Source organism: Bradyrhizobium sp. 2TAF36 (genome assembly GCF_052114925.1).
GTDB classification, from domain to species: domain Bacteria; phylum Pseudomonadota; class Alphaproteobacteria; order Rhizobiales; family Xanthobacteraceae; genus Bradyrhizobium; species Bradyrhizobium barranii.
This window is the reverse complement of sequence record NZ_JBFRFR010000019.1, coordinates 1-57,055: the sequence shown is the minus strand read 5'-3', so window position 1 is coordinate 57,055 and position 57,055 is coordinate 1. Positions and strand designations below refer to the sequence as shown.

At 64.7% G+C, this 57,055-nt stretch carries 51 protein-coding genes and 3 pseudogenes (1 of these 54 cut by a window edge); 29 read left to right on the top strand and 25 right to left on the bottom strand.

All coding sequences use genetic code 11. The features are described 5' to 3' along the window. Window positions 1-78 carry the beginning of a cytochrome c gene (locus AB4Z51_RS13030; protein ID WP_135213615.1) on the bottom strand. The gene continues 1,179 nt to the left of window position 1, outside the view, so 78 of the gene's 1,257 nt are visible here — the first part of the coding sequence; the start codon lies at window positions 76-78; its stop codon lies off the left edge, out of view. 8 nt (window positions 79-86) lie between these two features. Beyond that, window positions 87-698, bottom strand: a complete 612-nt coding sequence (locus AB4Z51_RS13025) for a c-type cytochrome (protein ID WP_225048829.1) — start codon at window positions 696-698, stop codon at window positions 87-89. Between the two features lie 562 nt (window positions 699-1,260). Between AB4Z51_RS13025 and AB4Z51_RS13020 the strand changes: the two genes are divergently transcribed. Both AB4Z51_RS13020 and AB4Z51_RS13015 read left to right on the top strand, forming a co-directional pair. Next, entirely contained in the window at window positions 1,261-1,440 is a 180-nt protein-coding gene (locus tag AB4Z51_RS13020) for a hypothetical protein (RefSeq protein WP_071914051.1), read from the top strand. Further along, window positions 1,441-1,569: pseudogene (locus tag AB4Z51_RS13015) on the top strand (mechanosensitive ion channel domain-containing protein); the annotation flags it as partial. A 49-nt stretch (window positions 1,570-1,618) separates the two neighbouring features. On the opposite strand, the gene AB4Z51_RS13010 reads toward AB4Z51_RS13015, so the two are convergent. Together AB4Z51_RS13010 and AB4Z51_RS13005 are read right to left on the bottom strand one after the other, a co-directional pair. Next, the gene (locus tag AB4Z51_RS13010; RefSeq protein WP_028161429.1) at window positions 1,619-2,230 is read right to left on the bottom strand and encodes a CinA family protein; all 612 of its coding nucleotides are present in this window, start codon (window positions 2,228-2,230) and stop codon (window positions 1,619-1,621) included. 3 nt (window positions 2,231-2,233) lie between these two features. Next, on the bottom strand, window positions 2,234-3,415 hold the full coding sequence (locus AB4Z51_RS13005) for a bifunctional 2-C-methyl-D-erythritol 4-phosphate cytidylyltransferase/2-C-methyl-D-erythritol 2,4-cyclodiphosphate synthase (RefSeq protein WP_135213616.1): 1,182 nt from the start codon (window positions 3,413-3,415) through the stop codon (window positions 2,234-2,236). Between the two features lie 282 nt (window positions 3,416-3,697). Between AB4Z51_RS13005 and dusB the strand changes: the two genes are divergently transcribed. Genes dusB through ntrC form a run of 3 tightly spaced genes read left to right on the top strand, consistent with a single transcriptional unit; the run spans window position 3,698 to window position 7,323 of the window. Beyond that, window positions 3,698-4,699, top strand: a complete 1,002-nt coding sequence (dusB, locus tag AB4Z51_RS13000) for a tRNA dihydrouridine synthase DusB (protein WP_193560863.1) — start codon at window positions 3,698-3,700, stop codon at window positions 4,697-4,699. Further along, the gene (locus tag AB4Z51_RS12995) at window positions 4,696-5,871 is read left to right on the top strand and encodes a two-component system sensor histidine kinase NtrB (RefSeq protein ID WP_135213617.1); all 1,176 of its coding nucleotides are present in this window, start codon (window positions 4,696-4,698) and stop codon (window positions 5,869-5,871) included. The genes dusB and AB4Z51_RS12995 overlap by 4 nt, the downstream gene beginning before the upstream one ends. A gap of 9 nt (window positions 5,872-5,880) precedes the next feature. Then, the gene (gene ntrC, locus AB4Z51_RS12990) at window positions 5,881-7,323 is read left to right on the top strand and encodes a nitrogen regulation protein NR(I) (protein ID WP_008133472.1); all 1,443 of its coding nucleotides are present in this window, start codon (window positions 5,881-5,883) and stop codon (window positions 7,321-7,323) included. A 167-nt stretch (window positions 7,324-7,490) separates the two neighbouring features. Here ntrC and AB4Z51_RS12985 read toward each other — a convergent pair whose 3' ends face one another. Beyond that, window positions 7,491-7,775, bottom strand: a complete 285-nt coding sequence (locus AB4Z51_RS12985; RefSeq protein ID WP_135213618.1) for a histidine kinase — start codon at window positions 7,773-7,775, stop codon at window positions 7,491-7,493. A gap of 45 nt (window positions 7,776-7,820) precedes the next feature. Here AB4Z51_RS12985 and AB4Z51_RS12980 point away from each other — a divergent pair, with 45 nt between their 5' ends. The 4 genes from AB4Z51_RS12980 to hflX all read left to right on the top strand — a co-directional run bounded on the left by AB4Z51_RS12980 (window position 7,821) and on the right by hflX (window position 13,484). Further along, complete coding sequence (locus AB4Z51_RS12980; protein WP_441497511.1) at window positions 7,821-10,208, top strand: ATP-binding protein; 2,388 nt, start codon at window positions 7,821-7,823, stop codon at window positions 10,206-10,208. A 17-nt stretch (window positions 10,209-10,225) separates the two neighbouring features. Continuing rightward, on the top strand, window positions 10,226-11,596 hold the full coding sequence (gene ntrX, locus AB4Z51_RS12975) for a nitrogen assimilation response regulator NtrX (RefSeq protein ID WP_071914044.1): 1,371 nt from the start codon (window positions 10,226-10,228) through the stop codon (window positions 11,594-11,596). Window positions 11,597-11,844: 248 nt separating this feature from the next. Next, window positions 11,845-12,093, top strand: a complete 249-nt coding sequence (hfq, locus tag AB4Z51_RS12970; RefSeq protein WP_007591126.1) for an RNA chaperone Hfq — start codon at window positions 11,845-11,847, stop codon at window positions 12,091-12,093. Window positions 12,094-12,104: 11 nt separating this feature from the next. Next, window positions 12,105-13,484, top strand: coding sequence for a GTPase HflX (gene hflX / locus AB4Z51_RS12965; RefSeq protein WP_167767894.1), 1,380 nt, complete (start codon window positions 12,105-12,107; stop codon window positions 13,482-13,484). A 78-nt stretch (window positions 13,485-13,562) separates the two neighbouring features. On the opposite strand, the gene AB4Z51_RS12960 is transcribed toward hflX, so the two are convergent. Both AB4Z51_RS12960 and mazG read right to left on the bottom strand, forming a co-directional pair. After that, on the bottom strand, window positions 13,563-14,585 hold the full coding sequence (locus AB4Z51_RS12960) for a DUF2278 family protein (protein ID WP_441497510.1): 1,023 nt from the start codon (window positions 14,583-14,585) through the stop codon (window positions 13,563-13,565). 194 nt (window positions 14,586-14,779) lie between these two features. Further along, window positions 14,780-15,634 carry a nucleoside triphosphate pyrophosphohydrolase gene (gene mazG / locus AB4Z51_RS12955; RefSeq protein WP_135213622.1) on the bottom strand — a complete coding sequence of 285 codons (855 nt, stop codon included), beginning with the start codon at window positions 15,632-15,634 and terminating at the stop codon, window positions 14,780-14,782. 137 nt (window positions 15,635-15,771) lie between these two features. Here mazG and queC point away from each other — a divergent pair, with 137 nt between their 5' ends. Next, window positions 15,772-16,485, top strand: a complete 714-nt coding sequence (queC, locus tag AB4Z51_RS12950) for a 7-cyano-7-deazaguanine synthase QueC (RefSeq protein ID WP_441497509.1) — start codon at window positions 15,772-15,774, stop codon at window positions 16,483-16,485. A gap of 149 nt (window positions 16,486-16,634) precedes the next feature. On the opposite strand, the gene AB4Z51_RS12945 is transcribed toward queC, so the two are convergent. Genes AB4Z51_RS12945 through nthA form a run of 3 tightly spaced genes read right to left on the bottom strand, consistent with a single transcriptional unit; the run spans window position 16,635 to window position 18,291 of the window. Then, window positions 16,635-17,012 carry a nitrile hydratase accessory protein gene (locus tag AB4Z51_RS12945; RefSeq protein WP_167767895.1) on the bottom strand — a complete coding sequence of 126 codons (378 nt, stop codon included), beginning with the start codon at window positions 17,010-17,012 and terminating at the stop codon, window positions 16,635-16,637. Then, entirely contained in the window at window positions 17,012-17,671 is a 660-nt protein-coding gene (gene nthB, locus AB4Z51_RS12940; protein ID WP_135213625.1) for a nitrile hydratase subunit beta, read from the bottom strand. Before nthB ends, AB4Z51_RS12945 begins: the two co-directional genes overlap by 1 nt. After that, the gene (gene nthA, locus AB4Z51_RS12935) at window positions 17,668-18,291 is read right to left on the bottom strand and encodes a nitrile hydratase subunit alpha (protein WP_135213626.1); all 624 of its coding nucleotides are present in this window, start codon (window positions 18,289-18,291) and stop codon (window positions 17,668-17,670) included. The genes nthB and nthA overlap by 4 nt, the downstream gene beginning before the upstream one ends. 120 nt (window positions 18,292-18,411) lie before the next feature. Here nthA and AB4Z51_RS12930 point away from each other — a divergent pair, with 120 nt between their 5' ends. From AB4Z51_RS12930 to AB4Z51_RS12910, 5 genes are all read left to right on the top strand, one after another. After that, window positions 18,412-19,218, top strand: a complete 807-nt coding sequence (locus AB4Z51_RS12930; RefSeq protein ID WP_441497508.1) for an enoyl-CoA hydratase/isomerase family protein — start codon at window positions 18,412-18,414, stop codon at window positions 19,216-19,218. 128 nt (window positions 19,219-19,346) lie between these two features. Next, the gene (locus AB4Z51_RS12925) at window positions 19,347-20,819 is read left to right on the top strand and encodes a DASS family sodium-coupled anion symporter (RefSeq protein ID WP_441497507.1); all 1,473 of its coding nucleotides are present in this window, start codon (window positions 19,347-19,349) and stop codon (window positions 20,817-20,819) included. Window positions 20,820-21,051: 232 nt separating this feature from the next. Beyond that, window positions 21,052-22,191, top strand: coding sequence for a methionine ABC transporter ATP-binding protein (locus AB4Z51_RS12920; protein ID WP_193560861.1), 1,140 nt, complete (start codon window positions 21,052-21,054; stop codon window positions 22,189-22,191). Beyond that, window positions 22,181-22,846 carry a methionine ABC transporter permease gene (locus tag AB4Z51_RS12915; protein ID WP_135213629.1) on the top strand — a complete coding sequence of 222 codons (666 nt, stop codon included), beginning with the start codon at window positions 22,181-22,183 and terminating at the stop codon, window positions 22,844-22,846. Before AB4Z51_RS12920 ends, AB4Z51_RS12915 begins: the two co-directional genes overlap by 11 nt. Before the next feature lie 28 nt (window positions 22,847-22,874). Continuing rightward, window positions 22,875-23,648: a MetQ/NlpA family ABC transporter substrate-binding protein gene (locus AB4Z51_RS12910; RefSeq protein ID WP_135213630.1), complete on the top strand. Its 774-nt coding sequence runs from the start codon at window positions 22,875-22,877 to the stop codon at window positions 23,646-23,648. A gap of 177 nt (window positions 23,649-23,825) precedes the next feature. Here the strand turns inward: AB4Z51_RS12910 and AB4Z51_RS12905 are convergent, their stop codons facing one another. Beyond that, window positions 23,826-24,815, bottom strand: a complete 990-nt coding sequence (locus AB4Z51_RS12905) for a helix-turn-helix domain-containing protein (protein ID WP_135213631.1) — start codon at window positions 24,813-24,815, stop codon at window positions 23,826-23,828. 179 nt (window positions 24,816-24,994) lie between these two features. On the opposite strand from AB4Z51_RS12905, the gene AB4Z51_RS12900 reads away from it, so the two are divergent. The 5 genes from AB4Z51_RS12900 (at window position 24,995) to fsrB (ending at window position 32,087) form a co-directional block, all read left to right on the top strand. Beyond that, window positions 24,995-26,191 (top strand): serine hydrolase domain-containing protein, encoded by a 1,197-nt coding sequence (locus tag AB4Z51_RS12900; protein ID WP_135213632.1) that lies wholly within the window; start codon window positions 24,995-24,997, stop codon window positions 26,189-26,191. Window positions 26,192-26,207: 16 nt separating this feature from the next. Continuing rightward, window positions 26,208-28,208: a primary-amine oxidase gene (locus tag AB4Z51_RS12895; protein WP_441497506.1), complete on the top strand. Its 2,001-nt coding sequence runs from the start codon at window positions 26,208-26,210 to the stop codon at window positions 28,206-28,208. A gap of 247 nt (window positions 28,209-28,455) precedes the next feature. Next, entirely contained in the window at window positions 28,456-28,812 is a 357-nt protein-coding gene (locus tag AB4Z51_RS12890; protein WP_244623027.1) for a hypothetical protein, read from the top strand. A 77-nt stretch (window positions 28,813-28,889) separates the two neighbouring features. Continuing rightward, window positions 28,890-30,296: a Dyp-type peroxidase gene (locus tag AB4Z51_RS12885; protein ID WP_135213634.1), complete on the top strand. Its 1,407-nt coding sequence runs from the start codon at window positions 28,890-28,892 to the stop codon at window positions 30,294-30,296. A 498-nt stretch (window positions 30,297-30,794) separates the two neighbouring features. Further along, window positions 30,795-32,087: a siderophore utilization protein FsrB gene (gene fsrB, locus AB4Z51_RS12880; protein WP_354079931.1), complete on the top strand. Its 1,293-nt coding sequence runs from the start codon at window positions 30,795-30,797 to the stop codon at window positions 32,085-32,087. A gap of 350 nt (window positions 32,088-32,437) precedes the next feature. Here the strand turns inward: fsrB and AB4Z51_RS12875 are convergent. After that, window positions 32,438-32,531 (bottom strand): annotated as a pseudogene (locus tag AB4Z51_RS12875) (ClpX C4-type zinc finger protein); the annotation flags it as partial. Between the two features lie 66 nt (window positions 32,532-32,597). After that, window positions 32,598-32,756, bottom strand: a pseudogene (locus tag AB4Z51_RS12870) (glyoxalase superfamily protein); the annotation flags it as partial. A 290-nt stretch (window positions 32,757-33,046) separates the two neighbouring features. Between AB4Z51_RS12870 and AB4Z51_RS12865 the strand changes: the two are divergent. Further along, on the top strand, window positions 33,047-33,862 hold the full coding sequence (locus AB4Z51_RS12865; protein WP_441497505.1) for a hypothetical protein: 816 nt from the start codon (window positions 33,047-33,049) through the stop codon (window positions 33,860-33,862). 149 nt (window positions 33,863-34,011) lie between these two features. Here AB4Z51_RS12865 and AB4Z51_RS12860 read toward each other — a convergent pair whose 3' ends face one another. Together AB4Z51_RS12860 and AB4Z51_RS12855 are read right to left on the bottom strand one after the other, a co-directional pair. After that, window positions 34,012-35,208 (bottom strand): M24 family metallopeptidase, encoded by a 1,197-nt coding sequence (locus tag AB4Z51_RS12860; protein WP_441497504.1) that lies wholly within the window; start codon window positions 35,206-35,208, stop codon window positions 34,012-34,014. Between the two features lie 145 nt (window positions 35,209-35,353). Further along, entirely contained in the window at window positions 35,354-36,331 is a 978-nt protein-coding gene (locus AB4Z51_RS12855; protein ID WP_441497503.1) for a LysR family transcriptional regulator, read from the bottom strand. A gap of 228 nt (window positions 36,332-36,559) precedes the next feature. Between AB4Z51_RS12855 and AB4Z51_RS12850 the strand changes: the two genes are divergently transcribed. From AB4Z51_RS12850 to AB4Z51_RS12825, 6 genes are all read left to right on the top strand, one after another. Next, window positions 36,560-37,768 (top strand): ABC transporter substrate-binding protein, encoded by a 1,209-nt coding sequence (locus AB4Z51_RS12850; RefSeq protein ID WP_135213639.1) that lies wholly within the window; start codon window positions 36,560-36,562, stop codon window positions 37,766-37,768. Then, window positions 37,765-38,514 (top strand): nitroreductase, encoded by a 750-nt coding sequence (locus AB4Z51_RS12845; RefSeq protein WP_244623031.1) that lies wholly within the window; start codon window positions 37,765-37,767, stop codon window positions 38,512-38,514. The genes AB4Z51_RS12850 and AB4Z51_RS12845 overlap by 4 nt, the downstream gene beginning before the upstream one ends. After that, window positions 38,493-39,032: a 4-hydroxylaminobenzoate lyase gene (locus AB4Z51_RS12840; RefSeq protein ID WP_135213641.1), complete on the top strand. Its 540-nt coding sequence runs from the start codon at window positions 38,493-38,495 to the stop codon at window positions 39,030-39,032. The genes AB4Z51_RS12845 and AB4Z51_RS12840 overlap by 22 nt, the downstream gene beginning before the upstream one ends. 503 nt (window positions 39,033-39,535) lie before the next feature. Next, a complete protein-coding gene (locus AB4Z51_RS12835) occupies window positions 39,536-40,555 on the top strand; it encodes a TRAP transporter substrate-binding protein (protein WP_354123803.1) in 1,020 nt (339 codons plus the stop codon). Window positions 40,556-40,585: 30 nt separating this feature from the next. Then, the gene (locus tag AB4Z51_RS12830) at window positions 40,586-42,475 is read left to right on the top strand and encodes a TRAP transporter large permease (protein ID WP_441497502.1); all 1,890 of its coding nucleotides are present in this window, start codon (window positions 40,586-40,588) and stop codon (window positions 42,473-42,475) included. A 23-nt stretch (window positions 42,476-42,498) separates the two neighbouring features. Continuing rightward, window positions 42,499-44,148, top strand: a complete 1,650-nt coding sequence (locus tag AB4Z51_RS12825; protein WP_283016466.1) for an acyl-CoA synthetase — start codon at window positions 42,499-42,501, stop codon at window positions 44,146-44,148. Window positions 44,149-44,163: 15 nt separating this feature from the next. On the opposite strand, the gene AB4Z51_RS12820 is transcribed toward AB4Z51_RS12825, so the two are convergent. The 6 genes from AB4Z51_RS12820 to AB4Z51_RS12795 form a co-directional block, all read right to left on the bottom strand. Continuing rightward, the gene (locus AB4Z51_RS12820; protein ID WP_283016467.1) at window positions 44,164-44,961 is read right to left on the bottom strand and encodes an MBL fold metallo-hydrolase; all 798 of its coding nucleotides are present in this window, start codon (window positions 44,959-44,961) and stop codon (window positions 44,164-44,166) included. A gap of 13 nt (window positions 44,962-44,974) precedes the next feature. Then, window positions 44,975-45,751, bottom strand: a complete 777-nt coding sequence (locus AB4Z51_RS12815) for a TatD family hydrolase (RefSeq protein WP_283016468.1) — start codon at window positions 45,749-45,751, stop codon at window positions 44,975-44,977. 12 nt (window positions 45,752-45,763) lie between these two features. Further along, the gene (gene metG, locus AB4Z51_RS12810; RefSeq protein ID WP_166096564.1) at window positions 45,764-47,773 is read right to left on the bottom strand and encodes a methionine--tRNA ligase; all 2,010 of its coding nucleotides are present in this window, start codon (window positions 47,771-47,773) and stop codon (window positions 45,764-45,766) included. A gap of 109 nt (window positions 47,774-47,882) precedes the next feature. After that, the gene (locus tag AB4Z51_RS12805; protein WP_208071414.1) at window positions 47,883-48,929 is read right to left on the bottom strand and encodes a DNA polymerase III subunit delta'; all 1,047 of its coding nucleotides are present in this window, start codon (window positions 48,927-48,929) and stop codon (window positions 47,883-47,885) included. Next, entirely contained in the window at window positions 48,926-49,612 is a 687-nt protein-coding gene (gene tmk / locus AB4Z51_RS12800) for a dTMP kinase (RefSeq protein ID WP_441497501.1), read from the bottom strand. The genes AB4Z51_RS12805 and tmk overlap by 4 nt, the downstream gene beginning before the upstream one ends. Window positions 49,613-49,614: 2 nt before the next feature. Further along, complete coding sequence (locus AB4Z51_RS12795) at window positions 49,615-50,877, bottom strand: D-alanyl-D-alanine carboxypeptidase family protein (RefSeq protein WP_166096566.1); 1,263 nt, start codon at window positions 50,875-50,877, stop codon at window positions 49,615-49,617. Window positions 50,878-51,029: 152 nt separating this feature from the next. Between AB4Z51_RS12795 and AB4Z51_RS12790 the strand changes: the two genes are divergently transcribed. After that, window positions 51,030-51,986, top strand: coding sequence for an alpha/beta fold hydrolase (locus AB4Z51_RS12790; RefSeq protein ID WP_441497500.1), 957 nt, complete (start codon window positions 51,030-51,032; stop codon window positions 51,984-51,986). On the opposite strand, the gene AB4Z51_RS12785 is transcribed toward AB4Z51_RS12790, so the two are convergent. The 4 genes from AB4Z51_RS12785 to AB4Z51_RS12770 form a co-directional block, all read right to left on the bottom strand. Then, complete coding sequence (locus AB4Z51_RS12785; RefSeq protein WP_441497499.1) at window positions 51,983-52,510, bottom strand: GNAT family N-acetyltransferase; 528 nt, start codon at window positions 52,508-52,510, stop codon at window positions 51,983-51,985. The two genes, AB4Z51_RS12790 and AB4Z51_RS12785, sit on opposite strands and share 4 nt — an antisense overlap. Window positions 52,511-52,520: 10 nt before the next feature. Next, complete coding sequence (locus AB4Z51_RS12780; protein ID WP_085401505.1) at window positions 52,521-53,069, bottom strand: phage tail protein; 549 nt, start codon at window positions 53,067-53,069, stop codon at window positions 52,521-52,523. Between the two features lie 40 nt (window positions 53,070-53,109). Further along, window positions 53,110-53,637 (bottom strand): phage tail protein, encoded by a 528-nt coding sequence (locus tag AB4Z51_RS12775; protein ID WP_166096568.1) that lies wholly within the window; start codon window positions 53,635-53,637, stop codon window positions 53,110-53,112. Window positions 53,638-53,747: 110 nt separating this feature from the next. Then, on the bottom strand, window positions 53,748-54,293 hold the full coding sequence (locus AB4Z51_RS12770; RefSeq protein ID WP_166096569.1) for a phage tail protein: 546 nt from the start codon (window positions 54,291-54,293) through the stop codon (window positions 53,748-53,750). Between the two features lie 584 nt (window positions 54,294-54,877). On the opposite strand from AB4Z51_RS12770, the gene AB4Z51_RS12765 reads away from it, so the two are divergent. Further along, window positions 54,878-57,055, top strand: a 2,178-nt coding sequence (locus tag AB4Z51_RS12765; protein WP_441497498.1) for a beta strand repeat-containing protein, incomplete at its 3' end; no start/stop codon positions are given.

Below are 57,055 nucleotides of genomic sequence, written 5' to 3'. Positions count from 1 at the left end.
CTGCGCGGCCGTGATGAGCGCGGCGAGGGCCAGGAGCTTGATCGAAAGCAGCGTGATCGACAGTCTTGAGCCCATCATGCGCCTCGTCAGTTGGGCTGGCTGCCGCAGCCGAACGGCAGCGCGTAGGTGCCTTTCGGGACGGGGGCCGGGTTGGTGGGCGCGGGTCGCGTCGCGAGCCAGGCCGCAACGGCGGTAACATCTGCTTCCGTCAGATGGCCGGCGACGAGCTGCATGCAGTCCGGCGATTTTGCCGTTCGCGTGCCGTAGCGCCAGGCGCCGAGCTGCGCACTGACGTAAGCGGCGCGCAAGCCCAGCAGACCGGGGATGCCGGGCTGCATGCCGGTGAGGCCCGGGCCGTGACAGCTCACGCACGCCGGTATGTTACGACCGGCATCGCCGCTGGTCGCGAGCAGCTCGCCCTGCGCCAGCACTTCCTTGCTGACTTCGCTCGGCGCGGGCTGCGGCAGCGGCGGATGCTCGCTGGCGAAATATTCGGCCATCGCCTCCAGATACGGATCAGGCAGAAACTCCAGCAGATAGTTCATCGGCGGGTATTTGCGCCGGCCGCTGCGGAAGGCGAGGAGCTGGTTGTAGAGATAGCCGGCCGGCTTGCCGGCAAGCCGCGGGAAATAGACGTCGCTGGTGCCTTCGCCCTTGTTGCCGTGACAGGGCGTGCACGCCTCCACCCGCGCCGCCATGGTATCCGGCGGCTGGTTGGCCGTTTGTGCTGCAGTACCATCAATAGCGGCCAAGGTAGCAATAGCGATTGCCAGTGCAGTGTCGCGAGCGAACACGCCGTCGCCCTCCAGAAAGCAGGACCGGGTTGATTCCTGGCCACAGCGTAGAGCCGCATTATTGCGCCAATACAGTCGCGCGCAAGATCGGACATGGCGATGACGCTTGGTCGCGGTTGCACATTTGCGATCCTGATCGAATTCGACAAGAATTGCGTGCTTTTTGAAAACTGGCGTAACGCCGCGATCTCGCGGCGTATTCCGCCCGAGCTTTGCTTCACAAGCGGGAAGCGCGGCAATGTGGAATCCGTTCGCGCGCGCGCGGATGTTCTGCCGCTTGGGCCGGGCAGACGACCCATCATCAGAGTGCATCTTCCCGTCGGGCGACAAGTGCAGTTTGTGCCAAAACGCACCGCGCTGACGCAACACCCCTTGCCGGAAACGGCGCACCGCGAGCTCTGCCCTTCGCGAAAGGTTCGACTACAATCCGAGTCGGGGGCGGGCGCCTTATCGCGGGATCGGGGAGATGGGACGCTGGAAGCAGGCATGGAGCGAAGAAGACCTTGGCAGGCTGAAGGTCCTGGCAGGCACCAAGCCGATTGCGCTGATAGCGAAAGAGCTCGGCCGGACCCGCGGCACGGTGCTGGCGAAGGCGATTGAGCAGAAGCTCCCTGTCATTTGTCGGACGAAGCGCCAGGAACAATAGGGCGCGATATCGCTCGCGATCGGTCTGGCGTTACAGGGCACGCTGTCCAATCTCGCTGCCGGCGTGATGCTGCTGCTGTTCCGGCCCTTCCACATCGGCGCCGACGTCGAGGTCGGTGTGGGGCGTGGCGATCATCAATCACAGCGCGAGCGCGCTGCTGGCGGCGGCATGAAGTGGCTCAGCCGCGCGGTGACCGCGGCGTCCTGCGCTTCACCGCATGCCGGCGCGGCGAGCGGGTCACGCGGGGACGCAGGCGGGTTGCCGCGGCGGCGCGCCGGGGCTTGGGCTGGGCCTTCGGGCCGCGGGCGAGATCCATCAGCATGCGCAATGCCTCGACCACCGAGCGCTGGCGCACGGCGGTCCGGCCGATCGCGCCAAAGCGATGCTCGCGATGGACGATGCGGCCGTCGCGCGCGGCAACCGCGAAATGCACGAGACCGACCGGCTTGCCGGGCGTGGCGCCGCCGGGGCCGGCGATACCGGTAATGGCAACGGCGAGATCGACGCCGGCACGCTCCAGCGCGCCGACCGCCATCGCGGTTGCGGTCTCCTTGCTGACGGCGCCGAAATTCGCGAGCGTGCTCGCCTCGACCCCTAGCATCGCGCGCTTGGCGTCATTGGAATAAGTGACGAAGCCGCGGTCGATCACGTCGGAGGAGCCGGGAATGTCGGTCAGCGCGCCGGCAACCAGACCGCCGGTGCAGGACTCGGCGGTGGCAATCGTCAGCTTGCGCATCCGGCACAGATCGAGCAGCGAGCGGGAGAGGGCGCGTGCGTCGCTGCCGCCCATGACCTAGACGCTCCAGGGCAGACGGATGGTGGCGCTCGCGGTGGCCGCGATGCCTTCCTCGCGGCCGGTGAAGCCGAGCCGCTCGCTGGTGGTCGCCTTCACCGCGACGCGCGAGATATCGACCCCGGAGATCTCGGCGATGCGGGCGCGCATGGTGTCGCGCAAGGGGCCGATCTTCGGCCGCTCGCAGATCATCGTCACCTCGAGGTTGGCGACGCGGCCGCCGCGCTGCGCAACGCGCTCGATGGCGTATTTCAGGAACTGGTCGGAGGAAGCCCCCTTCCATTTCGCATCGCTCGGCGGAAAGTGCGAGCCGATATCGCCGTCGGCGAGTGCGCCGAGGATGGCGTCGACCAGCGCATGCAGGCCGACATCGCCGTCGGAATGGGCGAGGAAGCCTTTGGTGTGCGGCACCCGTACGCCACAGATCATCACGTGGTCGCCTTCGCCGAAGGCGTGCACGTCATAGCCGGTGCCGGTCCTGATGTCGCCGAGCAGGCTGGCCAGGCGCGCTTCCTCGCGCACGAAATCCTCGGGAGTGGTGAGCTTCATATTGGCAACATCGCCTTCAAAGGTTGCGACCGTCAATCCCGCCCATTCGGCAATCGCGGCATCGTCGGTGAAATCGCTGCGCCCATCCTTTGCCGCGCGACGATGCGCCTCGAGGATGACGTCGAAACGAAAGGATTGCGGCGTCTGCGCGATTCGCAAGGCTGCGCGGTCCGGCGTGTCCTCGACATTGCCGCTCTCGCCGGTGACCTTGATCGTGTCGGTGACAGGGACGACGGGGAGCGCAGCGCCGGTGCGGCTGGCCGCCTCGATCGCGCGCGAGATCACGCCTGCCGAGACGAAGGGGCGCGCGGCGTCGTGGATGAGCACGATATCGGGCTTATGCTTGGCGAGTGCTTCGAGCCCTGCGAGCACGGAGGCCTGCCGCGTCGCGCCGCCATTGGTCGGCGGCTCGTGGCTGAGACCTGCGACCGCTGCCGTGAACATGGCGCTGTCGTCGGGGTTCACTACCGGCTGCACGGCGAACACGTCGGGGTGGCGGCTGAAGGCTTCCATGGCGCGGTAGATCACGGGGACGCCGCCGATCTCGCGATATTGCTTGGGACCACCGGCGCCAGCCCGCAGGCCGCGTCCGGCCGCGACGAGGACGACTGCGGTGCGCTGTGATTTCGCCATAGGACTCAAATACTCAGTTGGTGATGAAGAGAGTCGGGGGAGTGGGGTGATTGCCGCATGCCTCTAGCACGGCAGGCCCGCAAAAAAAGGGGTTTCCCCGGATTGTGGGAAACAGCATTTTGCTGCGCTGCACTTGAAAGATTTGCAGAACTGTCTAAACTGTAGGCATGACGCTTGACTGCACAAGAATTGTGCGCAAGATAGGTCATGGCAGGCGCGATGAGGCCCTGCCTACGCAACGAGACCCCTGTGACCGGCTCGGCAGTATCAGGCTCTAAGCCGTTGAAAATTGGCGATATCGAGGTCGCCACCCCGGTCTTCCTGGCGCCGATGTCGGGGGTCACCGACTCGCCCGTCCGCCGGCTCGCCGCCGAGCTCGGGGCCGGTCTGGTCGTGTCCGAAATGACCGCCAGCGATGAGCTCGCGAATGGCCACAAGATGTCACGGTTGCGCTGCGAAGCGACCGGGATCGGGCCTCATGTAGTCCAGCTCGCCGGCTGCGAGGCGCACTGGATGGCCGAAGGGGCCCGGATCGCCGAAGCCGGAGGCGCCGACATCATCGACATCAACATGGGCTGTCCGGCCCGGCATGTCACCGGCGGCCAGTCCGGCTCCGCCCTGATGCGCGATCTCGACCATGCCGTCAGCCTGATTGATGCGACGATCGCGGCGGTGAAGGTGCCGGTGACGCTGAAGATGCGGCTCGGCTGGGACGATCACACCCGCAACGCGCCGGAATTGGCGCGGCGTGCGGAAGCCGCCGGCATTGAGCTCGTCACCGTGCACGGCCGCACCCGCTGCCAGTTCTACAAGGGCGAGGCCGATTGGGATGCGATCCGCGCGGTGCGCGAAGCGATCTCCATTCCGCTTGTCGTCAATGGCGACATCACCACTTACGAGAAGGCGCTCGCGGCGTTGGAGGCCTCCGGCGCCGATGCCGTGATGATCGGCCGCGGCGCGCAGGGGCAGCCCTGGTTGCCCGGCGAGATCGGCCGCCGCCTGAAGGGCGGGGCGGTCGAAGCCGCGCCGTCGCTCGAGACCCAGCTGCATTATGTCCGCACGCTCTATGAGGGCGTCTGCGCGCTCTACGGCCTGCGGATCGGCCTCCGGCACGCGCGAAAACATCTCGGCTGGGCGCTCGACGTCGCGGCCGATGTGAGCCGTGCGCCGGCCGAGAAGCTGAAAGCCTGGCGCCAGAAGATCCTCACCTCCGAGGATCCGCGCCTCGTCCACCAGTCGCTGCAAGATGCCTTCGACGATTTCGCATGGAGCGCTGCTGCATGAGCTCAGTTGCTGACCATCGCCGGCCGCTTCCGTCCGAGAGCGACGCGATCCTGGATGCGCTGCCCAATCCCGTGCTCATGATCGGGCCGGACGGCAAGATCGTCGCCGCCAACATCGCGACCGAAGCCTTCTTCGACATCTCGACGCAGTTCCTGAAACGGCAGTCGCTGAAAGAGCTGGTGCCGTTCGGCAGCCCCTTGCTGGCGCTGATCGACCAGGTTCGTTCGTCGAACTCGCCGGTCAACGAATACAAGGTCGATCTGGGCACGCCGCGCATGGGCGGCGACCGCCAGGTCGACCTGCATGTCGCCCCGCTGACGGAGCGGCCCGGCCATATCGTGGTGATGCTCCAGGAGCGCTCCATCGCCGACAAGATGGACCGCCAGCTCACCCATCGCAGCGCCGCGCGCTCGGTGATCGCGCTGGCCGCCATGCTCGCGCATGAGATCAAGAATCCGCTCTCCGGCATCCGCGGCGCGGCGCAGCTGCTGGAGCAGCAGGCCTCGTCCGAGGACCGCATGCTGACGCGGCTGATCTGCGACGAGGCCGACCGCATCGTGACGCTGGTCGACCGCATGGAGGTGTTCGGCGACGAGCGCCCCGTGGTGCGCGGTCCCGTCAACATCCATTCCGTGCTCGATCACGTGAAGCGACTGGCGCAGTCGGGCTTTGCCCGCAACATCCGCTTCATCGAGGATTATGATCCCTCGCTGCCGCCGGTCCTGGCGAACCAGGATCAGCTCGTCCAGGTGTTCCTCAACCTCGTGAAGAACGCCGCGGAAGCGCTGATCGACGTCCCCGACGCCGAGATCCAGCTCACCACGGCGTTCCGTCCCGGCGTGCGCCTGTCAGTCCCCGGTCAAAAATCCCGTGTATCCCTGCCGCTCGAATTCTGCGTGAAGGACAACGGACCAGGCGTGCCGGACGATCTTCTGCCCAACCTGTTCGATCCCTTCGTGACCACCAAGCAGACCGGCTCGGGTCTTGGCCTGGCGCTGGTCGCAAAGATCATCGGAGATCACGGGGGCATCATCGAATGCGAGTCTCAGCCGCGCAAGACCACCTTCCGCGTGCTGATGCCGATGTATTCCACATCGGTCAAACATGCCGATCCAAGCAGCCGCGACGGCTCTGCCGGGAAGTCGTCGTCTGCGTCACAGGGGGCGAAATGAGGATTAACGATGCCCGCAGGTAGCATTCTCGTTGCTGATGACGACACCGCCATCCGCACGGTTCTCAATCAGGCGCTATCCCGCGCCGGCTATGAAGTCCGGCTCACCGGCAATGCCGCAACGCTGTGGCGCTGGGTCAGCCAGGGGGAGGGCGATCTCGTCATCACCGACGTGGTGATGCCGGACGAGAACGCCTTCGACCTGCTGCCGCGGATCAAGAAGATGCGGCCCAATCTGCCCGTCATCGTCATGAGCGCGCAGAACACGTTCATGACCGCGATCCGCGCCTCCGAACGCGGGGCGTACGAATATCTGCCAAAGCCCTTCGACCTGAAGGAGCTGATCGCCATCGTCGGCCGTGCGCTGGCCGAGCCGAAGGAACGGGTCTCGACGCCGGACGAGGACGCCGAGATGGAGGCGATCCCGCTGGTCGGCCGCTCGCCCGCGATGCAGGAAATCTACCGCGTGCTGGCGCGTCTGATGCAGACCGACCTCACCGTGATGATCACGGGCGAGTCCGGCACCGGTAAGGAGCTGGTGGCGCGCGCGCTGCACGATTACGGCAAGCGCCGCAACGGCCCGTTCGTCGCGGTCAACATGGCGGCGATCCCGCGTGACCTCATCGAGTCCGAACTGTTCGGCCACGAGCGCGGCGCCTTCACCGGCGCCAACACCCGCGCCTCGGGCCGGTTCGAGCAGGCCGAGGGCGGCACGCTGTTCCTGGACGAAATCGGCGACATGCCGATGGAGGCGCAGACCCGCCTGCTGCGCGTACTCCAGCAGGGCGAATACACCACCGTCGGCGGCCGCACTCCGATCAAGACCGACGTGCGGATCGTCGCGGCGTCCAACAAGGACTTGCGCGTCCTGATCCAGCAGGGCCTGTTCCGCGAGGATCTGTTCTTCCGCCTCAACGTCGTGCCGCTGCGGCTGCCCCCCTTGCGCGAGCGCATCGAAGACCTGCCGGACCTCGTGCGGCACTTCTTCACGCTGGCCGAGAAGGACGGCCTGCCGCCAAAGAAGCTCGATACGCTGGCGCTTGAGCGGATGAAGCAGCACCGCTGGCCCGGCAACGTGCGCGAGCTTGAGAACCTCGCCCGGCGCCTCGCGGCGCTCTATCCGCAGGACGTGATCACGGGCTCCGTCATCGACGGCGAGCTCGCGCCGCCCACGGTCAGCCCGGGTGCCGCTGTCCAGCAGGGCGTCGACAATCTCGGCGGCGCCGTCGAGGCGTATCTGTCCTCGCACTTCCAGGGCTTCCCGAACGGCGTACCGCCGCCGGGCCTCTATCACCGTATCCTCAAGGAGATCGAGGTGCCGCTGCTCACGGCCGCGCTCGCGGCCACTCGCGGCAACCAGATTCGCGCCGCCGATTTGCTCGGCCTCAACCGCAACACGCTGCGGAAGAAGATCCGGGACCTCGATATCCAGGTGTATCGGAGCGGGGGCTAGTTTTTTCGAACGGACGGTGGCTCAGCTCCCCCTACCAAAGCGGAGCTGAGCCTGTCCGGATCGCGCTGGCCGTTGTGGCTAACGCGGTGAGCAAAAGTCCGAATCAGACCGAAACGTTCCGCTGGAACGTATGAATTGTTATTCAACCGCCGAGCGCTGCGTCGCGCTCATCTGATCAGCCGCGCCGAGACCTGCTGGGCACTGGCGACGTTCGCCAGCGGCTGCTGCACCCCGAGACCATTGACCAGGAGGTCGGCGGCTACGATCAGCAGCAGCACGGCCGACACCATCATCGCGAGAAAGAACCTGTCCATGGCGGTCAAGCCGCAGGGGCGGGAATCCGTTCCCGCAGGCGAGGTTTGCCAGAACAGCGGCCTGTGGATGCGCCGGTCCGTCGCGGCGAGGGCGCCGCGGAATTGTCGCAATTCGGCAACAATGTGGTACGAATACATCAGTATCCGCCCGCCGCGGACCCCGTTTTCAGCACCATTGCCGGAATGACCAGCGCAGACACCTCGGCCGCACACTTCGACACGGCCCCAGCGGAAGAGCCCCGGCGTTGGTCGGTGCGTCGCTGGCTGGCACCCCTTGCCGTGGCGATGGCGTTGCTGTCGGCCCTCCTGACCTTCCTGGTCCTGACCGGTCTCACGAGGATCGAGCCGACGCCGGAGGTGGTCCGCTCTTTCTATCTGATCAATGCGGCCACGATCCTGCTGCTGGTCGGCATCATCGTCCGCGAGCTCTGGCAGCTGATCCTGGCGCGGCGGCGGGGCCGGGCGGCGGCGCGCCTCCATGTCCAGATCGTCAGCCTGTTCTCGATCRTGGCGGTGCTGCCGGCAGTGCTGGTCGCCGTCGTCGCCAACGTCACCATCGAGCGCGGCCTCGACCGGCTGTTCTCCGGCCCGACCAAGGAGGTGATCCAGAATTCGCTGACGATCGCGCGCGCCTACATGCAGGACCACGCGCAGCTGATCCGCGGCGACATTCTCGGCATGGCCAATGACATCGCCCACGCCCGGCCGCTCTACGACCAGGACCGCCGCTCGTTCCGCGAGCTGCTGACCGCCAGCGCCGGCTCCCGCAACCTGCCGGGCGCGATGATCATCGACAAGAACACCAATATCCTGGAATCGGCCGACACCGGCATGCGGCTAGCCTATTCGCCGCCGGCGCCGGACTTCCTCAGCAACGTCAACGAATCCGAGCCCGAGATCGCGGTGCTGCCGGATGCGAGCTTCGTCGCCGCGGTGATCCGCCTGCGCGCCTTCAGCGACACCTTCCTCTATGTCGCGCGGCCGCTCGATCCGAACGTCGTCAACCAGCTCAAGCAGACCGAGGTCAGCGTCGCCGAATACGCTCAGATCGAGTCGCGCCGGCTCGGCATCCAGGTCGCCTTCGCGCTGATGTTCGCGGTGATCGCGCTGACCATCCTGATGGCCTCGGTACTGATCGGCCTCAACTTCGCCAACTCGCTGGTGGCCCCGATCCGGCGGCTGATGAACGCGGCCCACACGGTCTCGACCGGCGACCTCCATGTGAAGGTGCCCGTGCATCAGTCGGAAGGTGACCTCGCCCAGCTGGGTGAGACCTTCAACAAGATGACGCAGGAATTGCGCAGCCAGCGTGACGAGCTCGTCAACGCCAGCGATCTCATCGACAGCCGCCGCCGCTTCATCGAGGCCGTGCTGTCCTCGGCGAGCGCCGGCATCATCGGCGTCGACAATTCGGGCAGCGTCGGCATCCTCAACCGCTCTGCCGAGAAGCTGATCGGGCACTCCGAAGCCGAGACGCTCGGCCATCCGCTCTCCGACGTGCTGCCCGAGCTCGAGGAGATGATGAAGACGGCGCGGGAAGGGACCCAGCGCCTGGTACAGGGCCAGATCACGATCACGCGCGACGGCACCGAGCGCAACCTGTCGGTCCGCGTCAGCGCCGAGAAGACCAGCCAGCCGCACGACAGCTACATCATCACGCTCGACGACATCACCGAGCTGGTCTCGGCGCAGCGCACCTCGGCCTGGGGCGACGTCGCGCGCCGCATCGCGCATGAGATCAAGAATCCGCTGACGCCGATCCAGCTCTCGGCCGAGCGCATCCGCCGCAAGTTCGGCAAGGACATCACCGAGACCAAGGACAAGCAGATCTTCGAGCAGTGCACCGATACCATCGTGCGCCAGGTCGACGATATCCGCCGCATGGTCGACGAGTTCTCGCGTTTCGCACGGATGCCGAAGCCGGTGATGGAGGGCGAGGACGTCGCCGACACCGTGCGGCAGGCGGTGTTCCTGATGAAGGTCGCCCATCCCGAGATCGATATCGAGGCCGAATTCAAGGAAGATCCGCTGCGCGCGCAGTTCGACCGGCGGCTGATCTCGCAGGCGGTCACCAACATCGTCAAGAACGCCACCGAGGCGGTCGAGCAGGTGCCGCCGGAGGAGCTCGGCAAGGATTACGGCAAGGGCCGCATCGACGTCGTGGTCTCGCGCGAGGGCGAGGACGTGCTGATCGATGTCATCGACAACGGCATCGGACTGCCCAAGGTCGCGCGCTCGCGCCTCCTCGAGCCTTATGTGACGACGCGGGCCAAGGGCACCGGCCTTGGCCTGGCGATCGTCGGCCGCGTGCTCGAAGACCATGGCGGGCGTATCGAGCTGAAGGACGCTTCCGATTTCCGCGAGGGCCAACGCGGCGCGTGGATGCGGATGCGTTTTGCAATCTCCGGTGCCCCCGCGAAGAGCGAGGGGACCGTGCAGGCAGCGTCGGCCGCAAACGCGGTCACGGACATCGCCAAGCCGCCCGAAACAAAACAGCCGGCCGCCGAAACCAAAGAGGCGGCTGAAAAGACCAATGATTCAACGAAGATCGAAGCCTCAACAGGCATCTGACAAGACAGGCACGAACCATGGCAAGTGAAATTCTGATTGTCGATGATGAGGCCGATATTCGCGATCTCGTCGCGGGCATTCTCGAAGACGAGGGCTTCGTGACAAGGACCGCTCGCGACAGCGATACGGCGCTCGCCGAGATCGCCAATCGCAGGCCGCATCTGGTGTTTCTGGACATCTGGCTCCAGGGCTCCAAGCTCGACGGCTTGCAGCTGCTGGAGCAGGTCAAGAAGGACAATGCCGATCTGCCGGTCGTGATGATCTCCGGCCACGGCAACATCGAGACCGCGGTCGCCGCGATCAAGCGCGGCGCCTACGACTTCATCGAGAAGCCGTTCAAGGCCGACCGGCTGATCCTGGTCGCGAACAGAGCGCTCGAGAACTCGCGGCTCAAGCGCGAGGTCAAGGAGCTGAAGCAGCTCGCGCCGAGCGCAAGCTCGCTCGTCGGCCGCTCGCCGAGCATGAACCAGCTGCGCCAGACAATCGACCGCGCGGCCAAGGCCAACAGCCGCATCCTGATCGTCGGCCCGGCCGGCGCCGGCAAGGAGCTGACCGCGCGCACGCTGCATACGGCCTCGGGCCGCGCCGATGGTCCGTTCGTCGTGATCAATGCCGCCGCGATCACGCCCGAGCGCATGGAGCACGAGATGTTCGGTGTCGAGCAATCTAACGGCGAGCAGGCGCGCAAGCCCGGTGCGCTCGAGGAAGCCCATGGCGGCACGCTGTTCATCGACGAGATCGCGGACATGCCGCGCGAGACCCAGAACAAGATTTTGCGCGTGCTGGTCGAGCAGTCGTTCCAGCGCGTCGGCGGCACCGGCAAGGTGCAGGTCGACGTCCGCATCATCTCCTCCACCGCGCGAAATCTCGAAGAGGAGATCGCGGCCGGCCATTTCCGCGAAGACCTCTATCATCGGCTCTCGGTGGTGCCGATCCGCGTGCCCGCGCTCTCGGAGCGGCGCGAGGACATTCCGGAATTGATCGACTATTTCATGGAGCAGATCTCGGCCGGCAGCGGCCTGCCCAAGCGGCAGATCGGGCAGGACGCGATGGCGGTGCTGCAATCGCATGTGTGGCCGGGCAACGTGCGCCAGCTCCGCAACAACGTTGAGAGAGTCATGATTCTGGCCGCGGGCGGACCGGAGGTGATCATCACCGCCGACATGCTGCCGCAGGACGTCGGCTCGATGGTGCCGGCGATGCCGACCAGCAACAATGGCGAGCACATCATGGGGCTGCCGCTGCGCGAAGCGCGCGAAGTGTTCGAGCGCGACTATTTGATTGCACAGATCAGCCGTTTTTCAGGAAATATTTCTCGCACGGCTGAGTTTGTTGGCATGGAACGTTCGGCGTTGCACCGGAAGCTGAAGGCGCTCGGTGTCGGCTGACACCGCGACGTCGCGGCCGCAGCTCAGGGATTAGCGAGGAAAATCATCGATTTCCGTAGTTTTTCGGGGCAATTGGGCGTTGCCTGCCGCGTGAAGCGGCTTGCCTAATAACCCGTCCTGTCCTCTAATCGAACCGCTGTTCCTCCGAGGGGGATCTCATGAGGAATAGCAACCGGAAGAGGCCCCGAATGTCACAAAGAGGGCCGCAACCGGCGCAATAAAAAGAAACTCAAAGCGAGAAAAAAACAATGGCGGCAGACCGCGCACAAAACCTACAGGACACCTTCCTCAATCACGTTCGCAAAACCAAGACGCCACTGACGATCTTTCTGGTCAACGGAGTGAAGCTCCAGGGCATCGTGACCTGGTTCGACAATTTCTGTTTGCTGCTTCGGCGCGACGGTCACTCGCAGCTTGTCTACAAGCATGCGATCTCGACCATCATGCCGGGCGCTCCGATCCAGTTGTTCGAAGGCGGCGAGGATCAGCCGGCTTGAGAGTGATCTGATTGGAACCCCGGAATTTCGACGGGGAGGCCGACCGTCCGCGGTCGGCAGGGGCGAAGCAGACGGGGCGGGTGCTTGTCATCGGCCCCTACTTGCGTGTGCGCGCGGGCGGTGCCGACGCGCAATCGGAAAGCCATGTTCAGCGTGACGCGGAGGCCCGGCTCGATGAGGCCGCCGGCCTCGCGCGGGCGATCGACCTCGTCATTGCCGATGCCATCATCGCGCCGATCAGCCAGATCCGCCCCGCGACCTATATCGGCAAGGGCAAGGTCGAGGAGATCGCCGCGCTGGCCAAGAGCCTCGATGTCGAGCTCGTCGTGATGGATTGCGCGCTGGCGCCGATCCAGCAGCGCAATCTCGAGAAGGAGTTGCACGCCAAGGTGCTCGACCGCACCGGCCTCATCCTGGAGATCTTCGGCCGCCGCGCCAAGACCAAGGAAGGCTCGCTCCAGGTCGAGCTTGCGCATCTCAACTACCAGCGCTCGCGCCTCGTTCGCTCCTGGACCCATCTGGAACGCCAGCGTGGCGGCTTCGGCTTCATGGGCGGTCCCGGCGAGACGCAGATCGAAGCCGATCGCCGCCTGATCCAGGAGCGCATCTCGAAACTCGAGGGCGAGCTGAAGAAGGTGCAGGCGACGCGGCGGCTGCATCGCGCCGGACGCCAGCGCGTGCCGTATCGCGTCGTCGCGCTGGTCGGCTACACCAATGCCGGCAAGTCGACGCTGTTCAACCGCCTGACCCGCGCCGACGTTCAGGCCGCCGACATGCTGTTCGCAACACTCGATCCGACCCTGCGCGCGCTCACTTTGCCGCATGGCGGCAAGGCGATGCTGTCTGACACCGTCGGCTTCATCTCCAACCTGCCGACCCAGCTCGTCGCGGCCTTCCGCGCCACGCTGGAAGAGGTGCTGGAGGCCGACGTCATCCTGCATGTGCGCGACATCTCGCACGAGGATGCCGAGGCCCAGCAGAGTGACGTCGACGCGGTGCTGCGCCAGCTCGGCATCAACCCCGACGATTCCGGCCGCATCATCGAGGTCTGGAACAAGATCGACCGTTACGAGCCTGACAAGCGCGAAGAGCTCTTGAACATCGCCGCGCGCCGGCCGGAGGATCATCCGGCGATGCTGGTGTCGGCCGTGTCAGGCGAGGGGATCGACGCTCTGCTTGCGGCGATCGAGGAACGGCTCGCCGCAAAACGCACCACGCTCGATCTCTCCATCGACGCCGCCGACGGCGCCGGCATCAGCTGGCTGCATCGAAATGCGGAGGTGCTGGCGAAAGAGCTGCACGACGGCCGCTTCGACATGACCGTACGGGTCGACGAGACCAAGCGGGATATCGTGGTGAACCGGTTCGATGCCGTGCCGCGCGTGGCGTGATCCGAAGGGCGCGGTGCGCCCGACCGGCTTGAATGCGATATCGACCGTATCCGCGTTTCTGGGTTGAGACGCGTAACGCTAGAATGGAATGGTCAGGCCCGGATTCTTCGCTTGCGCCTTGGTATAGGCGACGCCGTGGATCTTGATCCCGCGCTCGTCCAGCAACGAAATGATGCCGCCCTGGTTCGACAATTCCATCGGCTTCTGCACGACGATTGCGAGCGTGCCCCCGGCTGCGATCTTCCCTGACAGGACCATCTTGTTCTTCTGCTTGTCGGCCAGCATCCAGCCGGTGAGATCGATGTCGCGATCGGCTGTATTGAGCAGCGTGACGACTTCCCGCTCGGGCGTCTTCAAGGCATTGACGAGTGCTGCGATGATGCGCACGAGTCCGTCCGGCATTTGCCCGGTCGGAGGAGCCGTCGGATCTGGCGGCTGTGTCGGCGCGCCGAGATCGATGGGGTCACCGGTCTTGTCGTCGGTGTGCCAGGCCTGCGTCTGGAATTTGAGGAAGACCGCCGTCCATAGCTTCTGATCCGGGAATTCGAACACCAGCCCGCCGTCTTGCCATGGCCCGTTGTCGCCCGAGAACCTTCCGATCGGATTTCCCTGATTCATATGGATGTCGTGAATGCCGCGACCCGGCCGGAAGCCGAAATAATTGTCCGCTTTGGTCTCCGGCCCCCACGTCTCACCGAATGCGTAGATCATCGCGCTTTCGTTTGAGAGCGCGCGCTGGACGAACTGGTCGAGCTTCTCGTTGAGGTCATTGTCGGGTCCGGGCACCGACAGCGGCAGCGGGATCATCTCCTGGGGCTGCATCAGATTGCCGCGAATGAAGTCCAGCGCGATGCTGRCCGGCTTCGGCGGCTGCGGGTGCAGGCCCTCCGGCAGCGCCGCGAGATGATCGGTGATCGGATGGACAAAGTGCGATCGCACCAGGAACTCGACTTCGCTTCCGTCGGCTGACTGCACATTGACGGCGATGCGGAAATCCGCGTTGTCGGCCACGACATGGACTTGATAGTGCGGCGACTGGCCGGTGCCGAAACGCATCGCGATCGGGCGTCCCTTGAGGACCGAATAGTGCTTTAATGGCATCGCACTCACCTGAGGTGGGATTTCGGCTGCGCGGGCTCCGTTGCTCAACTTTAGACTGCTTGTCGTGACGGTTTCATGGCTTGACTGCGATCCGCCATGACCGCCTCGCTGCATTCGGGAAAAGATGCTGACCTATATCTCCTTCGCGACCGCTTCGATCCTTGCGGGTACGCCGATGGAGCAGGCCCACAACGCTAGCGGCGGGCCTGCGAACGAGTCTCCGATACCGGTTTCGCCTCACTCTTAGCCGCATTCCACAGCGCGTCCATCTCCGCCAGCGACGCCTGCTGGAGCGTCCGGCCCTGCGCCTCGAGCGCGCGCTCGATGAAGGCGAACCGCCGCTCGAACTTTGCATTCGTCGCGCGCAGCGCGGCTTCCGGATCGGCGTCGACGTGGCGGGCGAGATTGACGAGTGCGAACATCAGATCGCCGGTTTCTTCCGCCAGCCCCTCGCTGTCGTTGCGGTCGAGCGCCGCCTCGATCTCGTCGGCTTCCTCGCGGATTTTCGCCAGCACCGCGCGCGGGTCGTTCCAGTCGAAGCCGACGGTGGAAGCCTTGCGCTGGAGCTCCATCGCGCGGGTCAGCGCGGGCTGACCGGCCTTGACGCCCGAGAGTAACGACTTGTGCGTCGGCGTTTCCTCCGGCGGCCGGCGCGCCGCACGTTCGGCTTTCTCCTCGGCCTTGATGCGGTCCCAGACTTCCTTGACGTGGGAGGCGGCGAGGTTGCCGTCCTTGTCGGCGAAGACATGGGGATGGCGCCGGATCATCTTGCGGGTGATGGCCTCCACGACGTCGCCGAAGGCAAAGGCATTCTGTTCTGAAGCCATCTGGGCGTGGAACACGACCTGGAGCAGGAGGTCGCCGAGCTCCTCGCGCAGATCGTCGAGATCGCCGCGGCTGATGGCCTCGACCACCTCATAGGCTTCCTCGATCGTGTAGGGCGCGATCGTCGCGAAATTCTGCTCGAGGTCCCAGGGGCAGCCGGTCACCGGCGTGCGCAGCGCCGCCATGATCTCGATCAGACGGGAAATGTCGCGGGAAGGGGTCATTGCGGGGCAGTCTCCTGGCTCCAAAGCCTTATGCCAAAAGCGGCCCGCCGTTCCCAGCGCGGCGCGGCGGAACAGGCCGATTTCCACCGATTGGCGGCAGATTGGCGAGGAGCGCCCGCAGTGCTAAAGCGCGGGCCATGAGTGACGCATTTTCATCACAAACCGCATTGGTGCTGTTTTCCGGCGGCCAGGATTCCACCACCGGCCTCGCCTGGGCGCTCAGCCGCTTTGCACGCGTGGAGACACTGGGTTTCGAGTATGGCCAGCGCCACGCCATCGAGCTCGCCTGCCGGGACCGGCTGTTCGACGGCATCAAGGGTCTGCGCGCAGACTGGGCCGCAAGGCTCGGCGAGAGCCACACGCTGTCGATCCCAACGCTGGCGGCCGTGTCCGAGACGGCGCTGACGCGCGACGTCGCCATCGCGATGGGCGCCGACGGCCTGCCGAATACGTTCGTGCCCGGCCGCAACCTGGTGTTCCTGACGTTTGCCGCGGCGCTCGCCTACCGGCGCGGCATCACCCACATCGTCGGCGGCATGTGCGAGACCGATTATTCCGGCTACCCCGATTGCCGCGACGACACCATCCGCGCCATGCAGGCCGCGCTCTCGCTCGGCATGGCCAGGCCATTCGAGCTGCATACGCCGCTGATGTGGATCGACAAGGCGGCAACGTGGAAGCTCGCCCACGAGCTCGGCGGCGCAGGACTGGTCGATCTCATCCGCGAGCACTCGCACACCTGCTATCTCGGCGAACGCGGCGCCCAGCATGAGTGGGGTTTCGGGTGCGGCGAGTGCCCGGCGTGCAGCCTGCGGGCTAAGGGGTGGCGGGAGTTTGTGGCGGGCCGCTGAGGCCACATATTCGGTGTCATCACCCGCGAAAGCGGGTGATCCAGTATCCCAGAGACCGTGCTTGAGTCGAGAGGCCGCGGCCTACTGGATTCCCCGCCTTCGCGGGGAATGACAGCGGAGGGCTTGGCACGAGCGTGCCTCTTACCGACCTACCGAAAATCCTCCGGCCGCAGCTCGATCGGCTTGCCGTGCGGGGTGCGGTCGGCGGCGTGGTCCCAGGCGTCGCGGTAGCGGTGCAGCGTCTCCGCCGATGCGACGCCCTTGCTTGCGACCAAACCTTCCAGCGTGGCGAGCCAGTGCAGGTAATAGGTCTCGCCCGTATCAGGATCGCCAGCGGCTTGCGCGCGCTTGATCTCGGAGGCCAAGGCTGCGGCCCATTCCGGCCAGGTGAAGACACCGCGCTCGTGCAGCGTCAGCGCCATCGCAAACGCATGCGCTTCCCAGGGCGCGCGGAACACCGGGCCGTCGTCATCGCGCGGAATGCTCGGAATGGCCGCCGTCGCGGCGGCCGCAGCCGTGCTGCTCATCACGCCGGGTCCAGATAGGGTTCGAAGGCATCGATCGAAACCTTCAAGGTCGGATCACCGTCCGCGCCCCAGAGATCGAGGCCCTCGAACACCACCGTGTAAAGCCATTGCGGATTTTCGCCGAGCTCCATCGCCGCCGAATCCGGAAATACGTGGCAGCCGTGGTTCAGCTCGACGACACCGACATGGCCGCGCACATAGCGCGGCAGCCGCGTATGCGTGGTCGGATGAATGTTCCTGGCGCGGACGCGGTCGCCGATGTTGAATTTTGCCGGCGCGGGGGCAGGGCGGGCGAACTTGCCGCGCACCATGACGCGCTCGACATTGGCGAGGTCGAACTTGCCGTGCTTGAGCGCCCTTGCAGGCTGCATCGCGTGCCCGGCAGCAACCTCGTCCCGGGTGAGGTAGCCCTTCTCGATCAGCATCTCCTCGAGCCCGAGAAACCATTTCTTGTAGTAGGAGCTCGAGAGATAGACGTGCGGCGGCAGCGTCTCGCGATAGAAGCGCGAGGTGTCGATGTTGAAGGCGCCGGCGGCGCCCATCGCGCGCACCATGGCGAGAACACGCGATTCCCACTCCTCGTGAAACATCGGCTCGTTCGGCTCGGCCTCGACCTTGCCGAACCCGTCCATGCCGCCCATGTCGTGGACGCCGTTCACGAGGGCGCTCCAGGCGTCTTGGGAAAGCCGGTGCCAATCATGGAATCGCGCGTGACGAGCTCGGCGAGCTGCTCCTCACTCCAGCCTTCGGTGCCCGCGGGGCGCATCGGCAGCACCAGGAAGCGGGTCTCGGCGGTGGAATCCCACACTCGGATTTCCATGTCCTTGGGCAGCGTGACGTCGAAATCGGCGAGCACGCCGCGCGGGTCCTTCACCGCGCGCGAGCGATAGGGCGCAGCCTTGTACCAGACCGGCGGCAGCCCCAGCATCTCCCAAGGGTAGCAGGAGCACAGCGTGCACACGACCATGTTGTGTCGCTCTGGCGTATTCTCGACCACGACGAGATGGTCGCCGACGCGGCTGACATGGCCGAGCGTGCCGATGGCCTTCGAGCCATCCTCCAGCAGCGCCTTTTTGAACGACGGATCGGTCCAGGCCTTGGCGACGACGCGCGCGCCATTGTGCGGTCCGATCCTGGTCTCATAGGCCTGGATGATGGCGTCGAGCGCGGCCGGCTCGACATAGCCTTTTTCTGTCAAGATCGTCTCGAGCGCGCGCACGCGCAGCTCGGTCTCCGACAGCTCGGAATGGTCGTGATGATGGTCGTGATCGTGGCTCATGGCGCAAAGATAGGCGCAATGGTCCCTGCCTGTCGAGTATGCGCTGGGGCGCAACCGGGTCCCATATTCGTGAGGCTGGATGTAGGCTAGCCTCGCAGCAAAGCGGATAGGGAGACATCGGTGACGGACTTCGTGACGATCGAGAAGGGGCTCGGACCGGAGGGGCGGATTGCGGTGGTACGGTTCGACCGCGGCGACGGCATCAACGCGCTCTCGCCGGAGGCGCTGCGCCAGCTCACCGCGGYCGCGCGCAGCTTCGAGGATGATGCCGCAACGTCCGTCGTGGTTCTGACGGGCAGCACCAGCGCCTTCAGCGCCGGCTTCGACTTGAAAGATGCCGAAGGGCGCTCGCGCACGGACATGGATCTCGGCACGCTGCGGCGGCATCTCAAGCTCGGGCCGCGTCTGACCCATGCCTGGCATGAGATGGAGCAGATCACGATCGCCGCCATCGAGGGTTTTTGCGTCGGCGGCGGCGTCGCGCTGGCCGTGGCGCTCGACTTCCGCGTKATGGGGCACGACGCGCATCTGCGCGTGCCCGAGATCGGGCTCGGCATGAACATGAGCTGGCAGAGCATCCCGCGCATGCTGCATCTGATCGGGCCGGCCCGCACCAAGCAGGCGGTGATCCTGGCCGACCAGCGCATCTCGGCCGATGAGGCCTACGAGTGGGGTTTGGTGGAGCAGGTGGCCGATCCCGGCCATGCGTTCGATGCCGCCATGGAGCTTGCCCGGAAGGTCGCCGCGCAGCCGCCGCTCTCGGTCGCCATGACCAAACTGACCGTCAACCGGCTGGCACACGCGCTAGACGATCTCGCCAGCCACATGGACGTCGACCAGTTCGCGCTGGCGAGTCTCACCGAAGACCACAAGGAGGGCATCGAGGCGTTCCTGACCCGCCGCAAGCCGCGCTTCAAGGGGCGGTAGCAAGGGGCGGTAGAACGTGAAGTCAGGCCATTGATCGCGCCGCGGACAGTCCGTATACGCCGCGCTAGGACAAAAACGGCTCGGCCAACGGGCGGTACAATGCGACGACAATCGAGGGGGGAGGGCCCATGGCCGCTAGCTCGCAGACGCCTCAGGCAAAAGGGTTTAGCTGGAAGCTGATCGCGCCGCTCGTGGTGTGGCTGGCCATCTATCTGTGGCCGGTGCCGACGGGTCTCAACGCCAACCAGTGGCACTATTTTGCCGTGTTCGCGGCCGTGATCACCGGGCTCATCCTGGAATCGATGCCGGTCGGCGCGGTCGGGTTCATCGGGCTGACGGTCGCGGGCGTCGCCGGCTATATCGATCCCGATCCCGGCAAATCGCTGCGCTGGATGCTGGCGGGATTTGCCGAGAGCACGGTGTGGCTGATCGTCGGCGCCTTCGTATTCTCGATCGGTTATCGCAAGAGCCAGCTCGGCCGCCGTATCGCGCTGGTGCTGGTGCAGAAGCTCGGCCGCAACACGCTCGGTCTCGGCTACGCGGTGGCGATGTCGGACTTCCTGCTGGCACCAGCGACGCCATCCAACACCGCGCGCAGCGGCGGCATCGTCTATCCCATCATCAGCAACATCCCGCGCATCTACGGCTCCGAGCCGGGACCGACCGCCGGCAAGATCGGCACCTATGTGATGTGGACGGCGTTTGCGGCAACCGCGATCACCAGCTCGCTGTTCTTCACCGCGCTCGCGCCCAATGCGGCCGCGCTTGCGATCGCCAAGAAGACCGCCGGCGTCGAGGTGAGCTGGGCGCAGTGGTTCGTCGGCTTTGCGCCGCTCGGCATCCTCCTGATGATCCTCGTGCCGCTGCTCAGCTATGTGGTCTGCCGTCCCGAGGTGAAGCACAGCCCGGAGATCTCCGAATGGGCGGYCAGGGAGGTCAGCGAGATGGGCCCGATGTCGCGCAACGAGTGGATCATGCTGGCTCTGATCGTCCTCGCGATGTTCCTGTGGATCGCGGGCTCGAGCCCGGACATCCACGTGCCGCTGCTCGGCTCGAACTTCGTCAACGCCACCACCGTCGTGTTCATCGTGATCTCGCTGATGCTGGTGACGGGCGTGATCGAGTTCGCCGACATCGTCAGCGAGAAGAGCGCCTGGGAGGTGTTCTTCTATTTCACCTCGCTGCTGACGCTGGCCTCGGGCCTCAACGAAATCGGCTTCGTCAAATGGTTCGCGACCGAATACGCCAAACCGCTCGCGGGGCTGTCGCCGTCGACCGCGATGCTCCTGCTGGTCGCGCTATTCTTCTGGATCCACTACTTCTTCTCGAGCATCACCTCGCATGCCGCAGCCGTGCTGCCGGTGGTGCTCGCGGTCGGATCGGGCATTCCCGGCCTGCCGGTTACGACGCTCGCCATGCTCTGCATGTATTCGCTCGGCCTGATGGGCGTGATCTCGCCTTACGCGACGGGACCCGCGCCGATGTATTTCGGCAGCGGCTATATCGGGAAGGGCCAGTTCTGGGGCTTTGGGCTGCTGTTCGGGCTGCTCTATTTTGCGGGACTCCTGCTGATCGTGCTGCCCTGGTTGCAGATCAGCTGAGCGGGGCCGGAAGCTCATACCCCCGGCAGACGAATTTTCTTCGCCGGGGTGGGATTAGGAAAACTTCGTCCAACTCCCCGCAAATATCTGACATTGCAAGGAAGACCTGAAAAGGCGATGGTGCTTGCTGCAGTGCAGCGCGTTCCACCCGAACCCTCGCCGCGATTTCACTCTCCGTCGCTTGACGCGACCGGTTCCCGCATGCCCCACGGGGCAGCAGGAACTGTTGTGCATGAAGGCCGCCTCCATGAACGCCCACCAATCGCTCGCGATCGGACAGAAGATCGAAACGCTTGAAGCGATTTCACCTGCCGCCCAGAACGCTGACGCGATGGTCCGTTTCGAAGGCATCTCGAAGATTTATCCGGCCTATCGCGGCAAGCCCGGTGTCAACGCGCTGCAAGACATCGACTTCGCGATTGCGCGCGGCTCGATCACCGGCGTTATCGGCCGCTCCGGCGCCGGCAAGTCGAGCCTGGTCCGGCTGATCAACGGGCTGGAGAAGCCGACCACGGGCCGCGTGATCGTCGACAACAGCGACATCTCGGCGCTGGCAGGTCGCGAATTGCGGCTGGCGCAGCGCTCGATCGGGATGATCTTCCAGCATTTCAACCTGCTGTCGTCGCGCACGGCGGCCGACAACATCGCGCTGCCGCTGGAGATCGCCGGCTGGGCCAAGGCCGACATCAAGGCCCGCGTCGCCGAGCTGCTGGCGCTGGTCGGCATCGCCGACAAGCACGACCGCTACCCTTCTGAACTCTCGGGCGGCCAGAAGCAGCGCGTCGGCATTGCCCGTGCGCTGGCGACGCGGCCGAGCGTGCTGCTGTCGGACGAGGCGACTTCGGCGCTCGACCCGCAGACCACGCGCGCGATCCTCGATCTGCTCGCCAACATCAATCGCGAGCTCGGCGTGACCATCGTGCTGATCACCCACGAAATGTCCGTGGTGCGCCAGCTCGCCAAGGAAGTGGTGGTGCTCGACGCCGGCCATGTCGTCGAGAGCGGCCATGTCGCCGACATCTTCACGCACCCCAAGCATCCGATCACGCAGTCCTTCCTCGCCGAAGTCATCGGCGACAGCCTGCCGGTGTCGCTTGCGAGCCGGATCGTGGCGGAGCCGTCCGCCGGCGGGCAGGCCGTGATCCGCGTCCAGGTGCGCGGGGCAGGGGCCGGCGACACGGTGGTGGCGCGGCTTGCCCGCGAGCTCGGTCTCGACGTGGCGCTGCTGTCGGCGCGCATCGACGAGATCGGCGGCCAGCATGTGGGCTCATTGACCCTCGGTATTCCCGGTGGCGAGGACGCGGTGACGCGCACGCTCGCCTGGCTCTCTCAATATCAACTCCCGGCGGAGCGTCTCGGCTATGTCGCCTGAACTCATCAACCTCATCGTCCAGGCAACAGGCGAAAGCCTGTACATGGTCGGCATCGCGGCACTGCTCGGCACCGCCTTCGGCCTGCCGCTCGGCGTGTTCCTCGCGACCAGCCGGAAAGGCGAGCTGTTCGCGGCGCCCACCATCAATCGCGTGCTCGGCATCGTCGTCAATGCGACGCGCTCCACGCCCTTCATCATCCTGGTCGTCGCCATCATCCCGTTCACCCGGCTCATTGCCGGCACCTCGATCGGCTCGACCGCAGCGATCGTGCCGCTGGTCATCGCATCGACGCCGTTTATCGCGCGCCTGGTCGAAGCTGCGATCCGCGAGGTCGATGGCGGCCTGATCGAAACCGCGTCCTCGTTCGGGGCATCACCGATCCAGATCGTTCTCAAGGTACTGATCCCCGAAGCGTTGCCCGGCCTGCTCCTGGCACTGACGCTCGCGGTGGTCAGCCTGCTCGGCTACTCCGCCATGGTCGGTGCCGTCGGTGGCGGCGGGCTCGGCGATCTCGGCATCCGCTACGGCTATCAGCGCTTCATGCCGGAGATGATGCTCGCCGTCGTGGTCGTTCTGATCGCACTGGTGCAGCTCGTGCAGAGCGCGGGCGATTATCTCGCACGCCGGGTCAACCGCCGGCTGCGGCAGCGCTGATACACATTCCCTGAAACTGGAGACTACAATGCGCTTTCTCGCAACCCTTGCGGCTGCAGCCTTGCTTGCGACCACCGCTCAAGCTGAAACCATCCGCGTCGGCGTTACAGCCGGTCCCCATGCCGAGATCATGGACGTCGTGAAGAAGGTCGGCGCCGAGCGCGGCCTCGACATCAAGGTGGTCGAGTTCACCGACTACGTCATTCCGAACCAGGCGCTGGCGCTGAAGGACCTCGAAGCCAACTCGTTCCAACACGAGCCTTACCTGAAGAACCAGATCTCCAAGACCGGTTGGAAAATCGTCAAGGTCGCGAACACGATCGGCTCGCCGCAGGGCGTCTATTCGCAGAAATTCAAGAAGCTCGCCGATTTGCCAGAAGGCGCCCGCGTTGCAATTGCCAACGATCCCTCCAACGGCGCGCGCGGCCTGATGATCCTGGCGCTGCACGGCGTGATCAAGCTGAAGGACCCGACCAACGTCGCTTCGACCATCGCTGATATCACCGACAACCCGAAGAAGCTGCGCTTCGTCGAGCTCGATGCCGCCCAGCTTCCGCGCGCGCTGCAGGACGTCGACGTCGTCTCGATCAACAACAATTACGCCGTGCAGGCCGGCCTCAATCCGGCGACCGATGCGATCGCGCGCGAGAACCCCGATGGTCCCTGGGTCAACATCCTCGCCGTCCGCGAGGAGGACAAGGACAAGCCGTGGGTGAAGCAGTTGATCGCGGTCTATCACTCCGATCCCGTGAAGGCGTTTCTTGAGACGCGCTTCAAGGGTACGTATTTGCCGACCTGGTAACGTGCCCGGCCTGCATGGTTCGAGACGCCCGCTTGCGCGGGCTCCTCACCATGAGGGTCCAATATCTCGCCGCAAAACCCGACCTCATCCTGAGGGCCCGCCAGAGGCGGGCGTCTCGAAGGATGGCCGCAAGCGAGCTGCTAGCCACGACTTGTCCTGGAGTAGAAGACGCGCGCGTCAGGCGACAAGCCTCGCGCGCCGCAGCGTCTCCGAGGGCAGCTCGGAGAAGTGGCGCTTGTAGTCGAGCGAGAACTGGCTGAAGTGCCAGAAGCCGTGTTGCACGGCGACGTCGTAGATCGACGTCTCGGCGCCACTGGCGCGCTTCAGGTCCCGCCGCACCCGGTTCAGCCGCATCGCGCGCCAGTAATGCATCGGGCTCGTGCCCACGACTTCCTGAAAGCAATAGCCGAGCTTGCGCGGGCTCGCGCCGACCGCCTTGCAGACCTCCAGCAGCGACAGCGAGCGATCACCGCTGCCATGCATCAGCTCACGGGCGCGATCCACGGTGCGCTTGCGCGCCGTGGCGCTGCGGCCGGGATCGCTGGGCTGGGCCGTCGGCAGCATGTCCATGATCTCGACGAGGAGGGCGTCCTCCAGCGCTTGCCGCGCGGCCGGATCGTCGAACCGTTCGGGTGCGGCCGTGATGGTCTCGTGAATGGCGGCGAGGTGGGCGCGCAGCCGCGCGACCGGCGCCGCCGCCATCTCGATCACCCGCAACTGGTGCCAGACGGCGCGCGGCAATTCGATGTCGAGCCGTGCCGCAAGCTCCGCGATCAGCACCGCGCTGGCGACGACACCGCGCAACTCGAACGCCTTCGGCGTACACATGTCGATCTCGGCGTCGATGCTGGCGATGACCTGGGAGCCCGCAACACTGGCCCCGTTGCAATTCACCTCGCCATCGCCGTGCCAGGGCAGACCGATGCCAAAGCTGTCGGCACCTAACTGGCCATATTGGCGCACCTGCTGGCTGGTGATCTCGCAGAACACTTCGAGCCGGGGCAGGGAGAGTTGCGTGAAGCTGCCCCGGAACGCCCCGGCGCTGATCTGGTCGTAGCTCAGCCGCCAGCGGCCGAGCGTGGCGCAATGCTCGTCGACATCCGTGCTGCTCGCTTGAAGTAGATTGGCAGCCGAGTCTTGAATCGGAAGAGTTGCGCTTAAGGCCATGACAGCACGTCAGAATTTGCAAGCCGAATAGCCAGCAAGAACTACGCCAGACTGGCACGGCCATGGCCGCTGTCCAGCAAAATATTGCCGGATCTCGATAACGCCCGATGCGGCCTGTGTGCAGTCTTCTCCCTTGCCGTTCCGGCATCGCAGTCGGGATGGCCTTGCGGAGGATCGAGATGCGACCGACGGACATCATGCGCGGCAGCCCGCCCACGCCCGAGGCCCAGGTGACCCGCGCCAACTGGCGCAGCTTTCCCGCCATCCGCTGGGGCTTCACCCACACCCGCGAAGTGCTGCCGACCGCGGAGGTTCGCCGCTCCGCGCATCCCACACCGATGGCAAGCGCGCCGCGCGAGCTGCAAAAGCTCAGCTTCACCGCGCCGGACGGCAAGCCGACCACGGTCGAGGCCACCTTGCGCGAAACCTTCGGCGATGCGCTGCTGGTCATGCACCGGGGCACGCTGATCCACGAATGGTACGGCGACGGCATCAGCGTCACCACGCCGCATCTGATCTGCTCCATCAGCAAGTCGATCGCCGGCACGCTCGGCGGCGTGCTGGCCGCGCGCGGCCTGCTCGATCCGGAGGCAAGGGTGGTGCGCTACGTGCCGGAGCTGGAGAGCTCGGTCTATGGCAGCTGCACCGTCCGCAACGTCCTCGACATGGCGGTCGCGATCAAGTTCGAGGAGGATTACGAGGATCCGGCCGGCGACGTCGCACGCTATCGTTTCTCCTCGGGCTGGGACGTGCCGCCGCCGGGCGTCGAAGCCGGCCATCAGCGCGCCTATCTCACCACGCTGCGCGGGACCGGCAAGCCGCACGGCAAGGTGTTCCACTACGTCTCGACCAATACGGAAGTGCTCGGCTGGGTCTACGAGCGCGCCTGCGGCATGCCTTACCATCGCATCCTCTCCGACTATCTCTGGCAGCCCTTGGGTGCCGAAGAGGACGGCTCTCTCACGCTCGACAGCCACGGCATGGGCCGCATCGCTGGCGGCCTTTCCGTCACCGCACGCGATCTGCTGCGCTTCGGCGAAATGATCCGCTGCCGCGGCGTGGTCGAGGGACGGCAGGTGGTGCCGGGCTGGTGGATCGACGACATCCACGAGAACGGCGATCCCCAGGCGTGGAAAGACGGCGATCTCGCCGACATCTTCCCGGGCGCCCGCTACCGCAGCAAATGGTACACGATCGATCCGTCGCGGAACGATCTCGCGGGGATCGGCATTCACGGCCAGTGGCTCTACATCGACGCGGCCACCGACACCGTCATCGTCAAGCTCGCGACGCAGCCGAAGGCGATGGACGTTCCGCTCGACCACCGCTGGCTCGCCGCCTTCCGCGCCATCACCGCGCATCTCGCCCCGCGCTGATTTTTTGGTCATCATCATGCTCGATACCGTCAAAGCCAAATCACCGATTCAAGCGGCCGCACCGCATCCGCTCGATCCTCTGACAGCCGAAGAGATCACGGCCGCCTGCACGCTGGTTCGTGCCGCCGCGACCTCGCCGGAGAACTGCCGCTTCCCGACCGTCCGGCTGGAGGAGCCGACCAAACAGGAATTGGCTACGGGCGGAGCAGGGCGCCGCGCCTTCGCGCTGACGCTCGACGTCACCACGGGCGAGGCGATCGAGCACATCGTCGATCTCGGCCGCAACGAGATCGTCAGCCGCAAGGTCATTCCGAACCGCGAGGCGCCCTATGGGCAGCCGCCGGTGATGCTGGAAGAATTTTTCAAGTGCGAGGCCGTGGTGAAGGCCGATCCAGGCTGGCGCGCGGCGATGGTCCGCCGCGGGCTCACCGACAAGGATATCGAGCTGGTCCAGGTCGATCCGTTCTCCTCGGGCTTCTTCGATTTTGAGTACGAGCGCGGCGCCCGTATCGTGCGCGCCGTCAGCTTTTTCCGCGAGCACCTTCAGGACAACGGCTACGCGCATCCGATCGAGGGCGTGGTCGCCGTGGTCGACCTGATCGGCGGCAAGGTCATCGACCTCACGGACGCCGATCCGATCGTGCCGATCCCGCGCAAGAAGCGGAATTACGGCGCGCACGAGGTCAAAAACCCGCGCACCGACATCAAGCCGCTGCATATCGAGCAGCCGGAGGGCGCGAGCTTCAAGGTCGATGGCTGGAACGTCGACTGGCAGAAATGGAGCTTTCGCGTCGGCTTCACGCCGCGCGAGGGCCTGGTGCTGCATCAGCTTGCCTACCAGGACGGCGATCGCAAGCGCTCGCTGATCCATCGCGCCAGCGTCACCGAGATGGTGGTGCCTTACGCCGATCCGACCGAGAACCATTTCTGGAAGTCGGCGTTCGATGCCGGGGAATACGGGCTCGGCATGCTCGCCAACGCGCTCGAGCTCGGCTGCGACTGTCTCGGCAACATCCATTATTTCGACGTGCCCGCCGCCGACAACAAGGGCGAGCCCTTCGTCATGCAGAATGCCATCTGCATGCATGAAGAAGATTACGGAATTGCCTGGAAACACTACGAATTCCGCAACGGCCTGTYCGAGGTGCGCCGCTCGCGGCGCCTCGTCATCTCGTTCTTCGCCACCGTCGGCAATTACGACTACGGCTTCTACTGGTACCTGTACCAGGACGGCACGATCCAACTCGAAACAAAACTCACCGGCATCATCCAGACCGCCGCCGTGCCATCGGGCGAAAAATACAAATGGGGCGGCATGGTCGACGACAATCTGGGCGGCCCGACGCACCAGCATTTCTTCAACGTGCGCATGCACATGGATCTCGACGGCGGCGGCAACACGGTCACCGAGCACGAGTTCGTGCCGCGGCCCTGGGGCGCGGACAATCCGCACGGCAATGCGTTCGATAYCACCACGCGCGTGCTGTCGCGCGAGCGTGATGCGGCTGCCATTGCGAACGGCGAGACCGGCCGGTTCTGGAAGATCAGCAATCCCAACGAGACCAACTCCGTCGGCAACGCGCCGGCCTACAAGCTCGTCGTCAATCCGAGCCCGCTGATGCTGGCGCAGGAGGGCAGCTACGTGCGCAAGCGCGGCGGCTTTGCGACGAAGCACGTCTGGGTCACGGCCTTCGACAAGGACGAGAAATACGCGAGCGGCGATTATCCCAACGTCCATGCCGGCGGCGACGGCCTGCCGCGCTACGCCGCGCAGAACCGCAACATCGAGAACACAGATCTCGTGGTGTGGCACTCCTTCGGCCACACCCATGTCTGCAAGCCCGAGGATTTTCCGATCATGCCGGTCGAATATGCCGGCTTCATGCTGAAGCCGACCGGATTCTTTTCGGCCAATGCCGCCGGCGACATTCCGCCGGAGCGCAACAGCCGCAGCGTGCTAGCGGGCGACCCGAAGGATGCCGCCGGCGGCTCGTGCTGCCACGCCGGCAAAGCCTAGACTCGTCGCGCGACAACAATGTTCGCAGCAGGCCGACCGGCGCTGGTTCGCTGGTCGCATGCGCTCGCGGTCGAATTGTCAGGGGAGTATTGCTGCCCCTTTCGAACGGCCCGCGACGCGACGGCCGGCCGCAGGTCGAAAAGATTGCTTCCAATTCCTTTCGAGAGTGATACCATCTTAAGGTTGTATTCTTTAAGGAGATTTCCCATGACCCATGCACTCAATCTCACGCTGCCGATCAAGCAGGATGCCGAGACCCTGGCAAAGCTGCGGAATCTCGAGGCGAGCTTCACTGAGAAGGTTCAGCGCGGCGGCGCTGAAGCAGTCCAGGATCGTTCATTTCGCCCGGGTCGTCGTCATCGAGGACAAGTACATCCAGGTCATCACCGAATATGAGGGAACGCACCAGGAATACACGGAGTTTTTCCGGCGAGCGCTCACGCCGATATTTGCCGCGATATTTTCCCTGGCAGATACGACTGGCCTGGACATCAACGATCCCAATGCGTTCTTCGAATTCTCGAAGAACCACAACGCGCGCTCGCTGGGCACTGCGACCGACGGCATGACTGTCGCAGACATTCTGGCAAAGCTCGGGAAATAGCTCAGCGTATTTGCGCTTTCGGGATAGGCCGGCTTTGAGGCTGCCTATCGGCTGACCGTTCTTGCAGGACAGGCGCCATGGTGGATCTCGACAATTTGCAGGCGATCGTCGCTCGAAGCTCCGCCAAGCCGCTACTCGCGGTTCTGTTGTTTAGGTTTGGCGACGCCGGCGGTGCCAGGTCCTTCCTGCGGCAATGGATACCGCGAGCCGCGGTGGGGGCGGGCCCGGACGCAGATGGTCCCGCGTTCCACTTCATGTTCAGTTGGAACGGCATCGCGACGTTGATGTCGGGTCGCCCCGACCTTGACGTCGCACAGGGGCGGCAGCAATTCGAGGTATCGTTCGTGGACCCGGCGCAGGCGCCGGATGGCGGCATTGCGACACAGCTTGGTTTCTTCGACGCCAGCGCTCCGGCGGGATGGTGGGATGGCAAGTTCAAGTCGGGCGATATCGATCTGGCCATCCATATCGGGTTCGATACGCCCGAGCAGAAAGCCGATTGCCTCGCGCAGGTGCGGCAGTCGGCGACAGGTTTCGGTGTCCGGGAATTGTCACTCGAAAGTTGGGACGACGGCGCGCTGTCCGGCTGTCGGCCAGCCGACGGCCGCCTGCATTTTGGCTATCGTGATGGAATCACCGCGCCCAATGTTGACTGGCAGGATGCGCCGGCTGCCAGGGCTTCCGACGCCGTCGATTGTCGCGAGATCGTCGTCGGCTATCCGAACAGCGATTTTCCCACTGCACCGTTCAAGCCCGGTCCGTGGCAGGACTTCGCGCGCGATGGATCGTTCGTCGGCCTGTCGTGGCTTTATCAGGACGTCGCGGCCTTCAACAAATTCCTGGTGGCGAATGCACCGCAGGCGGCGCCGCATGTCGGCCCGGAACTGGCCGAGGAATGGATCGCGGCCAAGATGATGGGGCGCTGGCGACACGGGTCGCCGCTGTCACGCTTTCCGGATGCACCACCGTCGACCCCGCAATTGAACGATGCTTTCGGCTATGGCGACGATCCAAACGGCGTCAAATGCCCGCTCGGGGCTCACATTCGCATTGTCAATTGCCGCGATCAGCCGCTGAAATTCGCCAATCAGATTCGTTTCCCCAAGGGGCCGCCGCGAGTCATACGCCGCGGATTTTCCTACGGCCCTCATCTGGAGGGCACGGAGGACGACGGCAAGGACCGCGGCATCGTAGGGCTGTTCTACTTCGCCAGGATCAACGAGCAATTCTATACCATCCTGCGGTGGATGCATCAGACGGACTTTGCCGACGCCTACATGCGCCTTCCGAACGGGGCCAACGCGCAGGATGCGTTGACCGGAAACCGGGCAGACCCAAAGGCCGAGACCCGGTTCCAGGTTCCGCTTGCGGGGGACGCCTCCGTGACGTTCCAGATGAAGCAATTTATCCGCTACAAGGGCGTCGCAGTGCTGTTTGCGCCGAGCGTTAAAGCGCTCAACACGATGATTGCCGCGCAAGGTTGAACTGCCGGGCTCCCGTCAGCCGTCGCATCGTCGCCGCAGCCATTCGTTCGCGGCAGCGAGTCCGCCGTTGTCACGCGTTTGCGGACAAGCGGCGAATGTTCTCACTCTAGAAGCATTCCATATCGAAGTGCTCATAGAAGCCGGCGATGCGCCTCGACGCGCAGATGGGCGCATTGGTCGCACGATTTATTCCCCGGTCTCGATAGATTCTAACTCCTCGTCCCTCGCACTGAAGATGTCCCCGCGTTAGGGCGAGAGTCCAAAAATCATTCCGGCAAAGCCGGCAGTGCGTGGGACCTCGATAGACGTGTCAGACTTCCAACTTCGTTCGTGCTCCAATGCGCTTGTTCGACAGCTTCAGGTGCTTTTCTTCGGCGCCGTCAGCATATTCGCTCTCTGCGTTCCCTTCGCGCCCGTGCAGGCGCAAACTCAAATTCCCACGGTCTCGGTGGAAGCGCCGGCGCAGCGCGCCGGACCCGCTTGATGAGAGTCGAGACGATGAGAGCGATATTCGGCAGGCTGCATCGCTGGGCGGGACTGCTCACGGCCGGATTCCTGTTCTTCTCCGGCATCACCGGCGCGATCATCTCATGGGATCATGAGATCGACGAGGTGCTGAACCACCACCTGTTCGATGTCACCAGCAAAGGCCCGGCGCTTCCCTCGATCGAGCTCGCGAAGATGATCGAGCAGCGCGATCCCCGCGCACGCGTCGTCTACCTCTTCATGACGCCGGAGGAGGGGCACTCGCTGTGGTTCTTCGTGATGCCGCGGATCGATCCGGCGACGGGAAAACGCTTCGCGATCGACTACAACCAGATTTTCCTCGATCCCAACACCGGTGTCGAGCTCGGCCGGCGCTATTGGGGCGCGGTGTGGCCGGTGACGCGCGAAAACTTCGTCTCGTTCCTCTACAAGCTCCACTACACCATGCACATCCCGGAATTCTGGGGCAGCGATCGCTGGGGCATGCGCGTGCTCGGCGTGATCGCCATCATCTGGACCATCGATTGCTTCGTCGGCTTCTATCTGACGCTGCCCTCGCGACGGCGCGCCAAGGCCGCGCGGGCACCCCAGGTCACGCGCCAGCTCGAACGGGGCTTCTGGGCGCGCTGGGCGCCGGCCTGGACCATCAAGGCATCGGGCAGCGCCTACCGGATCAATTTCGATATCCATCGCGCCTTCAGCCTGTGGACCTGGGGCGTGCTGTTCATCATCGCCTTCACGGCGTTCTCGCTGAACCTCTATTTCGAGGTGTTCTCGCCGATGATGAAGATGGTGTCGAACTACACGCCGACGCCCTATGAGCAGCGGCCCTATCGCGATCTCGACGATCCCATCGAGCCCAAGGTGACGTTTGACGACATCGCTGCGCGCGCGGCGGCCGACGGCAAGGGGCGAGGGTGGACCGTCCCGGTCGGCTCGATCAATTACGGCCCGGCCCATGGCGTCTATGCCGCGGCGTTCTTCCATCCCGGCGACGATCACGGCGCCGGCGGCGTCGGGCCGGCGCAGCTCTATTACGACAGCGAGGACGGCCGCCCGATCGGCGAACGGCTGCCCTGGGTCGGCACCGCCGCCGACATCTTCGTGCAGGCGCAATTCCCGCTGCATTCGGGCCGCATCGTCGGGCTGTTCGGCCGCATCCTGATCTCGATCATGGGCCTCGTGGTGGCGGCACTGTCGGTCACCGGCGTCGTGATCTGGTGGCGCAAGCGCCGCGCCCGCGTCCGGGCGCGCGAGACGGCGGCGATGCGCCTGAGCCGGCAGCAGCTCACGCCGGCGGAGTAGGGCCGGCGTGCCGCTCGATCGTCTGCGCATTTACCGGGTCCGCTCGTTGACGATGGGCATCGCGGTCTGCAGCGCCTGCTCGTAACGCTTCAACTGACTTAGCGAGAATTTCTTCATCGCCAGCAGTTCGTCGGACGTCTTGCCTCTCAATCGAGCGACTTTGGATGTCTTGAACACGTCATCATTCGCCGCCGAGGCGTTCTGTCGAAGCGCAAAAACCCTTTCGATGCTCTGCGACAACAGCCGATTGCGCTCCACCCCTTTGTTCGCGTGCTCCACATAGGGAAGCAGTCTATCGGTGGGCATGGCGCGAGCACTGTCTGCATCTCCTTCGATGAGGCGAAGCAGCTGCTCATCAACGATATCGGTGCATAGGTCGATACATTCGTCGCAGATAAAGACAGCCGGCCCGGCCACCAGCTTGCTCACTTCGTGCTGGTTCATGCCGCAGAACGAACAGTAGATGGGACGATCCTGCTGGGCAGGATTCTGCACGCCAGCACTCGGCTGCGCCGCATCAATCTTGGCCGACAGAATATTCCAGTTCTCGTACCCGAACGCTTTCGCGATCAGTTCCAAAGCTTCGCTGTGAGTGGTTTGCACGGCTTTGGCATTCAAGGCATCGCGCAAGGAACGAGCCATGGCCTTCGCATCGCGGAAATCGCGCATGAGAGCACCCGTATCGGCGAACGGAGAAGATCAGTGCCTGCCTTGCCGACCCGCTCGCCAATAGCGAGGGTGAGGGCGACTTTGATACGTTCACCATCCCCAAAGGGCGCAGGCAGCGGGTGTATCGACCCGATCGAATTTTGGCGCTGGACGGCCGCTCTTGTCAACCTGAAACGGGTACATCGACACCTCCGGCCGCCACGCACGTTCGCAGTTCAGGAGCCGATGAACCTTCCCGTCCGGCACCGGCACAAAGACTGGAGATCGCTCCCAGTCTTCCGGAAATTGCAATGAGATCGCTCGCGTTGCTCTGCCTGCTCGTTTTCGCGACGCCCACCTACGCGGCCACGCCCGAGCAGCACTATCTCGACCTGCGCGATCGCTACATCGCAAAATTCTCCAAAGCCAAGGAGAGCGACGAGACTTTCAAGCAGCACGATGCGGCGCTCAACGAGCTGACCGGTGTGCTGCGCGGCCTGGTCGGACCGGTCACGATCAAGGGGCTGCCGGCGGAGGGCAAGTCGAACGCCGACACGCTGTTCAAGGGCGACTCGGGCTTCGGCCATCTCGACGGTCTGGGCTTTGCCTCCGAAGGCGACAAGATGCAGGCCGTGGTGACCACCACAGGTCTGCTCAAGCACTGGCTGCGCGAGCACCGCGAGGATGGCCTGCCGCAGGAGATCGCCGCAGCCTTCAAGTCGGATCGCTTCTACTATCAAGCCATCCAAGACTCGGCCTTCGCCAAATATGCCGAGCTGCCGATCGCGAAGCCCGCATCCGCCAGTGCCGGGGTCGCCGTGCTCGGCGTGCGCGGCAACGGCGACCTGAAGGGCGCGCCGCACGAAATCGATGTCGTCGCGATCCAGGGCGAGAAGGTCTTCTTCCTCGCCGTCACCGATGCCGTGAAGACGGCCGAGATCCCGGCCTGCGAAAAAGTCTGGAAGCAAATGATGGCCAGGAAGACTCCAGAGGACGCCATGGCCAAGGAAGACCAGGCCATGGACGCCTACACAAAGTGTTTCGCCAAGGAAGCGCCGAGCCAGAGCTGGTTCGCGGGCGCGGTGAAGAAGGCACAGAGCCAGCTGGAGATGCTGTTGACGCGGTAATTGCGCAGCTTCACCACACTCCGCACCTCATCCTGAGGAGCCCGCAAAGCGGGCGTCTCGAAGGATGGCCACACGCGAGAGGCTGGCCTTCATGGTTCGAGACGCGCGTGCCGCGCTCCTCACCATGAGGGTCTTGCAACGTCCTTAGGCTAAAGCGCACTCCCACCCAAATTCCAGCCCCGGCCACCTTCGCCAAAAATCTCATACCCCGTCGCCGTCACCACAACCGTATCCTCGAGCTTGATGAAGCCGCGCTTCGGATGCTTCATCGTCGTCTCGATCGAGACCACCATGCCTGTTTCGAGCGGCAGCCGGGCGTCGGTGTCGTCGTAGGGGACCGGACCCTTGGCGGTCAGGCGAGGGGCCTCGTGGCTGACGAGACCCATGCCGTGGGCCAGGAAATCTGTGCAGTCGCGCTGGGTGATCCGGGCAAGCTGCCGCTCAGCCGCGACGTAGATGTCGCCGCCCAGGGCGCCCGGTCGGACCGCGGCAAAGGCGGCGCGCTGAACCGCCTCGATCTCGGCCAGGCAATCCTTCAGTTCGCTGTCGGGTTCGCCCAGCACGGCCATTCGGGCGAGGTCGCCGATATAGCCGTGATAATTGCCGCCGGAGTCGAGCGACAGCACGTCGCCTTGCTCCCAGCGCTGCGCAGACGGCGCCCGGTTGTGGCTGCTGCCGCAGGCCAGCAGGCAGTATTCGAAAGTCAGGCCGCGATTGGCCTCGGCGACACGCAAGCTGTCCGACAATTGCTGCTTGGTGGTGCCCGGCCCGTGCGCGGCGATCACCTCCAGCATTGATGCAATGACGAGCTCGGACGCCGTCTTGAGCTTGGCCAGCTCGTCCGCCGACTTGACCGCCCGCAGCCGCTCCAGCACCAGCAGCGCGTCCTTGAGCTCGGCACCGGGCAGGGCGTCAGCGAGCGCCCTTCCAGCATCCATCGGCAGGAACGCCATCTCGACGCCGACCCGCTTCAAGGGCACGCCGGCGTCGCGGATCAGGCCAATGGCCCGTGTGACCGCGTCGACCGAGCCATTGGATTCGGTGCGGACCTGCGGCACCCACGGCGGCGCCACGGCACGCTGATGGGTTTCCAGACGGTGACCGATATAGACCGCCTTGTCCGGCGCACCCCTGGGATAGATCAGGACCGGCAGATAGCGGCTGACGCCCATCGCGTCCATGTAGTCGAAGAAGATCGCGCGCTCGGCCCCCAGCAGGTACTGCACATTGTGCTTGGAGGTCGCGACCAGCACGTCGAGGCCGGCGGCCTCCATGAGACGGTCGAGCTTGGCGGCGTCGAACGGAATGGCGCGCGAGYTGTTCGCGCGGGTGACGTTCTCCTGCATGACGGGCTCCTTGAGCGGCGGTTGAGACCGCCTTGTATCGTTGACCTCTACAGGACTGCGACGCCCAGTCTAGCACAACCTCCACTCGCGCGCCCCAACCGAACGCCCCGATGGAAAATGGAACCACGACTGAGACCGTCTCCAGCTAGCGTCCACGCCTGAGGTCCGCGGTCGCACGCCTGAGGATATCGTGAAGCCAGTCATGCGATGGCTCGCCCTCGATACGTTCGTGCCACAGCAGCCGGACCTCGACCGGGGTTGTGGCGTAAGGCAGCTCGTACGTCGTGATGGCGTGCGCCTGTTCGAACGCCCGCGCCAATGGGCGCGGAACGATGGCCGCCAATTCGGAGTCCGCGAGCAGGGCGGGCAGCGCCAGGAAATGCGGCAGTGAAACCGCTATGCGCGGCGGCCGGTCGCTTTCGGACAATGCCCGTTCGAGTGCCGCACGGTCATACATTTCCGATCGCCTGGCGAGGCCGCGCTCGGAGATGAAGCCCCCGATCGCGCCCTCCTGCTCGCCGCCGAAGGAGACGACGACCAGCGGCATGCGCGCCAGGGCCGCGTTGTCGATCCGGCCGAGCTTGCGCTTTCCGCCGAGGATCAGCACGTCGTCATATTCGAACAACAGCGAGGTCCGGAAGCGGCTCGGCGGATCCGAGAAGACGCCGATCGCAACGTCGATGCGACCAAGGTCGATCTGCTCGGCAAGGTCGATCCGTGTCACCGGCTTGATGATCAGGTCGATCGCCGGCGCCTCAAGCCCAAGGATCTTCAGGAGCGGTGAGGCCAGCACCATCGTGGTGAAGTCGTTGGCGGCGAGGGTGAATTGCCTGGTGGAGGCCGCCGGAACGAAGCGCGGCTGCTCGACCGCCGCCTCGAGAGATCGCAGCGCTTCGCGAACCTGTGGCGCCATCGTCAATGCGCGCGCGGTCGGCTGCATGCCGGTCGCCGTGCGCACGAACAAATCGTCTTCCAGCATCTCGCGGAGCCGGGCGAGCGAATGGCTCACGGCGGATTGACTGAGCGCGACCCTCTGGCTTGCCCGCAGCACGCTGCGCTCCTCCATCACAGCGTCGAAGACCTTGAGCAGGTTCAGGTCCAGGGTCTTGAAGGAAACAGCCACGTGCAGGACACCGTCGCAGGCGGATCGCGCGCCCGTTGCGTACTTGCGATCGATTCCAGTTAAGGCCAACCACGCAGCCGACGCAACCGAGCAGGGCGCCCGGACTGCGACGCCCGGGCGTTCGCGTCACCAATCTGAAGGCGGTTCAGGATCACTCTGCAAGAGTTTCACTTCCGCAATTGCGCGATCCCGTCATGATCGCGGCGCCGGATTTGGAGGAGATGGGCAATGAAATCCTGCGGGATGTCGATCGGAATTCTCGGAGTCGCACTGGCGCTATCGACGGCGCCGGCCATTGCGCAGGATGGTCCGGTCAAGCTCGGCGTCCTCACCGACATGTCCTCGCTCTACGCCGACAATGGCGGCCAGGGCTCGGTGGTCGCGGCGCAAATGGCGGTCGACGATTTCGGTGGTCAGGTGCTGGGGCGCAGCATCCAGATCGTCACGGGAGACCACCAGAACAAGGCCGATGTGGGAGCGACCATCGCCCGGCGCTGGATTGAAAACGAAAACGTCGAGGTCGTCCTCGACGTACCGAATTCCGCGGTCGCGCTGGCGGTGCAGGGCATCACACGGGACAAGAAGAAACTGTTCCTCGCCACCGGCGCCGCCACGTCGCGCCTGACTGGCGACGAATGCTCGCCGACCGGAATTCACTGGACCTACGACACCTATGCACTGTCGCAGGGAACAACGCGGGCGATGTCGCGTCTCGGCGCAAACTCCTGGTACTTCATTTCGGTCGACTATTCCCTCGGCGCGCAACTCGAGGCCGACAGCCGCAAGGTCATCGATGCCATGGGCGGCAAGGTGATCGGCGCGGTGAAACATCCGCTCAATACGCCGGATTTTTCGTCCTTTCTGCTCCAGGCACAGTCCTCGAAGGCGGACGTGATCGCGCTCGCCGACACCGGCGGCGACTTCATCAACGTCGTCAAACAGGCCGGCGAATTCGGCATCACGCAGCGGCAGAAGCTGGTCGGGCTGCTCGTCTTCATTGCCGACATTCACAGTCTCGGGCTCCAGAGCGCCCAGGGCCTGATGCTGAGCTCGGCGTTCTACTGGGACCTGAACGAAGACACGCGGGCGTGGTCGAAGCGCTTCATCGCCAAAACCCAGAAGGTCCCGACCATGATCCACGCCGGCACCTATGGCGCGGTGATGCACTACCTTAGGGCGGTCCAGGCGGCCGGCACGCTGGATGGGCCGACCATAGCCGCCAGGATGCGCGCCATGCCCGTGAACGATTTCATGACGAAAAATGGCCGGATCCGCGAGGACGGCCGGCTGGTCCGCGACATGTATCTGTTTCGCGTCAAGTCGCCCGAGCAGTCCAAATACACGTTCGACTATTACGAGCTGCTGGCGACGATTCCGGGCGAGGAAGCCTTCCGGCCGATGGAGCAAGGCGGATGTCCGCTCCTGAAGCAGCCATGATCGGCGAGGGCGCAGCCGTGCAGAGCGGCATCGACGAGATCATCGCAGGCCGATTTGCATGCCGCGACTTCTCAAGCGCGCCGGTCGGGCGAGGGACCATCGAGCAAATTCTGCGCGTGGCGCGGTTTGCGCCAAGCGGCGCCAATATCCAGCCCTGGCACGTCTACGTGCTGGCCGGCGATGCCAAAGACAGGGTCTCGGTGGCGCTGCGCGAGGCGCACGAAACCGCCCGCGACGCGCATATGTCGGAATACAGATACTACGCCAGTGACCTGCCCGAACCCTACCTGCAACGACGACAGGAGTTCGGCCGGTTGTTCTACGGTTCGCTCGGCATTGCCCAGGCCGATATCAAAGCCAGGAGCGGCCAGACCGCCAAGAACTATGCGTTTTTCGGCGCGCCCGTCGGGCTGATCGTCACGATCGACCGGCGCCTGGAGGTCGGCAGCTGGCTCGACCTCGGCATGTTCATCCAGAACGTGCTGCTGGCTGCGGCAGGCCATGGGCTCCAGTCATGTCCGCAGGAGACGTTCTCGAAATACCACCGGATCCTGCGTCCGCTGCTGTCGATCCCGGCGGAGCAAATGGTCGTGTGCGGCATTTCGATCGGCCGTGCCAGGGACCAAATCGCGGGCAGGCTGATGCCGCGCGCGGACATCGCGGACTTCGCCTCGTTCGCGGGCTTTGAAGAACAAAGTGCAACCCAAATGGAAAGGACAACGCCATGGCAAGCCGAGACGACCTGATTGCGCGCAGCATTCCGTTTCTCCGCGAGGTCAAGGACATGACGCCCGGCGCGGAGATGGAGCGGTGGCTCAACCAAACCTACGGCGAGGGCAGCCAGCTCTACCAGGACCTGGCGCGGCTGATTAAGCGCGGCGTCGAGGAAGGCTGGGCGGCCAACCAGGAGGTCGACGGTCCGAACTACCGGCGCAGCCGCATCCTGGAGCCGACGCCCGAGACATTCCAGTTCAGCATCACGGCCGTCTACATGAACAGCACCGATCCGCGCCGCTTCAAGGACGAGGACGACCACGACGTGCTCCGCGGGCAATATCACGGTCACCCATACGGGGAACTGAACCTGGTCGTGCCGATGGACAAGGGCGCCGAGCTCAAGGGGCTGCAGGGCTGGCAAGGGCCCGGCTGGACCGCGCCCGATCCCGGCAGCCGGCACTATCCTGAGGTGCGCGGCGGCGCCGTCATCGCTCTGTTCTATCTGCCCGCCGGACGCATCTCCTACGACTTCGCCGCGCCGTCCTGACTGCCGGCCGGACCATCTCGGGTGACGCCGTGCGCGAGCGTCACCCGTTCAGAAGAATGCACAGCTGAGTCCGCGCGCGGCGATGCGCCGCGACGCCACGGCCTGCAAGGCGGCTCACCATGAACGGTGGGGAGGGATTTCGGCGACCATGCGCAGGTGGCACCCAGCCCGGACCGCCATATCCGTAATTCGCATAAGGTATATTATGGAATATCTTTATATATAATTAGATCAGGTATTTAGGTCGAATTCCTGACACCGCGCCTTCGCTTGCCGTCCGTTTCCGCGATGCGCGGCGACTGGCCTCCCGGCTCTTGACGGCTACTGTGCATGGGGTTGTTTTTCAGATTTTGAATCCGGCCCATCTGCCGAAAGCCGATATTGCCGCGACGGTGTCCGGCTGCAATAAGCGAGACCTCGCGAGATCGCAGATGACCTTCAGGCCTTCCGTCCGTATAGGTTTGCATCTCAGAACAACAACAAACTTCCGAGGAAGCAGACCCATGAGCTTTTCCCGACGCACGCTTCTCAAGGCCTCCGCCGCGACCGCGGTCCTGGGCGGCCTCGGTGCGCCCCATGTGGCCCGCGCCCAGAGCGCCGAGTTCACCTACAAATACGCCAACAACCTGCCTGACACCCATCCGCTGAACGTGCGCGCCAAGGAGATGGCGGCGGCGATCAAGGCCGAGACCAACGGCAAGTTCGACCTCCAGATCTTTCCGAACAACCAGCTCGGCTCCGACACCGACATGCTGAGCCAGATCCGGTCCGGCGGCGTCGAATTCTTCACGCTGTCAGGCCTGATCCTGTCGACCCTGGTGCCGGCCGCGTCCATCAACGGCATCGGCTTCGCGTTCCCGGACTACGGCACGGTCTGGAAGGCCATGGACGGCGACCTCGGCGCCCATGTCCGCGGCGAGATCAAGAAGGCCGGCCTCGAGGTCATGGACAAGATCTGGGACAACGGCTTCCGCCAGACCACGTCGTCGAGCAAGCCGATCACCGGTCCCGACGACCTCAAGGGCTTCAAGATCCGCGTGCCGGTGTCACCGCTGTGGACCTCGATGTTCAAGGCGTTCGACGCCGCGCCCGCCTCGATCAATTTCGCCGAGGTCTATTCCGCGCTTCAGACCAAGATCGTCGAGGGCCAGGAGAACCCGCTGGCGATCATCTCGACCGCCAAGCTGTACGAGGTGCAGAAGTACTGCTCGCTGACCAACCACATGTGGGACGGATTCTGGTTCCTGGCCAACCGCCGCGCCTGGAGCGCGCTGCCAGAGGATGTGCGCACCGTCGTCGCCAAGAACATCAACGCCGCCGCCGTCAAGGAGCGTGAGGATACCGCCAAGCTCAATGCGAATCTCCAGCAGGAGCTCGCGGGCAAAGGCCTGACCTTCAACCAGCCTGCGGTGGCGCCGTTCCGTGACAAGCTGCGCTCCGCCGGCTTCTATGCCGAGTGGAAGGGCAAGTATGGCGACCAGGCCTGGGATCTCCTGGAAAAGGCCGTCGGCAAGCTGTCGTAACGCGTCGGGGCCGCCGAGGTTCTTATCGAGATGGCTCATGTCGAGGTTCAGGCGACCGAAGTGGTGGGCGAGGTGGCTGTTCAGCCCCCTCGCCGATCCCCCGTGCTGGCCTCGCTGGAGCGCCTCCTCGGCCTCGCCGTCGAGATCCCCGCGGCAATCCTGGTCGTCGCCGAGATCGTAATCCTGTTTGCCGGCGTGGTCGCACGCTATGGCGTGCACCGGCCGCTTATCTGGTCGGATGAGCTCGCCTCGATCCTGTTCCTGTGGCTGGCGATGCTGGGCGCGGCGGTCGCATTCCGCCGCTCCGAGCACATGCGCATGACGGCGCTCGTCGCGAGCGCGCGGCCGGCGTTGCGCGCCTATCTGGACATGGTCGCGACCTGCGCGGCGCTGGCGTTCCTGGCGCTGATCGTCTGGCCATCCGCCGAATACGCCTACGAGGAAAGCTTCATCACCACGCCGGCGCTCCAGATCTCGAACATGTGGCGCGCCGCGGCGCTGCCGGCCGGCATCTGCCTGATGGCGGTGTTCGCGCTGCTGCGGCTGCTGCGCGCCGCCGATTACCGCATGGTGCTGACGGCGGTGATATCGGTTGCCGTCATCGTCGGTCTGTTCTGGTTGGCGCAGCCTTATCTGCGGCCGCTCGGCAACCTCAACCTCGTCATCTTCTTCGTCGGCGTCGCCGGCTTCTGCGTCTTTGCCGGCGTTCCCATTGCGTTCGGGTTTGGCCTCGCGATCTACGGCTATCTGGCGCTGACCACGCGGACGCCGGTGATGGTGCTGGTCGGGCGGATGGACGAGGGCATGAGCCACCTCATCCTGCTCTCGGTGCCGCTGTTCGTGTTCCTGGGGCTTCTGATCGAGATGACCGGCATGGCGCGGGCCATGGTCGCGTTCCTGGCGAGCCTGCTCGGCCATGTCCGCGGCGGCCTGCATTACGTGCTGGTCGGCGCGATGTATCTCGTCTCCGGCATCTCCGGCGCCAAGGCCGCCGACATGGCGGCGGTGGCGCCCGTGCTGTTCCCGGAAATGAAGCAGCGCGGCGCCAAGCCCGGCGACCTCGTGGCGCTTCTTGCGGCTACGGGTGCCCAAACCGAGACCATTCCGCCGAGCCTCGTGCTGATCAYGATCGGCTCGGTCACGGGCGTATCGATCGCCGCCCTCTTCACCGGCGGCCTGCTGCCCGGCGTCGTGCTCGCCATCACCCTCTGCATGCTGGTGTGGTGGCGCTATCGCCACGAGGACATGAGCCATGTGCGCCGCGCCACGGGTGGCGAGATCGGCAAGACCTTCGTCATCGCCCTGCCCGCGCTCGCGCTTCCCTTCGTGATCCGCTACGCCGTGGTCGAGGGCATTGCGACCGCGACCGAAGTCTCCACCATCGGCATCGTCTACGGCGCCCTGGTCGGCCTCCTCGTCTACCGCCGCTTCGACTGGCGGCGGCTGTTTCCCATGCTGGTCGAGACCGCGGCGCTGTCGGGCGCGATCCTGCTGATCATCGGCACGGCGACCGGCATGGCCTGGGGGCTCACCCAATCCGGCTTCTCGCGCTCGCTGGCTTCAGCCATGACCGGATTGCCCGGGGGGCCTGCGACCTTCATCGCCGTGTCGATCCTGGCCTTCACCATCCTCGGCAGCGTGCTTGAGGGCATTCCGGCAATCGTGCTGTTCGGGCCGCTGCTGTTTCCGATCGCCCGTGCCGTCGGCGTGCACGAGGTGCACTACGCCATGGTGATCATTCTCGCCATGGGTATCGGGCTATTCGCCCCGCCCTTCGGCGTCGGCTATTATGCCGCCTGCGCCATCGGACGCGTCGATCCGGCCGAAGGCATCAGGCCGATCTGGGGCTATCTGCTGGCGCTGCTGGTGGGATTGATCATCGTCGCGATCTTCCCCTGGATCTCGATCGGATTCCTGTAGAGCGCGGCGTCAAGGAGGGTTCGATGAGCGAGCGGCAGAACCAGTACAATATCGGCCTCGACAAGACCCCCGCCAATTACGTCCCCCTGAGCCCGCTGAGCTTCCTCGCGCGCAGCGCCGCCGTCTATCCCAACCACGTCAGCACTGTCTATGAGGGCCGCAGCTTCACGTGGCGCGAGACGCATGAGCGCTGCAAACGCTTTGCGTCCTGGCTCGGCGGCAAGGGCATCGGCGTCGGCGATACCGTCGCGGCGATGCTGCCGAACATTCCGGCGATGAACGAGGTGCACTTCGCCGTCCCCATGACCGGCGCCGTTCTCAATGCGCTCAACATTCGTCTCGATGCGCCTTCGATCGCGTTTCAGCTCGATCATGGCGGCGCCAAGATCATCCTGGTCGATCCGGAGTTTTCGACTGTCATCACCGACGCGCTCGCGCAGATGAAGGGCCCGAAGCCGTTCGTCGTCGACGTCGACGACGCCGCTTTCAAGGGCGGCAAGCGCATTGGCGAGATCGAGTACGAGGCGGCGGTTGCGCAAGGCGACCCGGACTTCGCGGCGATCCCGCCCAAGGACGAATGGGACGCCATCGCGCTGAGCTATACTTCGGGCACCACGGGCAATCCCAAGGGCGTCGTCACCCATCATCGCGGCGCGTATCTCAACGCCGTCAGCAACATCCTCGCCGGCCAGCTCGGCCAGCATCCGGTCTATCTCTGGACGCTGCCGATGTTCCACTGCAACGGCTGGTGCTTCCCCTGGACCATCGCTGCGGCCGCCGGCATCAATGTCTGCCTGCGCAAGGTCGAGCCGACAAAAATCTTCGAGCTGATCAAGCAGCACGGCGTCACCCACATGTGCGGCGCGCCGATCGTCTACAACACGCTGATCAACGCACCCGATGCGCCGAAGGGCAGTGCCGCGCGCGGCGTCGTCGGCCTGATCGCCGGCGCCGCACCGCCGGTCGCGGTGCTCGAAGGCGCAGAAAACATCGGCATCAGGCTTACGCACGTCTACGGCCTGACCGAGGTCTACGGCCCCGCCTCCGTCTGCGCCGAGCAACCCGGCTGGGACGATCTGCCCGCCGCCGAGCGCGCCAGCATGAAGCGGCGGCAGGGCGTGCCCTACCCGCTCGAGGAAGGCGTCACCGTCATCAATCCGCAGACGATGCAGGAGGTGCCCCGCGACGGCGAGACCATCGGCGAGGTCATGTTCCGCGGCAACATCGTGATGAAGGGTTACCTCAAGAACGAGAAGGCGACGAAAGAAGCCTTCGAGGGCGGCTGGTTTCACACCGGCGACCTCGGCGTGCTCGACGAGCACGGTTACGTCATCATCAAGGATCGCTCCAAGGACATCATCATTTCCGGCGGCGAGAACATTTCCTCCGTCGAGGTCGAGGACATCCTCTACAAGCATCCGGCCGTGCTGTTCGCAGCCGTCGTCGCAAAGCCCGATCCGAAATGGGGCGAGGTGCCCTGCGCCTTCGTCGAACTGAAGGACGGCGCCAGCGCGACCGAAGCCGAAATCATCGCCTTCTGCCGCACGCATATGAGCGGCTTCAAGACGCCGAAGGCCGTCGTGTTCGGACCGATCCCGAAGACGTCCACGGGCAAGATCCAGAAATTCCTGCTGCGTAACGAGATCGGCTCGTCGAAGGCGATCTCGGCCTGAACCGAGCCGGCGCGATCAGTGCGTCTCGAGCCGCATGCCGTCGTAGGCCGGCACCACGCCCGCCGGCAGCGATTGCCGGATCACCTCGTAATCGACGTCGGCCGTCATGTTGGTGATGACGGCGCGCTTGGGCTTGAAGCGCTCGATCCAGGACAGCGCATCGTTGATGCTGAAATGGCTGGAATGCTGGGTGTAGCGTAAGCCGTCGACGATCCAGAGATCGAGATTCTCCAGCGCGCCCCAGCTCTCGCGCGGGATGTCGTTGAGGTCGGGCGTGTAGGCGGCATTGCAGATGCGATAGCCGAGCGCGGGGATCTGGCCGTGCTGGACCAGGAAGGCGGTCATGGTCACGTCCCCGCCCTTGCCGCTGATGGTCCGGCTTTCGCCGGCCTCGATCGAATGCCGGTGCAAAATCGGCGGATAGTCGCTGCCCTCGGGCGAGATGAAGCAATAGGAGAACCGCGCCATGATGTCTTTCGCGGTCGACTGGTTGAAATAGACCGGAATGCGCTTGCGCATGTGGAGCACGACGGAGCGCAGATCGTCCATGCCGTGGGTCTGGTCGGCATGCTCGTGGGTCAGGAACACCGCGTCGATGTGGTCGACATTGGTATCGATGAGCTGCTCGCGCAGGTCGGGCGAGGTGTCGATCACGATGCGCGTGGTGCCGTGGTGTGATGTCTGCTCAACCAGCAGCGAGCAGCGGCGGCGGCGGTTCTTTGGATTGTTGGGGTCGCAGGCGCCCCAGCCGAGTGCCGGGCGCGGCACGCCGGCGGAGGAGCCGCAACCCAGGATCGTCAGCGTCAGCGTCATGCGGCTCCCAGTCCTAAGATTTCACCTTGGAGAACAGGCGGAAGAAGTTTTCGGTGGTCTGGCGTGAGATCTCATCGAGCGACACGCCGCGCGTTTCGGCTAGCACCTTGGCGACCTCGACCACATAGGCCGGCTCGTTGCGTTTGCCCCGGAACTTGCCGGGCGCAAGATAGGGCGAGTCTGTTTCAACCAGAATACGGTCAGACGGCAGTTCAGCCGCAAGCGCGCGCAGGGTCTCCGACTTCTTGAAGGTCAGGATGCCCGTGAACCCGACATAGAGCCCGAGCGACACCGCCTTCAGCGCCAGCTCGCGCCCGCCCGTGTAGCAATGCAGCACGGCGCGAAACGATCCCTTGGCCGCTTCCTCCTCCAGGATGCGGCCGCAATCCTCGTCCGCCTCGCGGGTGTGGATCACCAGCGGCAGGCCGGTCGCACGGGCCGCCGCGATGTGGGCGCGGAAGCCCCTCGCCTGCGCCTCCGGCGCGCCGTTGTCGTAGAAATAGTCGAGCCCGGCCTCGCCGAGCGCGACCACCTTGGGATGCCCGGTCAACCCGATCAGTTCGTCCGGCGAGATGCCGTCTTCCTCGTCCGCGTTGTGCGGATGGGTGCCGACCGAGCAGTAGACGTCGTCGTAGCGCTCAGCGATGGCCAGAAGCTGATTGAGCTTTCGCACCCGCGTGGAGATCGTGACCATACGGCCGATGCCGGCCGCACGTGCACGCGAGACGATCCCGTCGAGATCTTCCGCAAAGTCCGGAAAATCCAGATGGCAGTGGCTGTCGACCAGCATCGCCCGAACGCCCTAGGCCGCCGGCTCGATGTAGCGCGGGAACGCCGGTGTCGGCGCCGGTAGCGTCGAGCCGGGCGCGATCCGTTTGGCGCCCCCGAGCATCACGAAATTCCGCTCGCCCGCGGGAATGCCGAGGCTGTCGAGCAGCAAGCCCGAGGCAGTCGGCATCGCCGGCTGGGCCAGGATCGCGATCTGGCGCACGACTTCGGCGGTGACATAGAGCACCGTCTTCTGCCTGACAGGATCGGTCTTGGCGAGCGCCCACGGCGCCTCGCCCGCGAAATAGCGGTTGGCCTCCGCGACCACGGCCCACACGGCGTTGAGCCAGTGATGGATCTGCTGCGTCGCCATCGCTTCGCGCGATGCGGCGATCATGCCGTCCGCCATCGCCAGAATCGCCTTGTCGTTGTCGCTGAACTCGCCCGGCTCCGGCAGCACGCCGCCGAGCTGCTTGGCGATCATCGACAGCGAGCGCTGCGCGAGGTTGCCGAGATCGTTGGCGAGATCGGCATTGATGCGCGCGACGATGGCTTCGTGGTTGTAGTTGCCGTCCTGGCCATACGAGACCTCGCGCAGAAAGAAATAGCGCATCTGGTCGACGCCATACTGGTCGGCAAGATTGAAGGGGTCGACGACATTGCCGACCGACTTCGACATCTTCTCGCCCCTGTTGAACAGGAAGCCATGGGCATAGACCCTCTTCGGCAGCGAAATGCCGGCCGACATCAGGAATGCGGGCCAGTAGACCGCGTGGAAGCGGATGATGTCCTTGCCGATGATGTGCACGTCGGCCGGCCAGTAGCGCCAGTTCTTGTCGCTCTCGTCGGGGAATCCGACGCCGGTGATGTAATTGGTCAGCGCGTCGACCCAGACATACATCACGTGCTCTTCGTCGCTGGGCACTTTCACGCCCCAATCGAAGGTCGTGCGCGAGATCGAGAGATCGCGCAAGCCGCCGCGTACGAAGCTCACCACCTCGTTCTTGCGCGAGTCCGGGCCAATGAATTCAGGATGATCTTCGTAGAGCTTCAGAAGCTTGTCCTGATAGGCCGACAGGCGGAAGAAATAGCTCTTCTCCTCGACCCATTCGACTGGCGTGCCTTGCGGTCCGAGGCGCACGCCGTCGTCGTTCAGGCGCGTCTCGTCCTCGGCGTAATACGCCTCGTCGCGCACCGAGTACCAGCCGGCATAGCTGTCGGCGTAGATGTCGCCGTTCGCTTCCATGCGCCGCCAGATCTCCTGGCTGGAGCGATGGTGCTGCTCTTCGGTGGTGCGGATGAAGCGGTCGAACGACACGTTCAGACGCTCGTCCATCTCCTTGAAGCGACCAGCATTGCGGGTCGCGAGCGCGGACGGGGTCAGGCCTTCGTTCTGCGCGGTTTGGACCATCTTCTGACCGTGCTCGTCGGTGCCGGTCAGGAAGAACACGTCCTTGCCGTCGAGCCGCGCAAAGCGCGCCAGCACGTCGGCCGAGATCGCCTCATAGGCGTGGCCGATATGCGGGCTGCCGTTGGGATAGGCGATGGCGGTCGAGATGTAGAAGACGTTGTCGCGCGCGGGAGCGGCAACAGGAGTTGCGGCTTGCGGAGCTGCGACGGGCCTCAGTGCGGGCGGCGCCTCAGGCTTCGACACTTTGGGCTTCGACACCTTGGGCTTCACAACCTTCGGCGGCGTGGCGACGGGAGCCGGTGCGACGGTCACGGCAGGCGCAGTCACTTTCGTTTTCTTGGCGGCCCTCTTCGCGGGAGCCTTGCTCTTCGCCGGAGACTTGGCTGCCTTTTTGGCCGCTTTCTTCACCGCCTTCTTGGCGACGGCCTGCTTCTTCGCGGCCTTCTTGCCGACCTTCTTTGTCGTCTTCGCAGCGCTCTTCTTCACGCCCTTCTTGGCGGCAGCCTTCCTGGTCTTCTTGACCTTCTTGGCAGCTTTGCGCGCGAGCGCCTTCACGGCCTTCTTCGCGGCCTTGTTGGCAGCCTTCTTCTTGCTGCTCTTGCCTCTAGCGGTTTTCTTAGCTCGCGTGGCCACGACGAATTCCTTTACCGGCTTCTCGAAATTTGGAAACGAACCTGCGTTAGGTCATTATTTGGAGCATGATCCTGTCGGAAAACCGCTGCACACTTTTCCGGATCATGCTCTAGCGCGTTGCGTCCGCCAGCCAGCCGAACACCGAGAAAACCAAGGGCTTTCGCTCCAGATTGTAGGTTTCAGTGTCGCGCGCGGCGCGGACGATCTTTTCCCATACCTCAGCTAGGCGCGCAAGGCGCGGCAGATTCTGGTTGGCATTGGCCTCGTCGGAGTGCAGGCGCTCCGCAATCCAGCGATCGATGCCGTCGATGAAGGCCGCCAGCGCGACTCGATCGCTGGTGCCGAGCGAATCGCCGAGCGTGTGCAATTCGCGCGGATCGACCTGTGGCAGGCGCGCGAGCAGCGCCGCCGTGCGCTGCTGCAGCTTCAGGGCATCGCCGCCGAGCAGCGTCAGCGCCCGCGCGACGCTGCCCTCGGAGGCCTCCGCGGCCTCGTGTAGCGCCGGATCGTTCGGATCGAGGTCAGCCGCCGAAGCTGCGGCGCCGATCACATCATCCGTGCCGAGCGGGCGCAGGCGCAGCTTGCGGCAGCGCGACTGGATCGTGGCGAGCACACGCGCCGGCGCGTGGCTGACCAGGAGGAACAGTGACTGCTGCGGCGGTTCCTCGAGGATTTTCAGCAGTGCGTTGGCGGCATTCGGATTGAGCTCGTCGACGGTGTCGACGATGCAGACGCGCCAGCCTTCTGCCGCGGCAGTCGAGCCGAAAAAACCGATCGTCTCGCGCGTCTCGTCCACGGTGATCACGGTGCGCATCACGCCGCGGTCGTTGGCGGTGCGTTCCAGCGTCAACAGCCCGCCATGCGAGCTGGCCGCAACCTGCCGCGCCACGGCGTTATCAGGATCGATCGCGAGGGTCTCGGCGCGCTGCACGGACGGCGCCAGCGGCTGGCCGTTGGAAAGCACGAAGCGCGCTATGCGATAGGCCAGCGTCGCCTTCCCGATCCCCTGCGGCCCGCCGATCAACCAGGCATGCGGAATGCGCCCGCTGCGATAGGCCGCGAGCAGCGCCGTCTCGGCCTCGCGATGGCCGAACAGAAGGCTCGTCTCGCGCGGATGCGGAATGGCGGTTTCGCGTTCGGCCTGGCGCGGGCTCATAGGGAAACCACCGATGCAGGGGTTGGGAGAAGACGGTCGCGCAGCGCCGTCCAGACTCGTCCAGCAACCGTGTCGGGATCGGAATTGGCATCGATCAGGATGCAACGGCCGGGATCGTCCTCGGCGATCTTGCGATAGGCCTCGCGCAGGCCCTGGTGGAAGCTGAGCTGCTCGCCCTCGAACCTGTCAGGTGTGCCGCTACCACGACGCACGGCGGCGCGCTGCAATCCAATCTCGACCGGCAAATCGAGGATGAGGGTGAGGTCCGGCTTGAGATCGCCGATCGTGACCCGCTGCATCGCGTTGATCAGGCCCATCGGCACGCGGCCGAGGCTGCCCTGATAGGCCCGCGTCGAGTCGGCGAAGCGGTCGCACAGCACCCAGGCGCCCCGATTGAGCGCAGGCTGGATCACGGTGCGGACATGGTCATCGCGAGCAGCCGCGAACAGCAGCGTCTCGGCTTCGGGCCCGAGCAGCTTGCCCATCCCCGACAGCACCAGGTGGCGCATGATCTCGGCACCCGGCGAGCCGCCGGGCTCGCGCGTGACGAGGGTCCGCATCCTCGCCGCAGTGAGGCGGTCGGCGAGCTTCTTGATCTGGGTCGACTTGCCGGTGCCCTCGCCGCCTTCAAAGGTGATGAAGCGTCCGCGTCCGGACGGTCGCTGTGCTGCGCTCTCACTCATGATCAGAGCTTCTCGGCGCCCGCGCGGAACATGCCGATCACGAGCTCGCTGGCACCGTCGATCGCGCGGCGCATGGTCGAGCCGGTGCCGATCGCTTCGGCGGCATAGACGGGCGTCTCCACGGCGATATTGCCGCTGCGCCAGACCTTGACCACGCCGACCTTCTGGCCGGCTTCGATCGGCGCGCGCACCGGTCCGCTATAGACGATGCGCGCAATCAGCTTGTCGCTGCCGTTCTTGTGCACCATCACCTTGACGGGCGTCTTGGCGACCAGCTTGACCGAGCGGCTCTCGCCGCCAAACACTTTTGCATAGCCAACCTGCTGGTCGGCCGCGATCAAGGTGCGGGTCTCGAAATTGCGAAAGCCCCATTCCAGCATCTTCTTGGCTTCGGTGGCGCGATCCTCAGAATCTTCGAGGCCATTGACGACCACGATCARCCGCGTGCCGTTTTGCACGGCCGAGCCGACCATGCCGTAGCCGCCTTCCTTGGTGTAGCCGGTCTTCAGACCGTCAGCGCCTTCCATTGAATTGAGCAGAGGATTGCGGTTGGGCTGGCGGATCTTGTTCCAGGTGTACTCCTTCTCGCCGAATAGTTTGTAGAATTCGGGGAAGTCGAGAATGATGTGGCGCGCGAGGATGCCGAGCTCGCGCACCGTCATCTTGTTGCCGGGATCGGGCAGGCCGTTGGAATTGCCGAAAGTCGACTTCGTCATGCCGAGCTCGCGGGCACGCTTGGTCATGAAGTCGGCGGCAAAGATCTTCTCGTTGCCGGCAATGCCCTCGGCCAGYGCGATGCAGGCGTCATTGCCGCTCTGGATGATCGCGCCATGCAGGAGATCGTCGACCGAAACCTTGCTGTTGATGGCGGCGAACATGGTCGAGCCGCCCGAGGGCGCCCCGCCCTTGCGCCAGGCGTTCTCGCTGATCCGGTACTCGTCGGTCGGCTTGATGTCGCCCTTCTTGATGGCATTGAAGACCACCTCGGCCGTCATCAGCTTCATCATGCTGGAGGGCGCGCGCAGCTCGTCGGCGTTCTTCTCGAACAGCACGCTGCCGCTGGAGGCCTCGATCAGGATCGCGGTGGGGGCGTCGCCGTCGAAGCCGGAATCCTCGGCTTTCTTGGCGCCCTGGATGCTCTGGTTGGCGGCGTAGAGGGCACCGCCCCAGCCGATGCCCGCCACCAGAACCGCCGCGATCAGCCCGCGCGCCAGCGCACCGGCGGAGAACCGGGTGCGACGGAGCGGAAAAAGACGAAATGCCATGGCGAAGCCCTGAGAGCGGCGTTCTAACAGCAGGAACCGGTGCGAACAACACGGGGCTGGCCGCCGAACCCGAGATTGCACGATTCTCGGCGCGCCCCTATCGTGGCACCTGATATTTCCCGACCAAACCCCTGAAACAAGGCGGAAAAGCGATGTTGTCCACCCGCGTGATCAAGGCCAACGGGATCGACCTGTTCATCCGCGAGGCCGGCCAGGGTCCGCTGGTGGTGCTGTGCCACGGCTGGCCCGAGCTATCCTACTCCTGGCGCCACCAGATCCCGGCGCTGGCGGACGCCGGTTTCCACGTCGTCGCCCCCGACATGCGCGGCTACGGCCAGAGCGCGGCGCCGGCGGACGTTGCCGCCTACTCGATCTTCGACACGGTCGGCGACGTCGTTGGCCTCGTGCACGCGCTCGGCGAGAGCAAGGCGATGGTGGTCGGCCACGACTGGGGCGCGCCGGTCGCCTGGCATGCGGCGTTGTTCCGGCCCGACATCTTCACGGCGGTGGCGGGCCTGAGCGTGCCGCCGCCATTCCGCGGCCGCGGCAAGCCGCTCGATCTGCTGCGCCAGGGCGGCGTCACCAATTTCTACTGGCAGTATTTCCAGACACCCGGCGTCGCCGAGGCCGAGTTCGAGCGTGACATCGCCCGCACCATGCGCATCGTGCTCGGCGGGCGCGGCCTTGCCGATCCCAGCGCCGCGATGTTCGTCCAGGAGGGCAAGGGCTTTCTCGGTCACGCGCTCGCCGAGGAGCCGCTGCCCAACTGGCTCAGCGAGGCTGACCTCGCCTATTTCACCGAAAGCTTCCGCAAGTCCGGCTTCCGCGGCGGGCTGAACTGGTATCGCAACCTCGACCGCAACTGGGAGCTGACGGCGCCCTGGCAGGACGCGCAGATCCATCAGCCATCGCTCTTCATTGCCGGTTCGAAAGACGCCGTCATCACCGGCCTGATCGGCGCCAAGCGCGTCAACGAGCTCGAGCGCGTGCTGCCCAATCTGACGCGGAAGCTGATCATCGAGGGCGCCGGCCATTGGGTCCAGCAGGAGCGGCCCGACGAGGTCAACGCTGCGCTGCTGAAGTTCCTGCACGAAGTGGCTGTGCGTTAGCCGAGATCCTTTTTCATCGCGATGTGAGCGGCGCCCGCCGGCCCGGTCTCGGCAAATCCTCGCCGCAGGTAAAACCTGAGCGCGGCCGAATTGTCCGCGAGCACCGAGAGCGTCAGCGCGCCGACACCCTGCTGCCGTGCGCTCGCTTCGAGAGCGTCGAGGATCTTCGTGCCGGCGCCGCGACCGCAAWCRGCCGGCAGCAGCGCGATGTCCATGATGTGCCAGTGCTCGCTTTCGCAATGAAGCAGCAGCCGGCCGATCGCGGTCGCGTCCTGTGTGACGATCAGCGAGATCGCACCCGGAAATTGCGCGGCATAGCTGGCCGCCTGGCCGCGGAACTGTTGCGCGATGATCTGGCCGACGATCGGCCCGGACAATCCGGTCGCGGTGAATTGCCCCGTCCGCACCTCCTCGAAGAGATGCCGGATGAACGGCTCGTCATTCGGGCCTGCGGGCCGAAGCCGAAGCGCCGGATCGTCCGGGACGATGTCGAGCGGCGCGCCGTCAATCATGCCGTCGCGCACTCAAGATCGTTCAGGAGCTGCCGAAAGCCGGAAAGATTCCCGCATAGGCGATACACCAGACGATCGCCTGGGTCGGCTGCATGTTGTCGTGCGGCAGGTTCTGCCCGGTGAGTGTGACGGCGCTTGGCACCAAGGTGAGACTGCCGGGTGGCGCCGTGAAGCCGGTGAAGTTCGGGTCGATCGCAACCGTGGTCCCCGCCGCGCCGGGACCTGCCGTAGCGCCTGTCGCGCTCTTGTCGCCGAGTTGCAGGGCGTGCGTGTGCCTCGCCATGTTGTCGCCGATCAGCGTCACCGTCGAACTGCCGACGGTCTCGCCGACGACATAATTTTGCAATCCCGGGCCTTGCCCCTGACCGATCGCGACCGAACCGTTCAGGTTCGGCAAGGCGAAATTGGTCGTGCCATTGCCGCCGTAGTAGGTACCGATGAGTGCAAATAACGCACTGTAACCCTGAATTGGCAGGAGCTGGCCGCCGCACGGCAGCCAGGCGCTGTTGAAGCCGCCGACCGCAAAAGGAAACGTAAAAGCCTGGATTTCTCCGACGAACGGATCTGACATGTTGTCTTTCCTTGAGACTGAATACGGATGCGTGCGCAGCCTAACCGGACGAAGGGAAGACGCCCGCGTAGCAAATGCAGTAATTGGCAACGACGCTCGGCATCATGTTGTTGTGCCCGAGGCTGTTGCCCGAAGTGGCGACGCAGGGGGCCATCGTGGAGTACGTCCCAGCGTTCGCAATCGGTGCGTAGAGTTCACCTGCTGACGCCGTGGCAAGATGAAGGGTCGGCCCGGGCGTTACATCCGTTGCCGTCACGGTCGAGGACATCAGCGCATGACTGTGGGTCGGCATTTCGGCTTCGATCAGGGTGTGGTTCTCCTCACCCCCGGGCTGGCCCAGCGTATAGTTCGGAAGGCCTGTCCCCTGTCCCTGTCCGATCGGCACACGGCCGCGTAGATCAGGAAGGTTGAACGTGTTGACGCCATCGCCGCCATAGGTGGTGCCGATCACGGCGTAAAGCGTCTCAAACTGGGCAATCGAGACCGACTGTCCATTGCAGGCGAACCAGCCGTCCGGCACCCGCGGAAAGCCGAACAACCTGATCTCGCCGAGAAACGGATCTGCCATCGCATATGATCCTTTGGTGTGCGCCCGTTCCGATCCGATCGGCGAATGCGCGAATATGGGAAAATTGAAGTGGACGGATTACGTTTGCGAAAATGCGGCCGTGCAGCCGCTCAGCTTCGCGACGGAAAAATCCCCTGCGTCGCGATCAGATAGCTGATCGTGAGATAGGGCTGCATGTTGTTATGCTGCTGGTTGCCGCCTTCGTTCACCAGATTGGTGGCGGTGGCCAATGGCGTGTCGCCGCTCCCGGCTGCGGCAAAAATCTTCGTCGGATTGGTCGCCGGCAGTGAGTTTGTCGCGAAGACGTTGCCTGTGGGAGGGACGCTCCCGCGTCCGCCTCCTCCGACCGCTGCAGACACTTGAATGAGATGATTGTGGGCCGGGAGCTGCTGCACATTGAGGCTGGCCATATACGATCCGCCGGTCATGCCCACGGGATATTGGCCGGCGCCACTCGAGCCGAGGATCGCGCGACCGCGCAGATCCGGGAGTGCAAACGTCGTCACTCCGTTGCCGCCATAATAGGTGCCGAGCAACGAGAACAGCCCGGCATTTTGCTGGATAGCCAGCAGCGCACCGTTACACAGCGCCCAACCTCTGGGAATCACTGCGCCCGCAAAAGGCATGATTTGTCCGAGAACCGGCTGTAACGGCATGACGCCTCCCCCAAAAATCTAACGACCCGTCGCGTGATGATGCAGACCACGACGGCGGCACTTAAATTAAAGAATGAATTTATTGCGGCCCACTCGCCAAGATTGTTGAACAGCCAGCGTCGACAGTCAAGCGCAAGCGCAACCATAAATTGACGCGTCAAGCGTTTCCGTCGATTGCCATCAAAGCACGCTTTTGTTGCCACTATGCAACGGTTCGCCGGAAAGTAGTGCCCGCGACTTGGTACCGGCCGTTTGGCTGGCTCGTTCGCTTGCGTTGCGCACCGCGTCCCGTCAAATGCACGCAACGATATAGGCGAATAATTTCACAATCAGGGATTTTAGGCGGATGCTCTATCGAGAGCTGCCGCTAAGGGGGGCCAGTGAGTCACGCAATTGCGGTGGCCATTCCAGAGATAGTCGGGGAACTGGCCGTCCCGACACGCGATGGTGAAGCTACGCCTTCGCGGATATTGCGCTCTCTCTGGCGGGCGGCTCAACGCATCTGCATCGCGGCCGTCGTGATGCTCGGCGCGATGGCAGCGGYGAACGCGGCTTGCGATCAAACGACAGATTCGACGTCGGGCGTGACCATCAACTTCACGTCGGTCGGTCAGATCTATCGCCTGTGTCTGACCGTCGGCGCAGCCGCGGCCGACGACTCGGTTGTATACGGCGTCTATTCCGTCGCGGGCACAGACGCCTTTTACAATGCACCGATCGCAAATTCGAGCGGCCATTTGGGCAGCGCACTGCTCACAGCGGCCGATTATAATCCGACCACGTCAAAGGCAACTTACACATTTCATCCAACGAACCCGAACCAAAACGGTCAATCCGCGAAGGCCGGCCAGGCCGAGATCGATATCACGCTGAACAGCAAGACAGGTGGCGGACAGGACTCGATCACCCTGTATTACACGCCGGGCTGCAGCGATTTCAACGTGGGCTGCTCCGGCAGCTCGATCGCAAACACCCCTTATACGTTCACGATCAACCTACCCAGCCCCACGGTGACGTCGGTTTCACCGACGACCGGGCCGCTCGCCGGCGGCACTTCGGTGGTGATCACGGGTACCAACTTCACCGGGACGACCGGCGCGGCCGGCGTCAAGTTCGGCGCCACCAACGCGACGGGTTACACCGTCAATTCCAATACGCAGATCACGGCGACGGCGCCGGCGGGGTCCGCCGGGACCGTCGATGTCACCGTCACCAACGGCTCGACATCGCCGACGTCGGCGGCGGACCAGTTCACCTATGTCGCCGCGCCGACTGTAACCTCGATATCGCCGACATCAGGTCCAACCGGTGGCGGCACATCGGTGATCATCACCGGCACGAATTTCAGCACGACCACAGGCGCTGCCGGCGTGAAGTTCGGCGCCACCAATGCTGCGAGCTACACGGTCAATTCCAATACCCAGATTACCGCGACATCGCCCGCAGGGACTGGCACGGTCGACATCACAGTGACGACTGTGGGCGGAACGTCCGCAACCACGGCCTCCGACCAGTTCACCTATGTGGCTGCGCCCACCGTCACCTCGATCTCGCCGACGTCAGRCCCGGGTGGCGGCGGCACCACCGTGACCATCACCGGAACCAACTTCACAGGCGCGACGGCCGTGGTGTTCGGAGCAGCGGCTGCGACTGGCGTCACGGTTAATTCGGCGACCCAGATCACCGCGACGTCGCCGGCAGGAACCAGCACGATCGACATCAGGGTGACGACAGCCGGCGGCACGTCGGCAACATCGGCAGCGGACCAGTTCACCTATATTCCCTCACCGACCGTCACCTCGATCTCCCCCACTGCGGGCTCGCAGGCCGGCAGCACGGTGGTGACGATCACAGGCACAAATTTCACCGGCGTCACGGCCGTGTCATTCGGCGGGACGGCCGCGCTCGGCTTCACGTTCAATTCGGCAACATCGATCACAGCGACCTCGCCGCCCGGGACCGGCGTCGCGGACGTCAGGGTGACGACGCCGGGCGGGACGTCCGCGACCTCGGCGGCTGATCAGTTCACCTATGCCGGCCCTCCCTCGATCACGTCGATTTCGCCGACAGGCGGCCCCCTTGCCGGCGGCACGACGGTCACGATCACCGGCGCTAATCTGTCAGGTGCAACGGCGGTGACGTTCGGCGCCACGGCGGCAATCGGCTTCACCGTCAATTCGGCAACCCAGATCACCGCGACATCGCCTGCCGGGGCCGGCACCGTAGATGTCAGAGTGACCACCGTGGGCGGAACGTCGGCAATGTCCGCCGCTGACCAATTCACCTACACCGCCGCGCCGACCGTCACCTCGATCTCACCGACTACGGGTCCGCAGACAGGCGGCACGGTCGTGACGGTCACGGGCACAGGCTTCACCGGCGCCACCGCAGTGACATTCGGCGCAACCGCCGCAACGAGTATCACGGTCAATTCGTCAACATCAATCACCGCGACGTCACCCGCCGGTACCAGCACCGTTGACCTCCGCGTGACCAATCCAGGCGGCACCTCGGCCACCTCCGCCGCCGACCAGTTCACCTATGTCGCCACGCCAGCCGTCACGTCGCTTTCGCCGACGTCGGGGCCGGCGGCCGGCGGCACGGTCGTGACGGTCACGGGCACCAATTTCACCGGCGCGACAGCCGTGACGTTCGGTGCAACCGCGGCGGCGGGCTTCACCGTCAACTCCGCAACCTCGATCACCGCGACATCGCAGGCCGGCACCGGTACCGTCGACGTCAGGGTGACGACCACGGGCGGC

Excerpts from the sequence above, each read along its gene's own strand:
- AB4Z51_RS13025 (WP_225048829.1), bottom strand. The coding sequence starts at position 698 with ATGGCGGCGCGGGTGGAGGCGTGCACGCCCTGTCACGGCAACAAGGGC.
- AB4Z51_RS13020 (WP_071914051.1), top strand. The coding sequence starts at position 1,261 with ATGGGACGCTGGAAGCAGGCATGGAGCGAAGAAGACCTTGGCAGGCTG.
- AB4Z51_RS13010 (WP_028161429.1), bottom strand. The coding sequence starts at position 2,230 with ATGGGCGGCAGCGACGCACGCGCCCTCTCCCGCTCGCTGCTCGATCTG.
- AB4Z51_RS13005 (WP_135213616.1), bottom strand. The coding sequence starts at position 3,415 with ATGGCGAAATCACAGCGCACCGCAGTCGTCCTCGTCGCGGCCGGACGC.
- AB4Z51_RS12995 (WP_135213617.1), top strand. The coding sequence starts at position 4,696 with ATGAGCTCAGTTGCTGACCATCGCCGGCCGCTTCCGTCCGAGAGCGAC.
- ntrC (WP_008133472.1), top strand. The coding sequence starts at position 5,881 with ATGCCCGCAGGTAGCATTCTCGTTGCTGATGACGACACCGCCATCCGC.
- AB4Z51_RS12985 (WP_135213618.1), bottom strand. The coding sequence starts at position 7,775 with ATGTATTCGTACCACATTGTTGCCGAATTGCGACAATTCCGCGGCGCC.
- ntrX (WP_071914044.1), top strand. The coding sequence starts at position 10,226 with ATGGCAAGTGAAATTCTGATTGTCGATGATGAGGCCGATATTCGCGAT.
- hfq (WP_007591126.1), top strand. The coding sequence starts at position 11,845 with ATGGCGGCAGACCGCGCACAAAACCTACAGGACACCTTCCTCAATCAC.
- mazG (WP_135213622.1), bottom strand. The coding sequence starts at position 15,634 with ATGACCCCTTCCCGCGACATTTCCCGTCTGATCGAGATCATGGCGGCG.
- queC (WP_441497509.1), top strand. The coding sequence starts at position 15,772 with ATGAGTGACGCATTTTCATCACAAACCGCATTGGTGCTGTTTTCCGGC.
- AB4Z51_RS12945 (WP_167767895.1), bottom strand. The coding sequence starts at position 17,012 with ATGAGCAGCACGGCTGCGGCCGCCGCGACGGCGGCCATTCCGAGCATT.
- nthA (WP_135213626.1), bottom strand. The coding sequence starts at position 18,291 with ATGAGCCACGATCACGACCATCATCACGACCATTCCGAGCTGTCGGAG.
- AB4Z51_RS12920 (WP_193560861.1), top strand. The coding sequence starts at position 21,052 with ATGAAGGCCGCCTCCATGAACGCCCACCAATCGCTCGCGATCGGACAG.
- AB4Z51_RS12915 (WP_135213629.1), top strand. The coding sequence starts at position 22,181 with ATGTCGCCTGAACTCATCAACCTCATCGTCCAGGCAACAGGCGAAAGC.
- AB4Z51_RS12910 (WP_135213630.1), top strand. The coding sequence starts at position 22,875 with ATGCGCTTTCTCGCAACCCTTGCGGCTGCAGCCTTGCTTGCGACCACC.
- AB4Z51_RS12905 (WP_135213631.1), bottom strand. The coding sequence starts at position 24,815 with ATGGCCTTAAGCGCAACTCTTCCGATTCAAGACTCGGCTGCCAATCTA.
- AB4Z51_RS12900 (WP_135213632.1), top strand. The coding sequence starts at position 24,995 with ATGCGACCGACGGACATCATGCGCGGCAGCCCGCCCACGCCCGAGGCC.
- AB4Z51_RS12890 (WP_244623027.1), top strand. The coding sequence starts at position 28,456 with ATGCCGAGACCCTGGCAAAGCTGCGGAATCTCGAGGCGAGCTTCACTG.
- AB4Z51_RS12885 (WP_135213634.1), top strand. The coding sequence starts at position 28,890 with ATGGTGGATCTCGACAATTTGCAGGCGATCGTCGCTCGAAGCTCCGCC.
- fsrB (WP_354079931.1), top strand. The coding sequence starts at position 30,795 with ATGAGAGCGATATTCGGCAGGCTGCATCGCTGGGCGGGACTGCTCACG.
- AB4Z51_RS12865 (WP_441497505.1), top strand. The coding sequence starts at position 33,047 with ATGAGATCGCTCGCGTTGCTCTGCCTGCTCGTTTTCGCGACGCCCACC.
- AB4Z51_RS12850 (WP_135213639.1), top strand. The coding sequence starts at position 36,560 with ATGAAATCCTGCGGGATGTCGATCGGAATTCTCGGAGTCGCACTGGCG.
- AB4Z51_RS12845 (WP_244623031.1), top strand. The coding sequence starts at position 37,765 with ATGATCGGCGAGGGCGCAGCCGTGCAGAGCGGCATCGACGAGATCATC.
- AB4Z51_RS12840 (WP_135213641.1), top strand. The coding sequence starts at position 38,493 with ATGGCAAGCCGAGACGACCTGATTGCGCGCAGCATTCCGTTTCTCCGC.
- AB4Z51_RS12835 (WP_354123803.1), top strand. The coding sequence starts at position 39,536 with ATGAGCTTTTCCCGACGCACGCTTCTCAAGGCCTCCGCCGCGACCGCG.
- AB4Z51_RS12825 (WP_283016466.1), top strand. The coding sequence starts at position 42,499 with ATGAGCGAGCGGCAGAACCAGTACAATATCGGCCTCGACAAGACCCCC.
- AB4Z51_RS12820 (WP_283016467.1), bottom strand. The coding sequence starts at position 44,961 with ATGACGCTGACGCTGACGATCCTGGGTTGCGGCTCCTCCGCCGGCGTG.
- AB4Z51_RS12815 (WP_283016468.1), bottom strand. The coding sequence starts at position 45,751 with ATGCTGGTCGACAGCCACTGCCATCTGGATTTTCCGGACTTTGCGGAA.
- AB4Z51_RS12805 (WP_208071414.1), bottom strand. The coding sequence starts at position 48,929 with ATGAGCCCGCGCCAGGCCGAACGCGAAACCGCCATTCCGCATCCGCGC.
- tmk (WP_441497501.1), bottom strand. The coding sequence starts at position 49,612 with ATGAGTGAGAGCGCAGCACAGCGACCGTCCGGACGCGGACGCTTCATC.
- AB4Z51_RS12790 (WP_441497500.1), top strand. The coding sequence starts at position 51,030 with ATGTTGTCCACCCGCGTGATCAAGGCCAACGGGATCGACCTGTTCATC.
- AB4Z51_RS12780 (WP_085401505.1), bottom strand. The coding sequence starts at position 53,069 with ATGTCAGATCCGTTCGTCGGAGAAATCCAGGCTTTTACGTTTCCTTTT.
- AB4Z51_RS12775 (WP_166096568.1), bottom strand. The coding sequence starts at position 53,637 with ATGGCAGATCCGTTTCTCGGCGAGATCAGGTTGTTCGGCTTTCCGCGG.
- AB4Z51_RS12770 (WP_166096569.1), bottom strand. The coding sequence starts at position 54,293 with ATGCCGTTACAGCCGGTTCTCGGACAAATCATGCCTTTTGCGGGCGCA.